The sequence below is a fragment of the Methanoregula sp. genome (assembly GCF_049686655.1).
GTDB lineage: Archaea > Halobacteriota > Methanomicrobia > Methanomicrobiales > Methanospirillaceae > Methanoregula.
Genome location: NZ_JBAVIG010000045.1, coordinates 1 through 57202, shown reverse-complemented (window position 1 = coordinate 57202; position 57202 = coordinate 1). Strand labels below are relative to the sequence as shown.

Sequence of the window (57202 nt, the reverse complement as noted above, 5' to 3'; positions counted from 1 at the left end):
GCACTATTTCCGCCATTATTGAAAACGGCGGCGATGTGATCTCCCTGTCCCGGAGCCTGGTTTTTCTGCCATCTGCCGCACAGGGCCGAAAAACTCATAGGGAACCGGAGGGAAACCGGTTCGGGATCACGGTTGGCCCCGGGGAACAAATTACCGGTGCGTACAGCACAAAAACCGGGTACTCTTTCGATATACCCGCCAGTCTTTTGCTGGAATACCAGGGGATGCTCAAAAATGAGCACGATATGTTCTGGGAAATATTTCCACCTATGCCTCCTGCGGATATGGAAGGTGCGGGAAGAGGGATGCTGGCGGTTTTTTCGCTTATTGTAAAGACCCCCGGACATGTCCCTCCAGGAATCACAGTCCATATCGAGGGAAGGGTGAAAGGGAACCTCTGGGGAGTGATCCCTATCAAAGGTTCTGTGGTCCTGCCATAATGTCCCGGTGCATCCGCTATTTCCTCCTCTTCCCGGCAAACGATCGCAGTTTAAGAACCATCCCCGTTCTTCGGTGCTGTTGCATCTACAGGTGATTACGGATTTTTCACCTCGGAAGAATTAGCATATCAACTGTAGATGCAACAGAACCTCTGGATCCATGTTCCCCCGATCCATCACTTAAAAATACCCTGCGTACCCATTACTATGATCCAGTACTCTGCAGGATAATCGGCCTGCAACCACCGGAACAATCCATCCTTAACGGGGTAACCGTAAACACATCAAGAACAATGACCCAATATTCTGTCCTCTATGTCGATGATGAACAGATCCTCCTCGATCTGGGAAAGACATTTCTTGAGCACTCCGGCTCCTTTACTGTCGAGAGACTGACCTCAGCTGGCGAAGCAATCGAGAAGCTGAAAACAACGTCATTCGACTGCATAGTATCCGATTACCAGATGCCGGTGATGGACGGAATCGTATTTCTCAAGTACATCAGAACTGCCTACCCGGAGTTGCCGTTCATTCTCTTCACCGGCCGGGGCAGGGAAGAGGTTGTCATTGAAGCGTTCGCCAATAATGCCGATTTCTACCTCCAGAAAGGAGGAAACCCCACAGCCCAGTTCGTAGAACTCGAACACAAGATCAAACTGGCGATCGAGCGCAGGCAAATGGCGAAAGCATTGCGGGAGAGTGAGGAACGGTACCGGAACGTAGTCGAGGACCAGACTGAGTTCATCTCCCGGTTCTTACCGGATGGCACCCATGTCTTCGTCAATGAAGCCTACTGTCGGTATTACGATCTGAAACGCGACGAGATCCTCGGCCATTGGTTCAAGCCGAATATACCTGTTGAAGATCAAAAACGCGTGAAACGGTTCTTTGCATCCTTAACGCCAGACCACCCGGTGAATGTCATTGAACACCGGATCATCATGCCAGATGGCGCAATACGATGGCTGCGGTGGAGCGACCGTGCGATCTTCGATCATTCCGGAACGATTACCGAATACCAGTCGGTAGGTCTGGATATTACTGAGGAAAAGGCAACTAAAGTAGCATTGCAGGAAAGCGAGAAGCGGTTCCGCGAGCTATCAGATCTTCTGCCCCAGGTCGTCTATGAAGCGGATATCGATGGTAACCTGACATACGCGAACCACATTGCATTCGAACGATTCGGGTATACGGAAGATGACTTCAGGCAAGGACTTAACGTCATGCAGATGTTCGCCCCCTATGATCTGGAACGGGTCTCGGTGGATTTCCGCGCAATGGTTGAAGGAAAGGGAGGGAAGGAACATACTGGCGAATATATGGCCATGCGGAAAGACTGCAGCACGTTTCCCATCTCCATCTACTCGTCGCCGATTGTCGCGGATGGCAGGATCACCGGGCTTCGGGGCATCATCGTTGACATCACCGATCGAAAACGGGCTGAAGAGCGGTTATCTGAAGTAAACGATGCGTTTCTTGCATTCACTCCTGACCCCCTCCGCAATATCAATATTCTGACCGGGCTTGCCGGTAAGATGTTGCAGGGGACCTGTGCCCTATACAACCGGCTTGAAGGGGGCATGCTGTGTTCACTGGGGATGTGGAATACGCCTCCGGCATTCGCCTCCTGCGATAAGCCGGAAGGACACATCTGCAACGATGTGATCCTGAATGGTGGTCTTTCTCCAATGATAATTACCAATCTTCCTGACTCCACCTATGCGGACACCGATCCGAATGTCAAACGGTATCAGTTGAAGACATATGTTGGTATTCCGGTAAAAATCGGGGAGAAATTCCTGGGGTCCCTCTGCGTGGTATACCAGGATACCTATTCGCCCTCACCGCGGGATCTGGAGATCCTCTCGTTCCTTGCAAAAGCCGTCTCGGTCGAAGATGAACGGAGGACGGTCGAGAAAGCGTTGCAGCTTGCGAATAAAAAACTCACGTTTCTCTCGTCGATCACCCGGCACGATATCCTGAACCAGCTCACCGTGCTGCACGCCTACCTCGCCCTCTCAAAAGAGGAGGAGAAAGATCCGAAACTTGCAGGATTCATCTCCCGGGAAGAAAAGGCGGCAGAAGCGATCGGCCGCCAGATTAAGTTCACGCGGTTCTACGAGGATATCGGTGTGAATGCGCCGCGATGGCAGGATGTTTCACTCACCATCCGATCTTCGGCATCACAGCTCCCTCTCGCTTCGGTGATCCTTGCCATTACGGTGAGCGGAGTGGAAGTATATGCCGATCCCCTGATCGCAAAAGTCTTTTACAACCTGATCGAGAACTCACTCAGGCACGGCGGTCATGTAACCAGAATCGGGTTCTCCTTTACCGAATCGGAAGAAGGCGGCCTGCTCGTATACGAGGATGACGGGATGGGCATCATGGCTGAGGACCGGGACCTTCTCTTCACCAGGGGGTTCGGGAAGCACACCGGACTTGGTCTTTTTCTCTCACGCGAGATCCTTTCTCTCACCGGCATTACCTTCCGGGAAACAGGACAACCGCATAAAGGTGTCCGGTTCGAGATCATAATCCCGAAAAGCGGATACCGGTTCAACCCGAAACTGTGACAAGAGACGCTGAATATATTCGCGATGGTTCTGTTAACTTGTTGATGGATAAAAACGTTTCTCCGAAGAAGAAAATTATCCATCCCATGCCAAGTTAACAGAACCTCTTTGAAGAGTATCAGGACGAGAAGTTGATACTGGGTGTAGATCTTTTTCGAATATTTACTGGAATAGGGGGTTATCCGGATGGCTTTCACTACCGAAAATGCGGCACGGATAAACCTGATATTCCGGCTCGCTAATCTTCTTGTTGTCTCCTTGCTTTTTGAACACACATTCTGGTAAGGAGACAATGTACCTTTGATCTTCCGGTCATCGGTACAACTTATTTTGGATTAGGATTTCTACAGTGCAAAAATTTTCTTTCCTTTTATTTTAAAAAACCCGGTGAAAACTCTATTGCCCCCGGAAACGCATACCCGTGTATCTCCCGTAACGGGATGAGGTGTGATGGAACCATGAACAGGGATTTTCCAGGATTAAAGGGGAAGACCGCGATTGTGACCGGCGCGTCTTCCGGTATAGGCCTTTCGACCGCACAGCTCCTTGCAGCAAACGGCGTCAGGGTCGGGCTTGTCTCGCGGTCCAGGGGTGTACTTGAGGAACTCGCCGGTACGCTTCCCGGCTCCCGGGCCATTCCTGCCGACATGACAAAGATCCCGCAGGTCAGGAAGATGGTTACTACGGCAATGAAGTATTTTGGCAGGATCGACATCCTTGTCAATAATGCGGGTCAGGGCTATGATGCGACCGTTGAGAAAACAGAGATCGGCACATTCCGGTACATTTATGACCTGAATGTGGTAGGGCCGCTCGTCGCCATGCAGCAGGTGATCCCGGTCATGAGAGCACAAGGTGGAGGCACGATCGTCAACATCAGCTCCGGTACCGCACTGATGCACCTGCCGGGCATGAGCCCGTATTCATCGTCCAAGCGGGCCCTGGCCGGCATCAGCCTTGCCGCCCGGCAGGAACTGCAGTCTGACAATATTACGGTCAGCGTCGTATACCCGTATATTACCCTGACGAATTTCGAGAAGAACACCCTCCATGCAGTCCCGGTGCCGGAAGATGCCCGCGAACCGTCCGGCCAATTCCCCCCGGATACTGCTGCTTTTGTTGCCGGGAAGATCGCCGGGGGGATCGTGAGCGGAGAGGCGGAGATCTTCTGCCACGACTGGATGAAAGAACGAAAGGACCTGATCGGACGGGGAAACCCGGTCCGGCCTCCACGGAGGGGTCCCTGTCCTGAAGAGATATAATAAGGCAGGATAACAGAGATCGTCGTGTGACCCTCAGCCCGGTGAACACGGTACCTGTTGACGATGTGCGTCTTGCATTCAGGGAATCCGGTTCGGGGTATCCGGTGATCCTCATCAACGGGCTCGCGTCCACGATGGATATGTGGAACCCGCCCGTTCTTGCAAAAATTTCAGAACACTTCCGGGTCATCATCTTCGACAGCCGTGGCACGGGGTACTCCGGTTCATCGGGCAAACCGATCTCCATCTCCCTGCTTGCCCGGGATACCGCAGGCCTGATGGATGCCCTCGGCATCTCCTCTGCACATGTCATCGGGCTCTCCATGGGAGCGTCCATTGCAGAGGAGCTGGCTATCGGTTTTCCGGAGAAAACAGACCGGCTCGTCCTGGTATCAGGTAATTGCGGAGGATCCGAATCGGTCAGGACGCAGGCAGATGTCGTGGCACAGCTCCTGGACAAGAGCGGGACGGCGTGCGATGTGGCCATCCGTATGTTTTCCCTGCTCTTCCCGCCATTGTGGCTGGACACCCATGATCCCTTCAGCTATTGCCCTGAAGTATACGAAACCACCAGCGAAGAGATGGTTGCACGCCAGGCGACGGCATTCTTCGGATGGACCGGGTCGTTTCCCCGTCTTTTGGAGATCCGTTCGCCGACGCTGATCATCACCGGGACGGATGATACCGTTGTCCCGCGAGCGAACTCCCGTATCCTGAGCGGGAGGATCCCCGGTGCAGAGCTGGTCGAAATCCCTGGCGCAGGGCACGGGCTGATGTACCAGTTCCCGGACCAGTTCAGCGACTGTGTCCTCGTGTTTCTGGACCGCTGAATCCTTTTTACGGTATTGCCCGCTCATCGGTTCCCGGTCAAAGACCCTTCTCCCATCTTATATCCAGTGTCCCCCGGAAACGTAGTGAGCACATGTCTCCTCAATGCCTTCCTCTTCATCTCACTGGATACCCGGCAGGCGCCGGTGACTTCACGGGACGGCCATAACAAGCGTATTAAAAGAACAGGCAGTAATTTTACCGGAATATCTTCCGGCACGGAAGGACTGGATACGATCGCATGACTGTCGCACTGCACATACAGGACCTGACCCGGCGCTTCAACGAGCTGATCGCCGTGAATAATATATCGTTCGATATCGACCAGGGCGAGATCTTCGGCCTGCTGGGCCCCAACGGCGCCGGGAAGACAACCACCCTCTCGATGCTTGCAACAATGCTCACACCTACGTCCGGTTCGGCGACGGTCAACGGCATCGATATCAGCCAGGACCCGGACGGTGTCAGGAAATCGATCGGGATCGTCTTCCAGGACCAGAGCCTCGACGAGGAACTGACCGCGTGGGAGAACATGGACTTCCACGGGCGGCTCTACCGGATCCCGGCAGGGACGCGGAACCAGCGGATCACCGAACTCCTCACGCTCGTAGAACTCAACGACCGGAGGGACGACATTGTCAAGACCTTCTCCGGGGGGATGCGGCGGCGCCTTGAGATCGCCCGCGGCCTGCTCCACCACCCTGCAGTCCTCTTCCTCGACGAGCCCACGCTCGGCCTCGATCCCCAGACCCGCAACCACCTCTGGCACTATATTGCGACACTCGCAAAAGAGAAAGGGATCACAATCATCCTCACTACGCATTACATGGAAGAAGCGGACCGGCTCTGCAACCGGGTCGCCATCATCGACCACGGCAGGATCATCGCCATCGACACGCCGAAGAACCTCAAGGACGGCCTGGGCGGGGACCTCGTGACCATCGGGTCCCCCGACCCGGCCGCGGTGGCTGAGGCCCTCAAAGAACCCTGGGTCGCCCGGGTGGAGACTCATAACGATGACGTAGTCGTCAGCCTGAAAAATGCCGACCAGCATGTCAGCACGATCGTCACGCTCCTCAACCAGCGGCAGATCCCCATCACATCGATCACGATCCACAAGCCCACGCTCGAGGACGTTTTCCTCTCCTTCACAGGGAAGACCATCCGCGAACAGGAAGCGGATACGAAAGAACAGATGCGCACGTACCAGAGAATGATGAGGCACTAGATCATGGACATCATCTACACCATCTGGCTCCGGAATATGAAGCGGTACATCCGGTCGAAAAGCCGCATCATCGGCAGCATCGCCATGCCGCTCTTCTTCCTGCTCTTCCTCGGCTTCGGCCTGAATTCCGTAGTACACCTGCCCGGGCTCGGCGGGAACTATGTTGTCTTCCTGGTCCCGGGCATGGTAGCGATGAGCGTCATGTTCACGTCTGTGTTCTCCGGTATCCAGGTGATCTGGGACAAGCAGTTCGGATTTTTGAAAGAGACCCTTGTTGCACCGGTCTCGCGTCTGGAGATCATGCTGGGCCAGACCGCCGGCGGTGCAACAACGGCCGTCATCCAGGGTTTCATGATCCTCGTCCTCTCCCTCTTCATCGGGCTCAATGTCTCAAGCATTGCCGGGTTCCTGATCGCGCTGCTGTTCATGGTGCTGATCGGCATCTCGTTCACGGCCTTTGGCATTGCGATCGCGTCCCGGATGGAAGACATGACCGGGTTCCAGCTGATCATGAACTTTGTCATATTCCCGATATTCGGCCTGTCAGGAGCACTCTTCCCGGTCAGCTCGCTGCCGGCATGGATCATGCCGCTGATCCTGATCGACCCCCTGACGTACGGCGTGGAAGGGATACGGTACGGCCTGACCGGGGTGTCCCAGATCAACCCGTTGGTCTGCCTGGCGGTGATCGGCGGGTTTGCCGTGGCAATGACAATGATCGGGGCATTCCTCTTCAAGAAGATCAGGATATAACCAACCCACTTCCCTGGAGTATCAGGCCCCTTTAAAACAATAATTTCCCTGCCGGTGCCTTTCCCGTTCCGGCGTGTAATCCCCCTAAGCAATGTTTTATACCGTATTACGGACGCACACTGGATCAAGGATATCGGTGATGGACTATGCTCTACCGGAAGATGAACAAGGCCGCACCTGAACTCTCCATCCTCGGGTTCGGGTGCATGAGGCTCCCCGTAACGGAGAACGGGCAGATCGATGAGGACCAGGCGACCGGGATGCTCCGGTACGCGATCGACAACGGGGTGAACTATATCGATACCGCGTATCCCTACCATAACGGCGGGAGCGAACCGTTCGTGGGCCGGGCCCTCGCCGGCGGATACCGGGAAAAGGTGAACCTGGCAACCAAGCTCCCGAGCTGGCTGGTCACGTCCCGCGAAGACATGGACAAATATCTCAATGAGCAGCTCGCCCGGCTCGGGACCGATCATATCGATTTCTATCTTGTGCACGGGCTCAACCGGCAGTTCTGGGATAACCTCTTGGCCCTTGGTGTCACGGAGTTCCTCGATGAAGCGGTATCTGATGGCCGGATCCGCTATGCCGGCTTCTCGTTCCATGACAATGTCTCGCTCTTTAAGGAGATCGTGGACGCGTACGACTGGACGTTTGCCCAGATCCAATACAATTTCATGGACGAGCACTACCAGGCGGGAACGGAGGGGCTGGAATACGCGGCGAAGAAAGGGCTCGGTATCGTGGTGATGGAGCCGGTCCGGGGCGGCCTGCTGGCACGGGACCTCGCCGGGGTAAAAGAGATCTGGCAGATGGCGAAGGCCCGGCACCCGCCTGCTGCATGGGCCCTTCGCTGGGTCTGGAACCACCCGGAAGTGACCGTCGTCCTCTCCGGCATGTCGTCCCCGGAACAGGTCCGGCAGAACGTTGCCCTTGCCAAAAAAGGTCTGGCGGGCTCGCTTACCCACGCAGAACTCTCCCTGTATGTGAAGGTCAGGGACGAGCTGGAGAAACGGGTCATCATCCCCTGCACAGGATGCAAGTACTGCGTCCCCTGCCCGCATGGCGTGAGCATCCCGGAATGTTTCGAGATGTTCAACCGGGGGCACATATACGAGGACGAGGAACAGGCCCGGCAGCATTATTCGATGTTCCTTGGAGGTTTCTTCGATGGCAAGCCCCATTTTGCCTCGGTCTGCGAGGAATGCGGGGAGTGCGAGGAGAAATGCCCCCAGGGCCTCCCGATCCGCGAGCACCTGAAGGCCGTTGCGGAATATTTCGGGAAATAATTTTTGGAAATGACGGCTCTGTTGAAATCCTTAGCCGGTTATGTAAAATCCTGTTTCTGGGGATCAAAGTCCCATTTGAATTCGAATCAGAGTATCACAAGAATGTTCTGACAATATGAGCATTCCCACCCCCTACGGGGGTCGCTCGGGCGCCTCGGTTTGGCCCTCGCTGGGCGAGAAAGTTGATCGAAAAACAGTTGTCACGGAAGGGGGGGTCAAGGGTGCCCCCCTTGGGCTGCCTCCCCCTCTGGGGGAGTGGGGGGTCACACTCATAACGACCACAGAGACTCTCGAACCTCCCATAGATCGAGGATTTCAACAGAGCCGAAATAACATATACTCCGGAGCGTCAGCCGGACCCGGACACTGATGCTGCCGGAAAGAAACTCCCGGTTATTCCCGGTCACTACTGATCGGGGCCGGGACCTGTTTGCCGGGAGGAGGTCCGCGGCACGGGAGTGGTCCCGGCGGATCATCCCCCACCCCCCGGCACTACCCTGCCAAGCTCCCCGGGGCCGTGACAAACCGGATATGTCCTGACCAGCACCTTTATGATTAGGCAAGACCTAACTAACGAAGGATCGGAGTATGATGGAGCACGAGGAGCATCTGCGGGTAGTAATTGAAAACCTGCTCAGGATGAGGAACGAATGCTCCTGCACCATCTTCTCCGAATGCGGACTCTCGGATATGACGGTGAAACAGATCGCGTATCTGAAAACCATTGATGAACAAGGGGAAGTGACGTTCGGCAGGCTTGCTGAGATCACGAGGAACTCAAAACCCACGATCACCGAGATGATCAACAAATTTGTCCGGATGGAGTGCGTATACCGGGACCCCTGCCCTGATGATGGCAGGATCCTGTATATCCGCCTCACCGAGAAGGGGCAGAAGATCGCCAAGGCAGAACAGGCCGCCCTGCACCGGGTGATTGAACGGATGATGGAATCACTGGATGAAGACGAGATGGATCTCCTGATTGGGATCCTGCAGAAAGTCAGGTAATTTTTTTGTCCCTGACTTTAGTTAGGTAAATTCGAACTAAATGATTGAGGAAACCATGCACACAGAAAAAACTGATGATATACAGGAAAAAATACCGGACAGCATTGTCATACCACTATTTGAGATCGTTGTTTTCCCGGACAGCAGGACAAAATTCCAGGTTGACCGGTCCACCGGCGAGCTCCTGCTCGCTGCAATGGAGCAGTCAGATACTGCACACGCAATCGGCCTGACCGTGAAGAGCGGTACCCGGCCCCTCGAACTGACTGCTGAATCATTGTACAGGATCGGCAACCAGTTCCGGATCTCGCATGTCCAGCCCACGGATGACGGGTACCTGGTCTGTGCGCAGGTCGTGGAGAGGGTACGGGCCGTTTCCGTAACGGAAAAGGACGGGCGGTTCTATGCCGGCGTAGAGACAGTTCCCGACCAGGTGGACCTTGAGGCAGAGCTCAAAGAACGGATCCTTGCGGATATAAAACTCACCATCCACGAAATAAGCAGCCGGTTCACGGGCTCCGAGCATTTCACGCAACCGATCGACCGGATGGACTCCGTCAACCAGATCATGGGTTTCGTCATGCCCTTCCTGCCGGTACACCTCGCCGAGAAGCAGGCGCTCCTCGAGATCGTCTCGGTACGGCAGCGTTCCATCACGTTCCTGGAACTCCTCATCAGGACCCGGGAGAACATCGCCATCCGGATCGAGATGGCAAAGAAGGTCTCCGACCGGGTGAGCAAATCGAACCGCGAGGCGATGCTCCGGGAACAGCTGAAGATGATCCAGGAAGAGCTGGGCGAGAGCGACGGTACCGGGGGTGATGCAGGTTACCGGGAGCGGGTAGAGCACGCAAAGATGTCGGAGGATGTGAGGAAGAAGGCCCTTGCCGAAGTGAAAAAGCTCGAGACCGGGGGCAGCCAGAACCATGAGAGTTCCATCATACGCAACTACCTCGACCTCCTGCTCGACCTCCCCTGGGAGACGGAAGAGAAGAAAAGCATCGATATCGGGGAGGCCCGCCGCGTGCTCGAAAGCCACCACAACGGACTCGAGAAGGTCAAGGAACGGATCATCCAGCACCTCGCGGTCATGAAGCTGAAGCAGGAGAAACAGGGTTCGATCCTCCTCTTTGCCGGCCCGCCCGGCACGGGCAAGACCAGCCTCGGCAAGAGCATAGCAGAAGCGCTCGGACGAAAATATGTCCGGGTCAGCCTCGGCGGCATCAGGGATGAAGCCGAGATCCGCGGGCACCGGAGGACCTATATCGGGGCCCTGCCCGGGCGGATCATCCAGGGAATACAGAAAGCCGGTACGAAGAACCCGGTCTTCATCCTCGACGAGATTGATAAGCTCGCGATGTCGTACGCGGGAGATCCGGCGAGCGCCCTGCTCGAAGTCCTCGACCCCGAGCAGAACAGCACGTTCTCGGACCACTACCTCGAGGTACCCTATGACCTCTCCGATGTACTGTTCATCGCGACAGCCAACTCCCTCGCAACGATCCCGGCCCCCCTTCTCGACCGGATGGAGCTGATCGAGATCTCGGGCTACACCAAGAACGAGAAGTTCGCCATTGCTAAAGACCACCTTATTCCCGAGGTCTTAAAAGAGCACGGCCTCGATGCGGAGAAGCTCCGGGTCGGGGACGATGCCCTGAAAGTGATCATCGAGAAGTACACCCGTGAAGCTGGTGTCCGGTGGCTCAAGAAACAGCTGGCAAAGATCGCACGGCACGTCTCCGAGAAGATCGTATCCGGAAAAGCCGATCTGCCCTTTACCGTAACACCGGATATGCTCGACGGGATACTCGGAAAGGAGCTGATCCGGCAGGAAGTTGCGAGGAAAGAGCCTGTCCCCGGCGTAGTGACCGGCCTTGCATGGACCCCGGTCGGCGGGGAGATCCTCTTCATCGAGGGGACGTTCATGCCCGGGACCGGCAAGCTCACGCTTACCGGCCAGCTCGGCGATGTGATGAAGGAGTCGGCTACGATCTCGCTTTCCCTCATCCGTTCCCGGCTTGCCGATTCGCAGGGCGGGTTCAACTTCATGACAAGCGATATCCACATCCACGTGCCCTCGGGAGCAACCCCCAAGGACGGGCCTTCAGCGGGCGTAACCCTCTTTACTGCCCTCTCTTCGCTCATCACCGGGAAGACCGCAGACCCGGACCTTGCCATGACCGGCGAGATCACCCTGAGCGGCGCTGTCCTGCCGGTCGGCGGGATCAAGGAGAAGGTACTTGCCGCTCATCGTGCGGGAATAAAGAAGGTGATCCTGCCAAAAGAGAATGAACGCGACCTCCAGGACGTACCCGAAGATGTCCGGGCCGAACTTACGTTTGTGCCGGTCGGGACCGTTGAAGAGGTCCTCAAAGAGGCGCTGGGCATCGAGCTGCCCCGGACGGTCCTGTTCCACGCAGGCAACGGCGTGGTACCGTCCCAGAACATCTGAACACATGTGTTCCCTTAAAAACCCTGAATCGTGATACGGATGTGGGGGGCTTCCCAAAACACCCCCCCGCAATCCCGGAGAACTCCCCCTTTTCCTCTTCCGGCGCCGTCCCGCACCTGCACACGGATTCATCGCAAACGTGTGCCGCCCGGGCCTTCCCGGCGTTCTGTATCACCCGGGATCGTGTCCTCTTACCGGCATGATCGTATATGGCATCCAGTTTCACTCCCCGCACCACTGCTTCAAGAACTCAGACCGGCCAAAAAATCCTGTGACTCCGCTCGACTATGCCATAATAATTGCGGCATTCATCACAGGCCTTATGGCCTCGTACGTGTGGTTCCGGACAAAGGTCTGTGTCATCGAAGGCCGGGTGCAGAACGACTTCGACCGCTGGAAGAACGAACACACAAAAGAGATCCGGAAGGATTCCGTCAACCGCTCGCGGTCCACGCTGAAAGGAAGGATCTCGGAGCAGATGGCCCCGCTCCTTGCGGAGTTCCCGTATTCTCCCGCTGATGCCCGGTTTATCGGGAACCCGATCGATTTCGTGGTTTTTGAAGGCTACACGGAAGCCAAGGACGGGGACGGCAGCGAGATCACCGTTGTCCTTGTCGAAGTGAAGAAAGGAAAGGGCAGGCTCACGCGTGAGGAGCTGCTCATCAAAAAGGCAGTAGAGGAGGGCCGGGTGACGTGGAAGACGATCTTCCTCAGGGACGAGGCTAACGGAAACGGGGAGCCTGAAGAAGAATCCCCGGGGCCGTAACATCCCCGGGGGCCGTAACGGAATTTTCCGGGGAGCCGGACCCCCCCGACCCCCCGGGCCGGACTGCCGCCACAGGCAGGCCGTTCTTTATTGCACGGGAGTCCGTAATATGAGAATTGTGGCCGGAAAATCCTGATGAACTCTGTTCTACCAGGGTCTCGTGACCCTCCCGGAAAAAATATCTCTCCGGAACCGGACTGCCGTTTCACCGGTCGTTGCCGGTGCCGAACTCCGATTCCTGCCCGTCTTTCTGCTGGTGCTCTTCAATAAGCCTCCGCACCTCATCGTACGCTTTCTGCTTGTCCTTTATACCCGTGAAAAGGATGCGGGTCCCGTCGATGTCGTCCTTGATATAAACCGCCTCGTCATACGCGATCAGCAGGATCTGCCCTCCCGGGCCAAAGGAGTGTTCTTCCCGCTCTCCCTTCATATACCGTTCCCGCTGTTCCCGTGTCGGGGCAGCATACTTGTTGTCGTACCGGAAGACACCCATTACGATCCTCCCTGATTATGATTTATGGCAAGAGTGAGACTCAGCATAGTGGAACTGTCCGGATATGCCCGTTTACCTGATCCCCGGGATCAGATTTTCCCGGTCTTCGTCAGCTTCTTGGAAGGTTTTATTGGTCCCGGGGGATTGGTATGGGCCTGCAGCTCATCGCCGTGGGGATGGGAATGGGCATCATGCCGGGGAGGAAGGGCCGGTTTTGGCTGCGTGTGATGGGGTGGATGAGGCTGCGGGTGAACCATCGGATGGTGCTCCGTATCCTCGTTGTGGCGCTCCTTGTCATAGCTGGGGTGTGACCCGGCATGTGACTGCGGATCACGTGGGCCGGGTTTGTTTTCGTGTCGCGGTGACATACTGAATACTCCCACTTCCTGTAGATAAAACCATTGAAGGTACCGGGAAAGTCAGGCCATCCTGGTAATCCCGGCGATACCTGCCGGACCATCAGCCAGGAATGACCCGGATTACCAGGTTTCCGGTGCACGCGACCGTCACGGTACGCGGGAAACCGGATCCACGGGCACCGGCAGGCAGGACGGCTGTCCGGCCCCCTGTTTAAAAAAAGGAGAATGAGGCAGCAAACCACAAAAAAGCTATGTCGGGGTTGTCTATTACCTCCGGTTGAAGGGTTCCGGGAATTATTTTACCGGCTGGCACCCGACACACGGGGGCACCCGGGAATATGCCGGCTGGCGGTCCGGAGTGACCACGCTGGAGCGCTTCCTGCATTTCGTGCAGGACGCATCCCGGGCTTCCTTGAAATGGTCCCGGGGGGTTTTGTTGACAATTACATTCTCGGCAGAGCAGATCGGGCAGGTGAACCGGATCACATACCCGGTCCGTGTGCCCGTGACTTCGGGTTTCAGGAAATTTTTCGTCATTCGTGCAGGATTTTTAAGAACTTCTTAATCAGTATTCAACCAGAATCGCACCAAAAGGGGACACGGGCACCATGTTCAAAAAGGTTTTGCGGAGAGCAGGAGGGAATATTCCCTGGCCCGTGGATCCCGGAAGGGCGGGCGATGGTGTCAAAACCGTTTATGACTATACCAGTATTCGCTGTATGAGCGTATAGAATGATGGGAAGGTACACGGGGGTTTTTCGTATTTGCCGGCTACCCCACCGGACATTTCCCGGGACCGGGGGGCGTATGACTTCAGGAGGGTCCCCTATGCCGCATAGCTTCAAAAAAAATGAACGTTACGAAGATACACGAGGACCGGCTGATACCGGATTTGCAGAATGAACGGGGAGAATTTATTCGATCGGTTGCTGTGCACACCTGCCTGGAACAAGAATAATACCCTGCCGTGAGGAGGCGGTCACACCTTAATTTTTTACCCTGGACTCCTGTCGGACCACCTTCGCAGGGATCATCCAGTCACGTATACCCGCTACCCGTTCCTTTCCGGAAGCCCGGGAGTTTCCCCACCTGTTCCTTTGCCCGCGGGTGAGGGAACGGTGCACTATAGTGACAGCAGACTCGCGTTTCCTGCAAACGGCGTTGATGCCCCGGGCAGTTCCCCCGGGCAATCCCTGCCAGCAACAATTCCGGTCAAACGAATACGGTGGAGAATGTTTCACAACGGTGTTTCACCCGGATTATTGCCGGTACGGTGCCTCCCCGGTCCTGGTTAAATAACCCGGCCGGAGATGACGGGTGGACAACTCCGGGAATCACCGGCTGTTTCCCCTTCAATGAATGCATTCCCCTCGTCAATGATCCGGTAACCGGGATATTTATTATCTGGCACACCTGATGTAATCTCCATCCAGCTATACTATCCGGTAAATATCGGAGGTGAACTCCCGTGGTTTCCAGAGCTGATGAAGTCACAACCGAATCTCCCGGGGGAGAGGGAACAAGCCCGGAGAAACGTCTCCTCATACGAGTGAGCTTCTTCTCCGGTATCCTGGCCTCTGTTTCGGCTATCCTGGGAATAGTCCAGATATTATTTGGGATCACGCTCTTTTCCAGTCTTTTTTCCGGCAATAAAACCATTGCATTTTCTGCAGCGGTTGCCTGGATATTCTTCGGCGGTGTCCTTGCTATCCACGCGATCAGGCCGCTGGAAAGCATTGTGCGGGCCTGCATTGCCCTCCTCACCGCGGTGATCGCAGTTGCCGCGGCGTTCGAATTTCCCCTGAATATTCTCGGGAAACATTTCATTGTCGAGACGCTGTTCATCCGTCTCGGGAATGCGCTGACCGGCCAGCCTACAACCCCCATCTCCCCGGTAGCAGCCGGCCTGATCATTCCCGCTGCGATCGCGCTCTTCCTCCTGTTCGCCATCCCCCGTGGTTCCCGCTGGTATAAGCGATTTCAGGATATCATCAGTATTACCGGGATATTTATTGCCCTCGTGAGTTTCACGTTCGTCCTGAGTTACCTGTACGGTTCCCCGTTCCTGTACGAGACGCCAATCATCCCCATCGCGTTCATGTCGGCGCTTGCGGGCGTTTTCACCGGGATCGGGCTGGTGGCTTCCGCAGGCCCCTCTGCGATCCCGTGTGTGTATTTTATCGGGGGGAACACCCGTGCGCGGCTCCTTCGGGCGTTTATCCCCCTTACCCTGATCATTTTTTTTATCCAGATTGTGCTCCAGTCCCCCTTTTTTGCCGTACCGGATGCGATCCAGGTTGCGCTGATCCTCGTGGTCTTCGCTCTTCTGACGATCTACGTGGTTGCCCGGGTATCGTCGCACATCGGCTCGTCCATCGATATCGCGGAGCAAAAACGGCAGGACGCGGAAGAAGAGCTCCGGCAGAATTACGGGCAACTCGCTGCAAGCCAGGAGCAGCTCCGCGGGAGCGAGGAGCGGTACCGTTCCCTGTTTGAGAATATGCTGGAGGGATATGCATTCTGCCGCATGCTCTACGATGATGACGGGCTCCCGGCAGATTTCATCTATCTCAATGTCAACCGGTCATTCGACCGGATCATCGGGACAAAGACCGTGACGGGAAAGCGGGTTACCGAGGTATTTCCCGGGATCCGGGAAGCGTTTCCCCAGATATTCGAAACCTACGGGAGAGTCGCGCTCACTGGCCAGCCGGAAGCATTCGATCTCGATTTCAGTCCCGCGGGCAGGTGGCTGCATATCTCCGTGTACTCCACGGAAAAAGAATACTTTGTTGCCATATTCGAGGATATCACTGCACGCAGGCAGGCTGAAGAACGGATAACTGCTTCCGAGGTGCGATACCGTCGTCTCTTCGAATCGGCAAAGGACGGGATCCTGATCCTGGACCGGGACACCGGCGAGATTATGGATTCCAACCCGTTCATCGGAACCCTGACAGGGTATTCCAAAGAAGAACTCCTGGGCAGGCACCTCTGGGATATCGGGTTTATCAGGGATCAGATCCTGTCAAAGATCGCCTTTGAGGATCTGCAGAAAAATGAATACATCCGGTACGAAGACCTCCCGCTTGAGACCAAGGATGGGCAAAAGATCGAAGTTGAGTTTGTCAGTAATATCTACCCGATAAACAATATGCCGGTCATCCAGTGCAACATCCGCGATATCACTGAGCGGAAGCGGGTGGAGAACCTGCGGGAAGAACTCATCAAAGAACTGGAGCAGAAGAACAGCGAGCTCGAACGCTTCACCTACACGGTCTCGCACGATCTCAAGAGCCCGCTCATCACCATCAAGGGATTTTTGGGAGTACTCGAAGAGGATGTCCTCAACGGTGACAACCTGCAACTGAAAAGCGATATCGCCCGTATCTCGGGTGCTACAGAGAAGATGGAGACCCTGCTCGGCGACCTGCTGACGCTCTCCCGTATCGGCCGGATCGCAAACCCGTCCGAGAACGTATCGTTCGAAACGCTGGCCCGGGAAGCCGTGGAACAGGTTGCGGGCGGTATCCGCGATAAGGGTATTGCGGTAACGATACAGCCGGACCTTCCCCTAGTGTATGTCGACCGGGTCCGTATCCTTGAAGTGCTGGTCAACCTCATCGAGAACTCGATAAAATTCATGGGTGACCAGAAGCACCCGGCCATCCAGATCGGCGTGCGAAACGGGCCACAACCTGCTTTCTTTGTACAGGATAATGGTATCGGCATTGAGCCGCAGTATGATAAAAAGATCTTCGGTCTCTTCGAGAAGCTGAACGCGCAGACGGAAGGGACGGGTATCGGTCTCGCCCTCGTGAAACGGATCATCGAGTTCCACGGGGGAAAGATCTGGGTGGAGTCAGCCGGGCTTGGCGCCGGGAGCACCTTCTGGTTCACGCTGCCGGCAGCCACCTGGACCGGGCCAGCCGGAAACAATTAATAATATAAAACCATTAAGGAAATTCCATGGATGGAATAACCGGTGTACCGCTTGTCATCCTTCTCGTGGAAGATAATTATGATCACGCCGAACTGGTAATGCGAAGCATGCGGGACCAGCGGGTGGCAAATGTCATCTATCACGTCGATGATGGGCAGGAAGCGATCGATTTCCTGTTCCACCAGGGAAAATACAGTACCGGCGGGAACAGCCCGCGTCCAAACCTTATTCTTCTCGACCTCCGTTTGCCCCGGGTTGACGGGCTGGAGGTGCTCAGGACCGTCAAGGAGTCTCCCGATCTCCGGCGGATCCCCGTGGTCATCCTGACGAGTTCTGACACAGAGAGCGATGTAGCCCGGTCCTATGATTTCCATGCAAACAGTTACGTGGTAAAACCCCTTGATTTCAAGACCTTCACCCATCTGATGAAGGATCTCGGTTTTTACTGGCTCGGCTGGAATACAAAACCGATCTGATCTTCCCTGCACAGGCGAATTACATGGCTGAACCCGCCCCGGATTATTTACCCGAAGTGAAAAACCGTGTCGTCCATATCCTTGTTCTCGAGGATGAGGATGCACATGCCGAGCTGATCAGGCGCAGCTTCCTGAAGGCAGCGGAGCCATACCGGCTGACAATTGCGCAGAACCTCGGTGAGGCCCGGGCAGATCTTGGTCGTGAAACCCCGGATCTTATTATCGCCGACTGGCTGCTCCCGGATGGGAACGGGATCGATATCCTGCCCCGGAAAGACGGGCTTGCAGAGCTTCCGGTTGTCATCATGACCAGTCATGGCGACGAAAATCTTGCCGTGGAGATCATGAAGTCCGGGGCGATTGACTATATCGTCAAGTCCGAGAGCACCTTTAAGGATCTGCCTCACATTGCGCTGCGGGTGCTGCGGGAATGGGAGAATGTCCGGGAGCGGAAGAATGCAGAAGAGGCTCTCCGACGGTCCGAACTGAAGTACCGGACGCTTCACGAGAGTATGAGGGATGCATTTGTCAGCGTTGCCATGGACGGGCAGATCCGGGAGTATAACACGGCATACCGGGAGATGCTCGGGTATTCCGATGAGGAACTGGTCAGGCAGAGTTACCGGGAGATTACCCCGGAGAAATGGAATGCGTACGAGGAGAAGATCGTCCAGGAACAGATTCTCCCCCGGGGGTTCTCTGATGTCTACAGGAAAGAGTACCGGAAGAAAGACGGTACCGTTTTTCCCGTTGAGCTGCGTGTTTTCCTGATCAGGGACGAGAGCGGCCGTCCGGAGGGGATGTGGGCGATCGTCCGGGATATCACCGGGCGCGTCCTGCAGGAGAAGGCGCTCGCGCTTGCCAACCAGAAACTCCAGCTCATGAACATCATTGCCTGGCACGACATCCAGAACAAGGTGACGAGCCTGCGGGGGTACGTGGAGCTCTCGAAGGACCTGATCGAGAACAAGAAAGTTACGGAGTTTCTCACGATCGAAGAGGGCATTCTCCGGACCATAGATACCCAGATCCAGTACACCAAGGAATACCAGGAGATCGGGATGCAGCCCCCCCGCTGGATCCGGATCCCGGACCTTGTCCGGATGACTGCGTCCCTGATGAACATGGGGCCTGTCAGGCTGGAGGTGCTGATGGACGATCTGGAGCTGCGGTGCGATCCCATCATCGGAAAAGTCTTCTCCCACCTTATCGGTTTCACGCTGGAATGCGGGAAGACCGCAACAGAGATTCGTATCAGCTGCAGGGAAACGCCTGGCAATCACCTCACGGTCGTGTATGAAGACAACGGCGTCGGGATCCCTGAAGGGAAGAAAAAGAGTATCTTTGTCCGGGACGTGGCAAAATTCCACGCGTTCGGCCTGTTCTTCATCCACGATATCCTCGAGATCTCCGGTATGGAAATCATTGAGACGGGTGTCCCCGGGAAAGGTTCACGGTTCGAGATCCTTGTCCCGAAGGGAATGTACCGCACTGGCGGTGCCGGGGATAACCGGGATTAGGGCGTCCTGCCCCGCGGAGAAGGGCAGTGCCCCGTCACCTGCTGCGTCCCGGGCCGGAGGTTTCCCGGGCGCCTGCTCTGGACTACGGGCGAACCTCGTGGCCGGAACTTCCCGGGCGTTTTTTTAGATCATCCCCGTCCCCGGTTCCCGGGGCCCGGACGGATTGCAGAAGTCCGGGTGGATCTCTTCCCGGGCAGCGATTGCGACGAGGATGATCGCGATCCCGAGCAGGAAGGAGAGGAAGAAGGCGAAGTCGAACCCTGAAGCAAGCACGTGCATCTGCAGGTCTGCCGGGGATTCCCTCGTGACTGCGCTGTTTGCGGCGATCGTAAGTACGCCCTGGACGAAGACCAGATTGAAGAAGGCGATCCCGAGGGTGAGGGGGGCGAACCGCTCGAGGCTTGTCAGGCTCGATACCATCCCCTGTTGTGCCCGGGAGACCGAGTTCATCACCATGTTCGAGGCCGGGGTGATCACGAGGCCGAGCCCGAAGCCGATCAGCGCGAGGCTGAAGACTATGTAGCCCGGCGGGGTGTCGGTATGCAGCCGGGTCATCAGGAAGTACCCGGCAGTGAGCGTGATACCGGAGACCACGCAGAGCGCCCGGGGGCCGGTCCGGTTGAAGAGGTACCCGGAGAGGATACCTGCCCCCATCATGGCAAAGGAGAGCGAGGTCATGACGATGCCGGCCGAGGAGGTGTCATAGTTCCTGACGTACTTCAGGTAGAATGGCAGGAGGTAGTTGATCCCCGCGAAGCTGAAGAAGACGAGCGAGAGGAGGAGGTTCGTTAAGAGGAAGTTCCTGTTCCTGAAGAGCCGGAGGTCGAGGACCGGGTCGGCGGCCCGGAGCTCGTGCAGGACAAACCACGCGAGCGTGACTATGGCGAGGGCTGCGAGCGCAAGGATGCCCGGGGAGGTCCACCCGATGCTGTCCCCTTCGGACACCACGAACAGGAGGGAGGCGAGCCCCACGAAGACGAGGCCGGCGCCGGTGGTGTCAAACCCGGCGAGTGCCTTCTGCCCGGTATTACGGGGTATGACCTGTGCCCCGAGCAACACCGCCACGATCCCGACCGGCACGTTGATGAAGAAGATCGCATGCCACGAGAAGTACTGGGTCAGGAACCCACCGATGGTGGGCCCGAGGGCGGTCCCGAGCGCCGCGAGCGTCATGACGATCCCCATTGCCTTCCCCCGCTGGTCCATCGGGATATAGGCAGTGATCATGGCCGGTGCGATCGCCGTGATCATCGCACCGCCGATCGCCTGGAAGATCCGCGAGCCGATGAGCCATGCGAGCGAGCCGAAGAGGTCCGGCAGGACACCGCAGGCCAGCGACCCGAGCGTGAAGATGGCAAACCCCGCAAGGAAGACTTTCTTGAACCCGATGATATCCGAGATCTTCCCGAAGACCAGCACGCAGCCGGCCATCACGAGGAGGTAGGCGGTCGCGACCCAGCTGACGGTGGCCGTGGAGACCTGGAACGCCTCGGAGATGGTCGGGAGGGCGATGTTGACGATGGTGCCGTCGAGGCCTGCCATGAAGGTGGCGAGGGATATGGAGAGGATCAGGAGGGTGAGGCCTGCTTCCGCTTTTCCGATAGTGGGGGATGCCATTTGATCTAATGTGGGCGAAGGGAGGTGATGAGGGTTGTGGGGGAAGTGGGATGGATGTGAGGAAAAAGAATTCTGATGGGAATCAACCATTCCTCCTCAATAAAGATGTAATGACCCGGCTTGATCAGTGGGATCAATCGGTTGATCAACGTGGATCAACGGCAGATAATATTGATTGATCATCATCTTTTTCATTGGAGTTTTCTATCGTAGTTTCAAGAATTTTTTTAACCGCATACGAATGTGGAATTTTTTCTTGCTCTAACCGATTTCTCTCATTATTTTCGAGGAGATATGTGAATAATTGATGCTCTTCTGGAGTTAAATGCGCTAACTCAAATACGATGGTATCAACTCCCGATATTGTAAGATCCTTGAAATCATTGAAGGTGTCAAAATCCATCATACACGACCGTGTTTGAGGAAAATATCCTCGTATTTGAGATAAAATTTGGAAGCCGTGAGCGTCAATATCTCCCCCATAAATAATTTGTTTATCCGATAGCCACCCTGCATTTTTTAGCAATCCGATCTGAAATCCCTCTCCAAAAATTGCAATAGACTCCGCTAGATTATGTAACGATCATGGAAAATACATTTTCCGGATTGATCGTGTAGTATCTCAAGTCATCATGTCCCTGGTATCCGATCCTCGTAATGAGATGCTGTTGAAACAACGATGCGCCTCGCGTATCCGGAAACCTCAATATTCTCTCCCGTTCCATATTCATCATAATGCTCCCCGCACTCTCCCGCTTCCGGAATCCCTACACAATAGAAGTACAGAAACGACTGAAACCGTGTCCCACGGATTCTGTTGTCCGGGAAGAAGACCTTGCATATCTTCCCGGGCCGGTCCGGAATTATTTGCATTATGCCGGGGCGGTCGGAAAACCAAAAGTCTGTAATTTCCGGGCTGAAGGTACCGGCAGCCTGAAACGGTCTCCAGGCAGCCGGTGGATGGATATCGCTGTACAGCAGTACAACTTTTTCGATGACCCCGCACGGCTGTATTACATCAGGTCCTCGCTGTTTGGGATCCCCTTTGACAGCCTGCATGCATATACCGGCGATCACGCTACCATGAAGATCAATGTCGCATATTTCTTCCCGGTGGTTGACGCGGGCGGAGAGAAGATGACCATGAGCGAGACAGTGACGCTCTTCAACGACATGTGCCTGCTTGCACCCGCAACCCTGATCGATAAGAATATTCTCTGGGAACCGGTAGATCCCCTCTCGGTCTGGGCCCGGTTTACCCACAACGGGATCACCATCTCGGCGATGCTGTATTTCGGGGAGAACGGCGAACTGGTCCGGTTCGTCTCGGATGACCGCTATATGTCGCCAGACGGGAAGACATTTGCCCGGTACCAGTGGTCGACCCCGGTGGGGGAGTACCGGGATTTCAACGGGCGCAGAATACCGGTGTATGGTGAAGCAGCCTGGAACCTGCCGGAAGGAGCATTTACTTACGCCCGGTTCACGTTAACAGACATCACGTATAATTGTTCAGAATTCCGGTAATCCCCGATCTCCCCAAGCGAAACGGTTAATGCGTTGCCGGGTGAACACCGGCTATGCCGGATGACCAGGAACCCGAAGAGCCCCTTGCAGAAGAAGACCCGGGGGCCGGAAAGCCGAAGGGGATCATGGTGTCCCTTGCTGTCATCCTGATCGCGATCCTCGTTCTCCTTGTAGTCTTCATGAACCTTTCAGGACAGGGAGCAACCGGGGCGACCGTCATCACCGAAAATCCCTGGTCGCTCCAGTCCTTTACAGCCCCGGATGGCACTATAACCCCGGTGCTGAACGGTACGGTGATCAACGCAACATTCCGGACGGACGGGCAGCTGGCCGGGTCGGGAGGCTGCAACGGATACTCCGCCCGGTACATGGTCCAGGACACGCTGATCGTCGTTTCACGGGTGACGACAACCTCCATGGGCTGTTGGGACAACAATGCCTCGCTCCAGGAAGAGCAGTACTATGGATCCCTGGAAGATGCGTATGAACTGCGGGTGCATGACCGTGTCCTGACCATCTTCGGGAGCGACGGGAAACCGCTCCTCGTATTTACGCCGGCACAACCGGAGAACTGATTCATGTTCCCTGCCGGGCCGGCGGGGCCCGGAACCGTGGCAGTGATCCGGCTGGAAAGTTTGGGTTTGTCCCTGCCAGTCCGCATTCCGGACCGGGCTGAAAGTTCAGCTCTGGCACGCGATACAAACCCCTGTTTACGGTTCTGCGTGCGTAAATTTTTCCGATTGAATCGGAATGCATAATAACCAGTAAAATAATTATAAATATCTGTGTACCGGGATTCTATAGATTCTCTATAGGTCCCGGGGCTGGAGATACTGTCGGACCATGATTACCAGTAATCCCGTGGCTCGTTTGATCATTGCCCTTACCCTCTGCCTGTCTGCCGGGTATGCAGATCTGACATTTTTTGTCCCTGCTATTCCGTCATGGTATGGGCCCCTTGTGAAACCCTCGTTTATCCCCCCCGTCTCTATCATCTATTACGGTATCATCGCGATCTCGCTCCTCCTGGCATTCTGCTTATATTCCATCTGGAACTCGGCCCAGAAAAACAAGGAAGCACGGCTCGCGGTCTGGCTCTTCATTATCTGCCTGTTCCTGAACGTAGCCTGGTTCTTCGTCTTCTTCCGGGCAGAGTCGGTCTTCTTCAGCATGGTAGTGATGGCTGTGCTGCTGACGGTAGTCGTCTGCACCATGTACCAGTCCCTGAGGTCGGCCGTTCTCTCGGTCCTGTTCCAGATCCCGTACCTTGTTATCCTGCTGGCAGTCACGTATGCAATCATTATGATCTACATGACGAACCCGGACCTCCCGCTCCTCAGAATTGTTTTTTAAAAACCGCTGCTACCCGGGCAGTGTATCCCGCGGGGAACGGGCAGGAATAATTTTCGCTGATCGCATCGTCGGGATCGGGGTCTGCCGTTTCCCGTACTTACCCCTTCCGGGAACCCTGTCTCTCTTCCTCGAGGGTATCGAGGAAACTGGTGAGGAACGCATGCCGCGTTCCTGCGATCCTCCTGCCGGACTCCGTGTACATCATGCCCCTGAGTTTCAACAGTTTGTCGTGGACGTGGGCGACGGCATCGTCGATCCCCCCGCCATGCTCTCCTGCCCGGATAAAGGTCCTGGCGATACCGGACGCCCCCATCGCGTCCAGCTTGTCCGCATCAGAGAGGATCTTTGCCTCCAGCGTTGCGGGTAATTCCTTTGACCGGAACCGGTGGGTGCGGATCGCGCCGGTAATGGCAGGAATACGGGTCTCATCGTAATGGATGGACCGCAGATACATCTCTGCAATGCGGGCGCCCTCCTCCTCGTGAGGGGTACCCTGTGCCTCCTCGGCCGGGCGGGCGATGTCGTGGAGCAGGGCTGCGGGGATCAGGATTGCCATGTCCGCATGCTCCTCCGCCCCGATCTGCCGGCAGAGCCGGGTGACCCGCTCCACGTGATCCATCCCGTGCGATCCCGCCTGCCCGAGCTCCGCGGCAACGTGGTTTCGGATTGTTTCAAATGTACCCTCCATGGTTTCCGGCTCCTCAGGAGATATCAGCGGGGCCGGTATAAATCCAGCCGGTTGCTGATCGGAACCGGGTGGCCCCTCTGAAAAACGGTTATGGGCGTGAGAGCCCGCGGAGTTTCCCGCCCAGCAGAGGGAGGAAGTCTTTCTTGCGGGACATCACCCCGGGAAGGCAGACCGGCAGATCGCTCCCGAAGAGTTCCCGGATCAGCCCGGGATCGCCCGCCCCGGCAAGATCGCTTGCGTTCTCAAGCACGTTTGTGAAGAGGGCCAGTGCAAGATCAGCACCGGTGGCAATCCGCATCTTCTCCAGTTCGTCGCGGATTGGCCCCGCCCGGTCCCGGTTCCAGCCAAAGGCCGGCACCATTACCTGTGCGATCAGCACCCTGCTGCCAAAGAGCGCAAACTCCTTGGTATCGCGGGTAAGGACGGCTGCCAGGGAGACGCCGGAGAGGTCCATGCCCTGTTCGAGCAGGGCAATGCCGAGTTTTTCGGGGTCTTCCCCGGATACCCGGGAAAGGAACTTCACTGCCTGGCGGTCCTGGTGGGTGGTCGTTGACATCCGCAGCGCGAGCGTGTCGGAGAGGATGCCGCAGAGCAGTACGCCGGCAATGGCGGGTGACGGAGTGAGGCCGGACTCCATATATTTCATGGTGATGATAGTCGAGGTTGCGCCTACAGGATCGTTGAAGAACCGGATCGGCTTCAGGGTGGTGATGGCCCCGAGACGGTGGTGGTCGATGATCTCTACGATATCAGCCTCCTCGATCCCGGTCACGGCCTGCGAGGCTTCGTTGTGGTCGAGCAGGATCACGGACCTGCGCACTTCGTCGAGCAGGGTTGTCCGTGTCAGAACGCCGGCAAGTGTCCCGTCACCGGCAACAACGCAGGCCGCACGGAACTGCGAGCCGGACACGACCTGCCGGGCATGGGCAATCGTATTGGAGAGCGCAAGGACCGGGACATTGGTCTCCATCACTTCGCGGGCGGGCAGGAAGAGGCTGATCATGCGGCCGACCCCGAACGCATCAAGCCCGGTAGAGATCACCGATACGCCTCTGCGGGATGCGGCAGTGGTCAGGCGCTCACCGACAGGGGCACCTTCGGCTACGATCAGGCAGGCGATACCGGCCGAGACGAGCGCGAGCTGGGCCGGCTCGTTGTCCCCGACAACCGCGATGTCCCGCGTGGTCATTTTCGAGAGCGTCACGTGCAGGGCATCGATCGCGATATAGACCCGGCCTTCGAGGACCGGGTGGGCCGCGACGATAATTCCTGCCCGGAGGATCCGGGCAAGGGTCCCGATTGGGACCGGCGAGACGGCAAGTTCGGCGAGATGGATGGTCTGGATATAGGCGCTTGCCAGTGCATGTTCGCCCACCATCCCGACCGGTTTTCCGGCAGCGTCCGTGATGACTACGTTGCGGAGGCCCTCCTTTGCCATCAGGCTTGCCACGTCAACCGTGGGGACATCCTGCGGCAGGGCAAAGACCGGTTTGTAATGAATGTCGCCGAGCGTTGGTTCTACCGAGGGAATGAATACCGGCTCCCGGATACCGAACCGGTCGAGCATGAACCGGGACTCCGGGTTCATCTCCCCGCACCGGGCGGGGACGTACCTGCCCGGTTCGGACCGGTTCCTGAAATCAGCGTATCCAATCACGCTCGCAATGCTGTCCGTATCGGGCTGGCGGTGGCCGAAAAGGTAGATCTGGTTCATGGTCGGTCAGGGGCTGGTGCCTGGTACCAAGTGTTTGCCGTTCCGGCTCATAAGCTCTGGCAGGTATTACCGTGGTACCTGGGAGTCCGGCAGCATGAAGTTCCGGAGAATTCTTTTGCAAATTCGCAATTACTGCAGGGAATAATTCCCATAGATCGCCTGGTTTTGCGCAAGGGGAGATCCCCCGGGTATTGTTTCCTCTGTACGGACGTATCTGTACCGGGGAAGAATTACGTTGAGAATGGATTAAAACAAGAAAAAATTAGAACCGGGGTTTCCGGTGCTTGGGGAGGCAGTCGCGGCAGTACACCGGGCGGCCCTCAGTCGGCTTGAACGGAACTTCACATTCCTTTCCGCAGTCTGAGCAGGTAGTTTTCGTCATTTCGCGGGGCCCGAAATCTCTGGGTCCTCTGTTTCCACCAAAATTATTTGATCCGTACATGGTTATTACTCAAACAGTCTTGTACAAAACTGTGGTAGAATATTTGTCAGCAGAGTATAATAAATGCAGTGTTCGCGGAACCTGCCATACAGTGCCTGCTGCACAAAAAAGGATGAACGCAGATTTATACGCTCAGGTAGTGGTTCTTCCGCAGCCAGTCGGCCTGCGGGGGGAGGTACCGGTACAGGATATCGCATTTCTCATCCTGGAAACTCCATGGCACCACGATCAGGATATCGCCCTCGCGGATCCATGCCCGCTTCTTGATCTTGCCCTTGATCCGGCCCATCCGCTCCACGCCGTCAAGGCACCGGACCCGGATATGGTTTGCCCCCATCATCAGTTCGGCGCAGGCAAACTGCTCGCCATTCCTCTTCTTCGGCAGCCTTACACGAACCACCGGCGTGCCGTCAGGATTGAATTCAGGTGCGCCGTCCGATTCCCCGGGTTTTTTTACGCCTTCCTTAATGCAGACATCTCCAGAACAGTATTATAAGGGTACCCGGGCTGATGAAGATATGTATTGGAGGGCGCTGATCCGAACCCCTGCAACGCGTCCGGTGTTCATGCTCAGCGGCCCGGTCCGGTTGCCGGCCAGGTTTCCCCCCGTACCGGATACGCAGTGGTGCGAAGAGCCCCGGGCACGGTGCGGTCATCAGAAACTTCCCTGCAGTGTTCTCCTGTGCAGGACTGATCTCCCCGGCTGCAGCGCAAAGAAATAACAATAATTTTCATCTCATATGACCGTGGTTCTCGTATGGACGGGAACCATATCGGTCCCGGGCTTGCCTTCACCCGGGATATCCTGGCAGTGACCGGTATCAGCATTCGCGAAACCGGGGAACAGCGTCAGGGCGCCCGGTTCGGGATCCATATCCCCCCTGCGGCTGGAAGCGCATGTGACGGGTGTTTTCTTACCTCTGGGAATGCGTATGGACTGATACGGGTATATCTTACGGTGACGATTACGGCAAACCTGCCCTGAAATCATTCTTCCGCGAATCCCTGCGGAATCGTTTTTGATCACGTACTTAATTGATTACATGCAATAATGTGGTAGTGATCCCATGTCGAAACGGGCTGTCGATATGACCTTCCAGGCAATCTATACGCTGACTGATCTCCGGGTGCTCCTGCGGGAGACCGCACCCGGGCATGAATTCGATGAAGGCCAGAAGGTGCAGGTTGAACGCCTCCTCGGGAACCTGGAACGGCAGGTCGCCTCCCTGAAGCAGGAGATGCTGAAATGAGGTGCGGGAACGGGATCGAGGCCCGCCAGGTGGACGAACTGTTCATCAATATCGATCCGATCCAGGCCGGGGGACGTCTCACCGCCGACGCCATGAAAGCGGTTATTGCGTACGGTGACGGGTACTCGGTCTGCGACAACTGCCGGAAGCCCAACCGGCTCGATTATATCAGCAAGCCCCCGATCGCGGATTTCCACACGGATGTCGCCCGCTGGCTGAACATGGATGCGGTCCGGACGGTCCCGGGGGCGCGACGGGGGTTCCAGGCCGTGGCACAGACCTATGTGAAAAAAGGCGACCCGGTCCTCCTCACCACCCTCTCGCACTATACCGAGTTTTTGGCCGTGGAAGAGGCCGGCGGCATTGCCCGGGAGATCCCGGCCAGTGAGCAGAAGCTCGTCACGCCGGATGCTGCTGCCGCAAAAATTGAGGAGGTCAGGAAGGAATTCGGGCGGGCGCCGGTCCTCGCCTTCATCGATCACGTGGATTACCAGTACGGCAACATGCATGACATCGCCGCTATCGCAAAGGTAATGCGCCAGTATGACGTCCCGATCGTATACAATGGTGCCTATACCGTGGGAATCCTTCCCGTGGACGGGAAAGCCCTGGGAGTGGATTTTGTCGTCGGGTCCGGCCACAAGAGCATGGCGGCCCCGGCACCGTCCGGCATCCTTGCTGCCACTGCAGAACGGGGGGCTGAAGTGTTCAGGACAACATCCATTGTGGGCGATGTGACGAACCGGAAATTCGGGATCAAGGAACCGGAGATGATGGGCTGCACGCTGATGGGTGCTACGCTCGTCGGCATGATGGCCTCGTTCCCCCATGTAAAGGAGCGGGTGAAGCACTTCGACCGCGAGCTCGCCAACCACAGGATTGTCACGGATGCCCTCCTGTCAGTTGCGGGGACGAAGATCCTCTCGGAATACCCGCGGAAACACACGATGACCCGGGCCGACACCACGGCTTCGTTCGATACGATCGCTGCAACGCACAAGAAGCGCGGGTATTACTTCTCCTCCGCTCTTGAAGAGAAAGGGATCACCGGGGTCATTCCCGGGGCTACGAAGGTCTGGAAATTCAATACTTATGGCATGACCGGGAAGCAGGCAGCGCATCTCGCGGGCGCGTTTGTGGATATTGCCCGGGAAAACGGGATTGCAGTCACTTGACACTCCCTCCATTTCTCGTATGTGCACCCCTTTTGCATTGTCATCCTGACCTCAGGGAGAGGACCTTTGATTCGGGTACCGGATAACGAATTGCATCCCGGACTGGGAAATCTGAAAAATATTTCATGAATTTACCTTTTCCAGTTCCATAAATTACCTCCACAAATTTCAGCAACCAGAATGGGTTGGTGGTTTATCCCCATTAATCAGTATGAGAGATAGTCATGCCTGCTCATCAGTGTTGGTTATCTCCATTTGAAATTGCGATGATGCTGCCGCCCCAGACGGGACGCCACCGCGGCGGTTCAATACAGTCTCATTTTCAGATACAGGTAATGAGTAGCGCAAAACCCGACAGGCGTTTTGCGCGTAGAGCATCATAATGGCAAAATTAACAAACTCTCACTTTCCGGATCTTCGGGACCGGTTTGTCCGGTAGACCCGCACGAATTCATAGTTATTCTGTTGTTTAAAAAAAGTTACCGGCAGCTCTCCCCGTGCTGGGAGAGATCGAGCCCTACGTACTCCTCCTCCTCGCTGACCCTGAGCCCGAGTGTCTTGTCGACAATAACGGCGAGCGCATAGGTAACGGCAAACGCATAGATCGTGACTACCACCGCACCGATAAGGTTCGCGGTGAACTGGTGGACATTTCCTTCGAGGAGCCCGGAATAACTGCAGACTGCTGTGGTTGCAAAGATCCCGGCACAGACTGTGCCAAGGAACCCGCCAATCCCGTGGACCGCCCAGGCATCGAGGCTCTCGTCCCAGTCGCTCTTGATCCGCCAGCACATCACCTTGTAGCAGACAATGCCAGCAACTGCACCGATCAGGAGTGCATCCATCGGAGTTACATACCCGGCAGCGGGGGTGATTGTGCCAAGGCCTGCAACTGCGCCCGTGACCATCCCGAGGGAACTCGGCTTACCGTTGATCCAGCTGACTGCCATCCAGGAAAGTGCCCCGGCAGCTGCAGCGGTATTGGTAACTACGATCGCATTCACTGCCATCCCATTCGCAGCGAGGGCACTGCCGCCATTGAACCCGAACCACCCGAACCAGAGGAGACCGGCGCCGAGCAGGGTCATGGGGATATTGTGCGGCTCCATGGTGTACTGGCCGTACCCTGCCCGTTTTCCTATGACAAGCGCGATCGCGAGTGCTGCAAACCCGGCACTGATATGGACTACCATCCCCCCGGCAAAATCTATTGCACCAAGTTGCGCAAGCCATCCGCCGCCCCAGACCCAGTGTGCGATCGGGTCATACACGAGTGTTGTCCAGAGCAGGGAGAAGAGGATGAACGAACTCAGTTTTACCCGCTCGGCAAGGCCGGATGTAACAATCGCCACCGTAACGGCAGCAAATGTCAGCTGGAAGATCATGAAGAGAAGCGGCGGGTATCCTGCATTCCCCGTCGTCATGCTCACCCCGTTCAGTCCCACGAACTGGAGATTTCCCAGGATGCCGCTCACATCGTTTCCGAACGCGAGCGAGTACCCGAGCAGCACCCACTGGATGCTGACCAGGGCAAAGGCAATGAAGGAAAGGGAGATCATGGAAATAAAGTTTTTTTTCCGTACCAGGCCCCCGTAGAAAAATCCTACGCCCGGGGTCATCAGCATCACCAGCGCCGTTGCGGTGATCAGCCATGCAATCGTGGAACCACTGTCTGCTACCATACTCTTCCTCACTGATTGTCAGATCTTTTTTCTGCCGCGTCCGGTCCCCCCGTCACCACACGGGAGAAATTATGCAGCGGGTTTTTTTAGTAAAACCTGATGATCGGTACGATACTGTACTACATAAAATAGAAGGAAACTGGATTCTACTCTATTTAAGATTAATTAATATCGGGCCTCGAATACGCCTCGAATCCTGTCGTTCCCTCAGCCATTCCGCTGAAATTCCTATACGATATATTAATATCTGGCGTAATCAACACCAGCAGATAGATTGTAGCGATTGCCCGGGCGTCTGAACGGACCGGGGCAACCAATTATGCGGGTGAACGGGTACCATGCTGGATAAGGTTGATCTGACTAAAACGGTTGATGAAGCGAGTTTTGACGAATCCCTGACCGGTTATAAGCAGCGCATGAGTGTTCTCCAGCGGACGTTAAGGGACCAGAAAACTCCCACGATCATTCTTATAGAGGGCTGGAATGCCTCCGGCATCACCATGTCGACCCAGGCCATCATCCAGTCACTTGACCCACGCGGCTTCACCCTCCATGCGATCGACAAGCCGACGGACGAAGAAAAATCACGCCCGTTTCTCTGGAGGTTCTGGACCCGGACTCCCCCGCGGGGACGTATTGCCCTCTTTGCGAGGAGCTGGTACAGCAGGGCAATCTCTGAAGAGATGCAACGTTCAGCGTGGAAGAAATCGCTTGAAGGGAAGATCCATTCCATCAATACGTTCGAACGACAGCTGACTGACGACGGGACGGTGATCATCAAGATCTTCCTGCATATCAGCAGGGAAGAACAAAAATCCCGGCTTGAGGAACGCGAGCGCAACCCCCTCACGGCATGGCTGGTTACACCCTCAATCTGGCATGTCCATAATCAATATGATACATCGAAACCGGTTATTGATGATCTGCTCGGGGAGACCAATACCGACTATGCCCCATGGACGGTGATCGAGGCTACCGACCGGAAATATGCGATCCTGAAAGTCTATTCAACGCTGGTAAAATCCCTTGAAAAACGTGTCGGGGGCGGAAAAGACGGGCATCCCAAACGGGGAAAGGAGAAGGAACCGGTAAGGCCGCGAAAGAACCCGGTGAAGAGGAGTTCTGCACCGGAAAATGCCTGTACCAAGGAAGACTGCCAGCAGCAGCTCAATACCCTCCAGATCGAGATGCTCGAACTGCACTACCTCCTCTTCAAGCGGAAGATCCCCCTTGTCATCATGTACGAGGGCTGGGATGCTGCCGGTAAAGGGGGAAATATCACGCGGATTGCGCGCTACATGAACCCGCTCGGCTATGATGTCATCCCCATCGCTGCTCCTGACCAGAGCGAGAAGGAGCATCATTATCTCTGGAGGTTCATCAAAAACTACCCGAGAGCAGGTCACATTGCGATTTACGACCGCAGCTGGTATGGACGGGTGCTCGTTGAACGGGTGGAAGGGTTCTGTTCAGCCCCGGAATGGCAGCGGGCTTACCAGGAGATCAATGAGATGGAAGAGGACTATTTCATGTCAAGCGGTGGCGGGATCGTGAAGTTCTGGCTTGAGATCAGCAAGGAGGAGCAGCTCAAGCGGTTCCAGCAGCGTGCGAGTGATCCTTCCAAGATCCATAAAATCACCGAGGAAGACTGGAGGAACCGGGAGAAGTGGGACCAGTACGATGAAGCCATAGATGAGATGCTCGCCCGGACCAGCACATCCATCGCGCCGTGGACCGTTGTCGAATCCGATGACAAGTGGTATGCCCGGGTCAAGGCACTGACTACGGTCATTGATTGTGCACGAACGCTTCTTTAATCTGAAACAATCTTTAAAAAATCACCCGGTGAACCCGATCATTCCATCACCGTCTGGTGGGGGAGTATCCTCCGGGTCATCATCCCGGATCCTGCCATCACGTGCAGTTACCATCCTGGTATTCTCACATGCCGTCCTGATGATGGCATCCATATCCATCCGCTGCTCACACGCCTGAATTTCGACCAGCAGTGCAGCGGTTGCCGGCATCTTCGGGACTGCACGGCAGGCCAGATCGCCCGGGTGTGTGTCAAATGTCCCGATCCTGCGGGCGAGTGTGATGGTCTCCTCCTTGTCATACGTGATGAGCGGGCGGAGCACAGGAACCGTGACCGCTTCGGAAATGACCGAGAGGTTGGCAAGGGTCTGGGATGCGACCTGGCCCAGGTTCTCCCCGGTAACCAGTGCCTGTTGCCCTTCCGACCCCATGATCCTGGCGGCGACCCGGTGCATAAACCGTTTGCAGATCACACAGCGGTACCGGGGCTGGATACGAAGGCGCTGCATCTCGTCAAATAATGCTTCGTTCTTCACGATGACCATCCGGATTTCCTGCCCCGGGCACCAGCAGGAAAGTTTCCGGTGGTTCTCGGTTGCCGCGGCAAGGACATCTGCTCCGGCCCACCTGCCGGCATCAAGGTGCAGGTGAGTGATCTCACAGCCGCGTTTCATTGCAAGCCAGGAGGCAACCGGGGAATCTATTCCTGAAGAGAGGAGTACAAGGACATGGCCCTGGGTGCCAAACGGCAATCCGCCGGGAGCAGGGATCCGGGAATCGTAAACAAGGCCGCCGAAATCCCGTACTTCAACGAAGATCTCGTAGTCCGGCTTTTCCAGGTCGACCCGCAGTCCCGGAATGCAGTCGTAAACTGCCGATCCGATCTGTTCTCCAAGTTCCTGGCTGGTGAGCCCGACTTTCTGCTGCCGTTTTGCCCTGACTGCAAAACTCTTTCCCGACCCGATATGGGAAAAAGCAAGGTCAGCCGCTGCCGATGAAAGCGTCTCAACCTCCTTCCCGGTCAGGGTGCAGATACTGACGTCGATGACGCCAAACACCCGTGCAACGATATCCGCGATCTGTCCCGGCTCCTCCCCAAAGATAAGGATACGCCCGCGGGGGGTTTCAAAGCGGGCGGAAAGGCCGTTTGCGGCAAGGGCATGACGGATGTTGCGCAGGAGCATACTGATGAAGTGATGCCTGACCGGCTCGCTTTTCAGGAACAGTTCCCCGTACCTCACCATAACCGGATTTCCGGAAATCCCGGTTCCCGTGCTTGGATCTGCAGTCATCGTCTTACCTGTATTGGATGCCGGGAAACATAACTATTGGCGGGAGATGATGAGATCCTGATACCCGGGTCCGGCACAGTTTTCTGGCGTTTTCTCTGGAATAGTATCGTATATGCTGCGCCCGAAAACCCCGGTAAGGTTCCCTGACAACAAAACCCTTTAATTGCGGGAGGGAATAGTGTACTGAAATGGCGAAGAAGGCAAGCAAAAAAGAAGAAGAACCGCTCAAGTTGTTCTATATTTTTTACAACCAGGAGCGGTGGGACAACTGGCTCAAGACCCTCAGCGAAGCCAGTTTCGAGGCCGATCCCAAGAGCGATGACCTGCCGGAAGGGTTCAGGATCCTCGATGGTTTCTCTGTCGATATCACCCTTTCCGTCCTTAAAGTGATCAAGCTCTACCAGAACAAGCGGTACTCCCGTGACGAAGCCCTGGACAAGCTCTCGCAGATAGAAGCAATTGTCATGTCTGCCTCACCGGAAGGCGATCTTGAGGAACTGGTCGGGATCCTCCAGCTCCCGAAACTCGCGCTCTTTGGCGGGTGCAGGAAATATCTCGAAGGCGGGTTTGACAAGGATATCAAAACCCTGATCAAGACCGGCAGGGACAAGATCGAGAAAGACATGGAACTTGCCCTTGAAGCTGCTGCCAATATTGCCGCTGCCGTTATGGACGGCGCTGCCTGCTGCGGGAAATACGTGAAAGACGACCTGGAAAACCCGACGCTCTTTGACGAATGGCTTATCGAATGCGAGCGCATCAACGAAGCGATGACCTCCCTCAAGAACTTCGATGAGTCTGCGGGAGACGATGAGTGATTGCTGACCGGGCACGGTTCCGTCACGCAAAAAAGCTGGAACGACTTGCCGGCTATCGCCTTCCTGAGCTTGCGTTCTCCGGGAATATGCTCGAGACGCTCTGCTCGCGCCTGAACTATGATGCACTCGATTTTGGTGTGCGGGACCAGATCCTCGCGTTTTTTAATGATTTCCTCCGCTGCGACTGCCGTGACTGCCCGCTCTGCAGCTGTCCTGAGAAGAAATTTGCAAGGAAAGTGATCGAGTTGCGCGAGAACGGGCTCGACCACCGGCAGATTGCCTCGTATATGCAGGATGAATACGGCATCGAGCTCTTTCCCGCAGACATTCTCTCGTTCCTGGAAGAATCCGTCCATGTTCTTGAGGCAATCTCGGATGTGTCACGGCTTCAGGAGCGGCAGGACCTTGCCAAAACAACGGATGATCATATCCGTCTTATCGAACGATAATATCTTTTTGGGGTATTGTCCCCTTTTCCAGCGACTATTTTATTAACCGACCCTTCTCCGTTACCTTTAGCGAATGCTCTTGGGGGCTCCAGCACATTGTGCTTCCGCCCCCGCCACTTGGGGCATCCCCTATAGTGCGATAGGACCTCAGAATAAGGTTGACGAAAATATCGAGGGTCACGGGGGCACTTCCCTTGGGCTGCCTCCCCCTTTTGGGGAGAGAGGAGGTCACCCTCACAGGTGCCACCGGGCTTAACTGAAACACAAAGAAAACGGATTTCGACAGAACATAACGTGGACCTTAGTGGAACTTTTTTCAAGTTGGATACAGTACTATTTATAAAATTTTGCTCTGTAGAAATCATTTTTTTCGAAGAGACGATGCCCCGAGTCAAATGGCAGGTAATACATCGTCATCGCAACTGGGGGATGCCATAGCGGCGGAGGCAAAGCCCCAAAGAGCGTCAGCGATTATGAGGTTTTCTACAGAGCATAAAATTTATTTTCCGTCGTTAATACAGTGCAATTTTGGTAGTTAAAATGGTACTCTACCTCTTTTTATTCCCTGAAATCTTCCTTAAGAAATGCGGTAATCCCCCTGGCAGGGAATTGATCAGGCCTGATGGAAGGTTTATTCCCCAGAAAGACAAAATATGGATGCGTTTCCCTCCGGAAAACCACTCCGTATGTGTACTGGCGCCCGGAAAATCCGGATGATGGGGGCCAGCTTAGTTGTTTTCTGCACTGGTCCGAGGCTGATATCGATGATCTGGCAATATTCCCCGTACTATATCCCGTTTATTGCCTGCGGGTGTATCGCCGTCATCCTTGCAGTTACCGGCTGGCGGAACCGGTCCTATGTCTGTGCAAAACCCTTTGCCCTCCTTATGCTCGCGGCTGCTATCTGGTCGTTTGGTTCTGCCCTGGAAGTATCCGCGGCGGATCCCCTCACCCAGATGTTTGCCGTTACCCTCCAGTACCCGGGTGTCGTTGCGGTCCCTGTTGCCTGGCTTCTCTTTGCCTTTGAATATACCGACAGGGAGCACTGGATCACCCGGGGTAACCTCGCCCTCTTGTTCGCAGTGCCGTGCATGAGCATTCTCCTTGTTGCCACCAACGGGGCCCATCACCTTTTTTACACAGCGGTAACCCAGGATGTTGTCGGGAGTGTATCCTATGCAAATATCATCTATGGCCCGTTTTTCTGGTTTTCTTCCATCTATTCCTACTTGATTATCTATATCAGTGTCATGTTCATTGTACAGCGGTTTGTGTTCACTTCCGGCCTGTACCGCGGCCAGATGATCGCGATCCTTGTCGCGGTTTTCACGCCATTTTTTGTCAATCTTGCCTACGCGGTCCGCCAGATTGATTTTACCGTCATAGATCCCACGCCGTTTGCACTCATCATCTCCGGATTTGCAATCATTGTCGGGATGATGCGCTACCAGCTGCTGGATGTCACACCCATGGCCCAGGACCTCGTTATAGCAAATATGAGCGACGGGGTTATTGTTCTGGATACCCATGACCGGATCACGTCGCTGAATGCCCCTGCTGAGCGTATCCTCGGCGTGTCCCTCATCCAGTCGGTGGGCATAGCGGTGAAGGAACTGCTCCCTTGTGTGGTACTCCCTGATGAGGTGTCCGGACGTCCCGGCCGGTTCTCCGAACAGGTGCTCGAGATGGACCGGATTATCGGGGAAAAGAAGCAGTATTTCGAACTGCGGTGTATCCCGATCCTTTCCCACGATAACGGGATGAAGGGAAAACTGATCATGATCCGGGATATCACGAACCAGAAACTTGCAGAGATCGCCCTCGCAGAGGCCCGGAAGAAACTGAACCTGCTATCAGGCATCACCCGGCACGATATTCTCAACCAGGTGACTGTCCTTCTCCTGAACATCGATTCAGCCAAGGATGCGGCAAGCGATCCGGCAGTGCGGGATCTGATGGATGTCCAGGAGAGCGCGGTAAGGAACATCCAGCACCAGATCGAGTTCGCCCGGGATTACGAAGACCTTGGGGGAAAAGAACCCCAGTGGATGAATATCAGTCAGATCTTCTCCCACCTGCTCCCTGTTATGGGAACCTGTGGTATTACGTTCGCTCCTATGGATGCAGATGTGGAGATCTACGCGGACCCCCTGCTCGAGCGTGTCTTTTATAACCTTGTGGACAATTCCATCCGGCATGGTGAACACGTCACAACGATCGGCATCCGCTGCGAAAGAACTGCTGACGGTCTGGTCCTCACCTATTACGACAACGGTATCGGTGTTCCTGCTCAGGATAAGGAGCATATTTTTGAGCGGGGCGTAGGGAAGCATACCGGCCTGGGGCTCTTCCTGGTGAGGGAGATCCTCGAAATTACCGGGCTGACCATACGGGAGACCGGGGTATCCGGCTCCGGGGCCCGGTTTGAGATCCATGTTCCCGGGGAACAACAGCGCATAAGAAACGGGTGATATGAAACCGTGTTATTGCCCGGGTCTCACCGTGCTCCCTCAGCCAAGAGTTCCACTTTTGCATAACAGCGGGGGCACCCGATCCTGACCTTCCTCCTGGTCCTGCTGAGTGATGACAGGCGGCTTCCCATGTATATCCATGCGTGGCCACACCGGTGGCAGGTCACGCTGCAGCTTGAGTACTGGCATTCCATGATCAGTGAACGGGATTTGTTGCATATTAAGTGAAGGCGGGCGAAGTGCGAAAGTGACATCCATGAATGCCGGTTTTTATGTTCTCCCGTGAGCGCCGGAGCATACTCGTCCTGTACTGAATGATATGCCCGCTATTCTGGACAGTGCCTGGCAGTAACCCTGGGCTAACGTCCATTTCCCTGAAACGATCACACCCCCGTCCTCAGGATATGCTTCAATCCGTGCCTTGAGCTTAGCCACTGACCAGTTTCCCGGTCATAACGTGGAAGCGTTTTCTGTCTCTGTCGGGAGCCGTCTCGCAGGTAACGATCAGATCGTCTCCCTTCCCAAGGGCAGAAACGAGTAGTTCCGGTATGGCTTCTGTCAGCGGGGAGGGGTACATTCCCCTGTATTTTTGCTGCAGCCATACGGCACATTATGAATGATCGGGTAATAATTGTTACACCCGCCATCGTGGATCAGGAATGATAAAAAAACGGGACTATCCGGGAAACCGCGTGGCCTTTTGCCCGAAGGTCCCAAAACCCGGTTTATGGACATGCGGCCTCAGTTTCCAGATGGCCTTCAGTGCAGTGACCGTGAATGAGCACGAGGGTAATGGTCTTTTCGCTCCCGGCAGACTGGGCTTCCTGCAGCAGCTGTTCGCAGGACGTTTCTACGTTCTCTCCATTCTTAAGAACGATCTCCGCGATCCGCTCTTTCCTGGCAAAATCATGCAGGCCGCCGGAACTGAGGAGCAGGAAACGATGCCGTATATTGATGGTGATAAAGTCTGACCTGTTCAGCAGGTGAGGCTCGCCAAGGGTGTGGGTGATCATGTCCGTCAGTTTCTTCTCTTCACCAGGGTTCCTGGAAAGGAAATCCCGATCATCCGGCCGGCCGGATGCCGGATGATCACGGGGGACCCGGATATCATCCGGACCGATCAGGTAGGCATTTCCCTCTCCGGTATCGAGGATCGTACAGTCCAGTAAATCATCGAGAAGGCAGGAACTGAGGTGCGTCGAGCCCCTTGAAGCGCCCGGTGACTCCCCTGCATGCTCAGTGATCCGTGCATCACTCATGTGGACGGCTGCTGAAAGAATCTCCGGCGGTGATCGTTTATTGCCCTGCACGGATTCTCTGAGGCTGGCAATTGCGATGCCGCTTGCGGAACTCCCGTCGGGAAGATCTGTCATCCCTTCCGCTACCCCAAAGACATAATAGTTCCCTATCTTTTCAGCGCAGAATGCGTCGTTATTGTCTGCGCTGACCCACCTGTCCGACAGGGCAGAAAAATGAACATCAGCCATAATCTGTGGAGGGTGATGCACGATAATAATCCTTATGATGCTGCCAACCTGTAAACGGGACCCGGCAAACGGCGCCGGTCCTGTCGTTCCATGTTAAACCGGGCCTCTATTGGACGGTCTTAATTTTTGCCCGGAATCCCTGGATGCTGTTCGCTTGTGGAGTAATGGGTTCGGGGAAAATCTTCAATTTACAGGAAATAATCATGAAAATGAAACGAGAAGTGCGAGGGAGGGGAGCTCCCCCGGAGTTCAAATCTTTGTTTAAACTGCCTTTCATGTCAAAACATCCCTTTTAATTAGAATTCTGGGCACACGTTAATTAGTCTGTCTTGGTATCCGGTTACGATGTTATTATTAAAACCGGTTCCAGTCCGCACGTACCCGGTTCCGGATCCCGATCGTGTTTTTCTGGATTAATTTCCTATGTGATATTCGTGAATAACAAATTATGTCCTTGGCGGATAATCCGCTAGGATTACTTTTAATTCTGAATAAAGGAAGGAGTAAAATCAGTGCTTTTGAGTTTATAGTTGGTGATCAATATTTTACTCGTTAAAAGTATTAGTCAGTTGCCAACGCAACAGTACCGAGCGATTATACGCGTGGCCAGTACATGATAACGAATACACCAATGATTGCGATTGCTGCACCGATAATATCGAATCTGTCAGGAACTACGCCATCGATCTGCCAACCCCAGGGCAGTGCAAGTACAATAAAAATCCCCCCTATGCTGCGTAAACCATCCCGAAATTTGCAGTCTGTAATATAGGCATGACTCCGTAGAGAACGAATTGCACCAAGGGCTGCATATTCAATTCCTTTGCCCCCCCCTCATCCAGAGCCTGATAAGGTATCCTCCTTCCCAATCAGTTGATATTGTCAATTGCTAAGGAGTTCAATCTTGCAAGTTTACTTTTACTTTTCTTTCTCATGAAATCCGCATACGTCATTTTTCCAAGAGGTTTTCCTATTTTTATGTCAAGAGGATCTATCTGGTAATAAGTCATACCGATTGGTACTGCTCCGTTGGATTCAAAAAAAAATTTGGCTTTTTCATTCTGGTTCGGAACTGCCAACTCAATTTTCCCGCAACCTTTTTTTTTGGCTTTCCTTATACAAAAGTCAAACATTGTCATACCAATTCCAAGATTTCTAAAATTATCTATCACAAATATTTCATCGAGAAAGAAGCTAGGTAGTGCCATTAAAGTCGAATATGATATTTTAAAATCTGCATAAGCTACATAATCCAACCCTATTTTCCCCAAATACGCTTCATATTTGGGATTTATTGAAAATGCATCATCTTTCAGTCTATTTATTTTTGTAGTGTCAAGTAACCGAGTTCTATCTGATCCAATTGATCCAATAAATTTTGTGCGAAGATCAATAAAATTATCAAAATTTTCTTTGCTAAGTTTTTCGATGTATAATCGGATTTCTTGCATTAGAAGGATCTTTCCTTCTATATGTTATAAATATTTCTAATTACAATAGCATAATATGCAGATGTATGCTATTCAATCTAATCAGAAAAAAGGTATCCGATCCGAGTCTCAACAAACGATCTTGACAAAGAATGAGGTGAAAAGTTTATGAAGATGGTTCATGCGATTATAAGGCCGGACAAACTCGACACGATAAAAAAAGCCCTTGAAGAGAAGGGTTTTGTTGCCATGAGTATCCTTGAGATAACCGGCAGGGGCGAACAGAAAGGGATCACGCTTGAATACCGTGGAGAAATGGTTGAAGTTGATACCTTGCCCAAGATCATGTTTATGATGGTCGTAAATGACCAGGATGTAGATACGATTATATCGATCATCCGTGCCTCCGGGAGGACAGGAAAGTTCGGTGATGGGAAAATATTTGTCCTGCCGGTAGAGATGATGGCCAAAGTACGCACTGATGAAACGTGGAGATGACCTTTGAATGATGGGCTCATTAACTAATAATTAATTACCCCATTTTTCTATGCTTCACGATTTTATTCTGCTAAAATTGTTATTGATCTTTCATCGCTCAAATTTAAAATATTCATATAGTCACACTTTCCAATTTTGTTTATATTCAGGGAATAATTGAATCATTAATAAAAATCAGTAATATGTTTCCCAAATAGGAATGTTTATAAATCAAAGAAGGAAGTTACTTTCCGTAACTTTAATATTGAAGCAGACAAATTCAATATTAGATAATGAGGATTTGATTCGATGGAGCAATCACAAAGTAGTAATCAGATGACTGGTGGTCAGACCACCGGGACTATGAAACGTACGCTGAACCTGACCTCACTTCTCGTGAATGCCATGGCACTTATTGCCCCCGGTGCATTTCTCTGGACCACATTCCAGGTACAGGCAGCGCAAACCAATGGTGGCGTAACAACGGCAGGAGAGATGTGGACCGGTCTTTTGGCTGCGCTCATTCTGGCATTCTTGACTGCAATTTCCTATGCCGAACTTGCTAATATCTATCCCCGGGCAGGCTCCGGCTCCACTTACTATTACGCTGAGGCTTCGTTCCTGGAAAAAGAACAGGTCTCTCACCGTAAATGGGCGCGAATCATCAAGTTTCTGGTAGGCTGGATATCGCATCTCTACTACTGGATTTACCCCGGTATCATGGTTGCCTTCTCGGCTATTCTGATCGTGTACATCTTCGGTCTGTTCGGGATCAACTTATCCATCTGGGAGCAGATTCTCGTTGCCGTGATATTTGCTGTCTTAAACGGCTACATCGCGTATCGCGGGATCTCTGGTTCGACTATGACTGCGATCGTTATCAATGCAATTCAGTTGGCTGCACTCATTGCCTTTTCAATACTAGCAATCCTGTACCGGCACGCCCACCCGGAACTGGCGTATGTACAGACCGCATCTTCCATACTTATTCCGCATAACTTCACAAATCTGCTGTTCCAGTCGACAATTGCCATCTTGTTACTTGTAGGGTTTGAGTCGGTGACCTCCCTTGGTTCCGAAGCGCTCCAGCCCAAGAAGGACATCAAACGGGCAATCCTGCTCTCCCTTATCATTCAGGGCGCATTTGCCTATCTATTCGAATACTTCGCCGCCATTTATTTTGTCGGTCCTCAATTGACAGGTACCGATTCAACGGGAGCGGCAGTTTCTGGTTGGGGGGCAGCGGCGGCATCCGGAGCCCCCATCGGGGATATGGTACGGATTATCGGTGATCAGATGCTCGGAGGTACTGGGTTCATCCTGGTGCTTCTGTTTGCTGCAACAGTAGTGCTGGCACTGATCGGTACGACCCTTGCCTGCCTTAACACCGGAGTCCGGATAACTTATGCCATGGGCAAGGACAAAGAGATGCCCACCCTGCTGGGTATCCTGCATGGCAAGTACGACACCCCCCACTATGGCATTTGGATTCTCGTAGGTATATCTGCATTATTAGGTGCATATGGTGTCCTGAATGTGGACAATCTGACCCAGATCACGCTGGCTTCTAATACAGGGACCTTCCTTCTGTACGGCCTGACAAATTTAATTTGCCTGTGGGCATTCTTCCACCGTCCCGATGCCAATATCCTTAAACACCGCGTGGTTCCGATACTGGGGTTCCTGGCAAATTTCGTCATGCTCGGTGCGGTTGTCTGGCTCGGTATCAGCGCCGGGGGAAGTACGGCAACCGATGCAGTGATCGCGATCGCCATGGTTATTGTCTGGCTGATAGCCGGGGCAGTGTGGTTTATGCATAACACGAAGAAAGAGGGGCGCCCGATAATGACTGGACATCTGTCACAGGTAACCGGATTGGATATTGATCACGAATGATTTAGAAATAGCTACAAATGAATAACTTACCCAAGTGGTAATAAGAACCGAACATGTTTGGATAAACATGTGATGAAAAGCCCCGAATCCGGGTCTTTTCAATTTTATCTGCTTAAGGACAGGAGTGCGTATCGTGGAAGAAAACACCATAGTACAGTCTGCTGATAAGGTGCCAAATCTGGTTGGGGTTATTGTAAACTGGCGAGCCATAACACACCAGGGGTTAATGCGATCGCAGAACGAAGATGCCCATTGGGTTGCACATTCTGTCAAAGCAAAAACAGAGAATGAGTCTTCTTCGAGGTATCTCTTCGCTATTGCTGATGGCCTTGGCGGACACCGGGGCGGGGCAATTGCCAGCAGAACTGCCCTGAAATCTGTTAAAGAGGAATTTCATAAATGGCAGGGTGGGGCTGCTGACCGTATGGTAGCCCAAGCTTTGCAGCAAGCAAATCATAAAGTGTTCTGCGTGGCTCAATCAGACCCGGAATTATTCCAAAAAATGCAGACAACATTGACTGTCGTTGCTCTTGATGAGAATTCGTTAACTGTCGGCCATATCGGGGACTGTCGGCTTTACCGCTTGAGAAATGGTAACCTCGAATTGCTGACGCGGGATCATACCATGGCAAACGACCTGCTCAAATTGCATTTAATCTCCACTGATCAGGCAGCCCAGCATCCCGGGCGCCACCAGCTTACCCGTTCAGTTGGCGGTGAATTATTTATGAATACAGATATTATTTGCGAACGGACACTCCCAGGTGATTCCTATCTTCTCTGTAGTGATGGATTGTGGTCAGAGTTGACCCCGGAAGATATCCAGATCACGATGCAGGAAAACGATGTCAGTTCAGCTTGCGAAAAACTTGTCCGATTGGCACTCCGCGGAGGCGCGCCGGATAATATAACTGCTATCATATTCCGCATCGAAACGATCGGAACCCAAGTTGCACCGCTGTTCTCTTGGCGAACATTCTTCCGGAGAAAGTAGTTCATTTGACATAATCTGACGTATCGTTCTGCTTAAGGTAATATAGGAATAACAATAATCTCTGAAAACTCTGCATTCATCAGTTGTGGTTGTTGGAAACACCCCATGAAACCATTTCCAAATAACGAGCAATGAGGCACCACAATGTATAAAGCTGGCGACGTAGTCTGCGATTACAAGATAATAGAATTACTGGCCCAGGGAGGATTCAGCCAAATCTACAAAGCACGTAGTCCTGATGGTTCGCAGGTCATCCTTAAATTCCCGGAGGCTTCCCTGCTTGGCGATCTGGCAACGTACGAGCGTTTCCGCCGCGAGGTTTCAATCGGGCAGAAGCTGAACCACCCTGCCATCCCCCGGGCGATCACTTTCATGGAAGGTGCTGAGGGTGTATTCCTCGTTTTGGAATATATCGAAGGGATTCCTCTCAGAACCTACATCAGTGAACATGCACCGTTACCGCTCAACAAAGTTCTCACTCTTGCAGACCAGCTAGCTGATACAATCGAATTCCTTCACACGAATGGAGTCTTTCACCGGGACCTGAAACCTGAAAATATTATCATCGGACCTGATGAAAAAATTCATATTCTCGATTTCGGGAGTGCGTTGCTTGAAGGTTCCCGTCGTGTTACGTGGAGGTGGGCATCAAATACCTTTGGAACGCCGGATTATATGGCACCTGAACAAATCCAGGGAAAACGGGGAGATTCCCGTACTGATGTGTATGCGCTGGGAATGATCGTCTATGAAATGCTCACCGGCACACTCCCTTTTCATGGAGATAATGCTCTTTCAGTCATGAACCAGCACCTGACAGCAATTCCTGCATCACCCCGCAAGTTCCAGCCATCAATTCCCCCGGGTGTAGAAGCTGTAGTACTTAAGTCAATACGCCGTGACACTGATGAGCGCTATCAACATGTCAGCGAATTCCGGTACGATTTGAAGCATTTCGCAGAACTCGATTTATCGCAATTCAACCTGGAGCCGGAACCGGCAGCCGGTGGATTGCTCACAAACCGGCAGATATGGGTACGAAGCCTCTTGGTCTTTGTCGCTTTCCTGGTTATTGCAGCATTACTTGTAATTGCCGGATATCTGATGAAGCACCGGTAAAGAAAAATTGCTAATAATAAAATTCGATCGATTTTCAGGACAAGGCTTTGTCGCCCTGTTCTCCGGTCCTGACCCGTATAGCCCCGATTATCGGGCAAATAAATATTCTCCCATCCCCATGTCGACCAGTCTGGTTGGTATTCACAATTGTCTGGACAATCCGGCTGACATCTTCATCCCTCACAACAATGAAGAGCATCCGTTTTGGCAAGAAACCTAATGCGAACTCGGTATCCCGTTGAAACGGCGATCCAGCCATTTTGATTCCGGCATCTGGCGATTCTTCACAATGTCGGGGGCTCTCCAGTTGCATCCGCAAGTTCCTGTTCACGGATCCCCCCCATTCCCGTGGGCTGACCCTCCCTTTCTGCTGGCCGCGGCCGTTGACATATAGGAACGTAACGCCCCTTACACCGATGGTTTCAAGGGCCACCTTGGTCTCTTCGATCTGTTCGTCCCGTATGATAGCGATGATCTGCTTCATGTTTTTTCAGGTCCCACCTGGCTTGCCGGCAGTCCGAATCGCAAACGTATCCTCTACATAGGTCACGAAGATCTTACCGTCTCCGATGGTACCTCCCTCCGGTGCACTCTTCAAATCAGTCTGCGCTTCCTTCCTGATTATCATGACCGTTTTTGCCACGTCGTTGTCCGGTACCACGATCATCAGCATCTCCTTGGGGATTTCTTTGTAATGAACCGCTCCAAGGGTAATTCCCATCTCCTTGCCATGACCGGTCACGTGGAGACGGGTCATCCCTCCAATACCGACAGCGTCGAGGGCCGTGATCACCCGCTGCGCCGATTCCGGCCGGATTATCGCCCAGATCATCTTCATAACCGGCTCTCACAATTTTGGTGTGCGTGTTTCCGGTTATACATTCATCTCTCCGGTACGGATTCGGATCGACTGCTTAACCGGGATGACAAAGATCTTTCCGTCTCCGATCTTCCCGGTCCGGGCCGAATCGATAATAGTCGCGATCACTATGCCGACATCATTATCCTTTACTACAATCTCAACTTGGATCTTGGGCAGCATGTCAACTATCATCTGGCCACCCCGGTATTCCAGGAAGATGCCTTTCTGTTCGCCTCGTCCCCGGACCTCGGTGACAGTCAAACTGACAAAACCATTTTCTTCCAGTGCTTGCTTGACGAATTCGAATCGTTCTGGTTTGAGAATTGCTTTAACCATTTTCATGAGGATTCCTTCGTATTAGCAATGCTCCCCGTGCTGGGAGATGCCGAGACCGAGATATTCTTCCTTTTAATTGATTTGAAGCCCAATTGTTTGATCGAGTATAACTGCAATGATACTGGTAACCACAACTGTGCCTGCACCGACGCAATGGACAACGAACTGGTAAACATTACCGTTGAAAAAAGGAGATGCATAATTAATGGCTGCCGCTGTAAATGTCCGGCCGGTTTCTGCATAAGAAGTAGTTCCAGTTCACTCCGCGCTAAATTCACTCGCACATTCCTCCGGCATTCTTTATGAGCCGGACTTTCACTTCGTTCCTCCTGATCTGTTCGGCTACTACCGCGTATCCTCTCTGCTCAGCATCAATCGCAATCCACGGGGGGATGTGGTCGCAGAGGATCTCCAATTCTTCAAAATCTCCTTTCCGGACAAACTCCTGAAGCACCTGCTTACTGCTCACCTCGGGTCGCTTCCCCTGGATCTCGCGAATAGAAATCGCGAAGCGCCCCGGAAAGACCTCCGTGGGTGCCGGTATACCGGCATCGACCGACAGGCTTTCCTCATCCTGCTCGGTCTTCTCCTCGCGCCATACGGTGTCGAGGAACCCGGCCGGTGTCCCCTCGATCTCCCATACAGAGCACCGGGCCTTCTCAAGCTCAAAATAAAGTGCACCACTTGCTGACTTTGCGACAACAATACGACAGTCGTGGAGGAAGCCTTTGAGTTCCTCCATCTTCCTACGCAGCTCGCGGAGGCCTTGTTCCGGTGAGAGGGCAAACGCCATCTCGCGATCCTTCTGCCATGTGCCACGGACCCGGCGATATACAACAACATTCCCCGGTTCGTTCAGGGGAATGGATACGCCGTCCGTGCCGATGATGGCAGTTATCTCCTGGATGCACATGGTTACATCACCTCTTTTTATTACAGAAGCAGGCGTTCGACCGGCTTTCCACCTTCGATATGGGAGTCTAGGATCTCAGCGACATCATCCGGTGTCACTGTGCCGTACCAGACATTATCCGGGTACACGGCAACAACCGGCCCTTTCTCGCAGATGCCAAAACAGCCGGTATTAGTGAGGAATACTTCCCCCCCGGTGCCACGTTCTTCGATCTCTTCCATGAACTTCTGCATGACGTCAACACCGGTTTTGGTGTGACAGAATCCCTTCTGCGTCCCGTTCGGGCGGGAACTCGTACAGACAAATATGTGTTTCTCTGGTTTCTGCATTTCAACAACTCCTTATCATCATTTTTTCTTTTATCTGCGTCCGGTAGGACGCGTATTTGGCTTCGAGTAATGTATTCGTGAACCGGTCGAGAAAAGCGAGCGTGCCTGCGTACCCGACTGAGAGGATCCGTTGCCCGCCGGTCCGGTCATGGATCGGGAAACCGACCCGGACCACGGGGATTCCTCGCCGCTCGGTGAGGAACTTCCCTCCGGAGTGGCCGACCGCTATATTTACCCCGGCCAACGCTGCTGCCACATCAATCGCGGCAAAGTCTGTTTCCTCGAGAAGGATCAGTTTGTCTTCAATGTCCGCAAGGACCGGTACTAGCAATTCAGCAAGCCTGCTGTTCTTCGTCCCGCTTGCGATGACAAGGGGGGGTGCCCCGTTTTCGGTACAGATCCGTGTAAAGGCGTATACGATTTCTGGTTCACCGTAGATGACCGGCCGTCCCTCCGCATTATACTTGTGCGAATCTGCCATGGCATCGAGGAGCCAGCCCCGCTCGGTTGTGAGCAACTCAGGCAGGGAATGCCCGCTGATCTTCTGCAGGATCTCAAGAAACCTGTCGGTCGCTTCGAGTCCTATGGGAAGGGGCAGGTTGACGAGAGGGACGCCATACTCCCGCTGGAGCCAGAGACCCGGAGAGAGTTCGTCGGGACATGTCTCACCGAACTGTATAGTGAGCGGTGCCCCGGACATTGCTGCGATATCTTCCGGTTTTGTCCCGCCCAAGGGGATCTTCTGGTACGTTCCACCATACGGCCGGTCGAGTGTCATCGAGTAATCCGGCAGGAGGGTGTAATCCAGTCCCAAGAGTGAGAGGATCCGTTTGATCTCCCGTATATCGGCAGGGCTAATATGCGGGATGATTACATTGATCCGCCGGTGGTGGTCTGAATGGCGGGCATAATGGGCCATGATAGATTTTGTTGCGGCCCAGAAGCCCTCCGTGTGACTACCGCTGTAGCTGGGCGTGGGTACCGGGATGATTTCGATACCCGTTGCACCCCGCTCTTTTGTATAATCCTGAATGATACGGTCGAGGTCCTCTCCCATGGTCTCGGCAAGGCAGGTTGTCAGGACACCGATAACCGTGGGTGCATAGACCCGGGTCACATTGTCCAGCGCTTTTTTCAGGTTCGCCTCCCCACCATAGATTGTCTGCTTCTCATTAAGTCCTGATGAGGCGATGTCAACCGGCTCGTTGAAATGCTCTACGTTTGCAAGCCGCATGTATGTGCTGCAACCTTGAGATCCGTGAGAGATGACTATGGAATTCTCGATTCCTTTGAAGGCAATCACGCCCCCGAGGGGCATGCACATCTGGCATTGGTTCTCGTTTACCTGCCGTGCCCGGCCTGCGGGTTTTGTTCCATCCATCAGCACACCTCCGGTGCAAGAGTTCGTTTCAGCTGCTTCCAGACCGGTGAGCACGTGGTGACATGCACCTCGTGCGCGAAAGTGACTGCCCCATCAAAGCCTGCGAGGCACTCTTTCCGGTCATGATTATGATCGACAAAGCCGATCCCAAGTTTGAATGCGAGCACGCGTTCCTTAACCCCACCTGCCATAACATCAACACGTTTTTCGAGAAGGAACTTCTCGAGTTCAGCGGGGTTCGCGTCGTCAATAACAACTGCATTTTCATCAAGCATCCCGCTGATGTCGTCATACTCCTCCTTTTTACCGGTCTGGGTACCGGTGAGGACAATCTCCATCCCGAGCTCTTTGAGCTGCCGTATTATAGCAACGGCTTTGTACGCGCCACCCACATAGATGGCAGCCCGTTTGCCGGTAAGCTTTTTCCGGTACCGCTGGATGATGGGCCGGATCCGGTCCATCTCCCGTGCGATGAGGGCCTCGGTACAACGGTAGATCTCCGGGTCATCATAGAACGCAGCGATCCTGCGGAGACTGTCTGCTGTGTTCTCCGCACCGAAGAAGTTGACGGACATGAATGGGGTTCCAAACTCCTTCTCGAGGTTTGCCGCTACCCAGTGCATCGACCCGGTGCACTGCACAATGTTGAGGCAGGCCCCCGGGGCCTGTTTCAGTGCAGCGACCGTCGAATCGCCGGTAAATGCGACATTGATCTCAATGCCCATCTCCGCAAGGTACCGCTGGATAAGCCAGGTTTCGCCCCCGAGATTGTACTCGCCAAGGAAGTTGAGTTTTCTTGTCTTCTGAACGGTCTCCCCGTTTTTTGGGGTGATGAGTTTCATGAGCGCGACGGCAGCAGCCCGGTACCCGACCACCTTGTTGCCGGAGATGAAGCCGCTCGATTCGACCGGTATAACTTCAATGTTGTGCCGGGATGACGCCGCTTTGCTGACTGCGATGATGTCGTCACCGATCATACCGGAGACGCATGTCGCGTACACAAAGATTGCGGGAGGGTGGTATTTCTCCACGATCTCATCAATGCATGCGACGAGTTTCTTTTCGCCGCCAAAGACCACATCGTGCTCTTTCATGTCGGACGAAAAGCTGTTCCGGTACATCTCCGAGCCACTGGAGAGGCTCCCCCGGATGTCCCACGTGTAGGTGGCACATCCGATAGGTCCGTGGACGAGGTGGACCGCATCCGTAACAGGGTTCAGGACAACCCTTGCACCGCAGAAGACGCAGGCCCGCTGGCTCACCGAGCCTGCGAGGCTGTCATCAGCGCAGTGGATGGCGGTTTTGTTCTTTCCGCCGCTCGAGATGGAGTTCTGGCGTTCGCTTATACAGGCATCCGGGCCTGCTTTCTGCACGCAGCATTCCTCCATGGTTTACCTCCTTTCAGATATTCTTATAATATGAGTTCGTAGTCTTCGTCGAGGCAGTCGCGATCGCGGCGCTCAAGGAGTGCGTTGCTGATCTGCTCGATCAGGCGCAGGCACCCGCGGTAACCAACAACTGGCATCAGGGGGTGGACGGCCCGGTCAATGACGGGGAAACCGACCCGGACGAGCGGGATATCCTCAGCACGGGCAATGTACTTGCCATATGTTGTCCCGATGATGAGGTCGACTTTCTCCTCTTTGATCCACTGGTGGAGCTCGAAGAGGTCGCCTTCAGCCTTTACCTTGCTGCCATCAATTCGCGCATCTTTAAGCAGTTTCTGGATCTCAACGTCGAACTGTTTGCCGGGAGTGCCTGTGAGGATATACTTCGGGACCATGCCCATCGTGAGCACAAATTCCGTAAGGGCGATGACATGGTCGGGGTCGCCGAAGATCGCGACCGTCTTTCCCTGGTAGTGGAAATGGGTGTCGATGAGAGTGTCTATGACTTGGCCTCTCTCCACAGCCAGCGATTTCGGGACGGTGACGCCGAACCAGTCTTTGATTGCCATGAGGAAGTCATCTGTTGCTTTCAGACCTATTGGAAGTCTGAGCGGGATACCTGTGACACCGAATTTCTCCTGCAGAAGATCGGCGGCATCATTGGATGCGAATGCGCCGAGCGCGATCGTTGCGGAAGAGTTGGCGGAATCACGGATCTCCGCGATGGTTGCCCCGCCCTCCGGGTACATCTCGTACTTGCTTGTCAGGGGCGAGTCCAGCACGTCTGAAGTATCCGGGAACATGATGAGTTTTACACCAAGCTCCGAGACGATCCGACGGATCTCCCTCATGTCACCAGGGTTAACGAACCCCGGGATCACGTTGAGCTGGTCTTTTTTCTCCCCTCCGTCAGACTGCGCAAGGTAGGAGACCATCGCCTTGACCATGCCGGAGAACCCGGTAATGTGGGATCCCTGGTAACTCGGTGTATTGACATGGATGACGATCTTCCCTTCCGGGATTTCAGCCTGTTTCAGGATGTTCGGGATGTCATCACCTATCGTCTCCGAGAGGCAGGTAGTGTGAACCGCCATGATCTCAGGGTTGTAGATCTGGAACACATTCTTAATCGAGGTTTTCAGGTTTGCAGCACCGCCAAAGACGGATGTTCCTTCAGTAAACGAACTTGATGAGGCGAGCACCGGGTCCCGGAAGTGCCGGGTCAGGTGCATCCGGTGGTACGCGCAACAGCCCTGCGAGCCGTGGCTGTGGGGCAGGCACCCATGGATGCCGAGCGCCGCGTACATCGCACCAATAGGCTGGCATGTTTTTGCCGGGTTGATTTTACCGGTCGTGTGGCCGATCGCTCCTTCCGGTACGCATTCAAGCATTGAATTCACTCCGAATTTCTGGTTCTTTCTCCCACGGGGGGGTGATCAGTTTCCATGCGGGGGTTGTGAGAGCATTAACCACATCGCGGGCGAAGTTGATCGCACCGTTGTACCCTGCATATGGGCCACTGTAGTCATAGGCATGGAGTTGTTTTGAGGCCACACCCATCTTGTGAACAATATACTTGTCTCTCACGCCTGATAGGAAGAGGTCGGGTTTCACCGTTTGTATCAGCACCTCGACCTCGTGGTGGTTTGCGTCATCGATGATGACCTGTCCGCTTTTCATATTCGGGTAGATACCTTCGTAGTAGTTGAGCGGGACTTTTGTTTTGAGCTCCTCAAACTTCTCTTTGGACATGTTCAGGTGGACGTGCGCTTCCTGGTACATTTTCTGGTCTGCGACGAGATGAAGTTCGGGGATGTTCTTGCTGTCTGCGTCAGTCTTGATGGTAGGGATGACCTGGCGGCCCTCGTAGTCGTCACGATGGGCAAACTCATAGCCTGCGATGATCATCTCCATGCCGAGGTCATGGAGAAGGTACTGGTAGTGGTGGCTTCGCGAACCGCCAACGATCGCAAAGGCGGTTTTGCCCTGCAGGATTTTCCGGTACTGATCGAGGACGGGACCGATCCGTACGGTCTCCCGCGCGATGACTTCTTCAGTCTTCCGGGCGAGTTCCCCGTCATCGAAGCACCGGGCTATCTGGCGCAGCGAGTTGTTTGTCGATTCGATGCCGATGAAATTGACCTTCAGCCACGGTGTACCATACTTGGTCTCTATCATTTCGGCGATGTAGTTGATTGACCGGTGACACTGGACTAGATTGAGATCCGCGAGGTGCAGGTTTTTGATGTCAAGGTAACTCGAATCCCCGGTAAGGACACAGTTGACCGTGTAGCCGATTTCTTTGATGATCCGCTCAAGCTCCCACCCATCCCCGCCAATGTTGTATTCACCGAGGATGTTGATGACGTGTTTGCCGGGCTTCCGCTCGTTCCCTGTCCCAACGATCTTCTCCATCACGTTGTTGTTCGCGATATGATGGCCCGCTGACTGGCTGACTCCTTTGTAACCCTCGCAGTTGTACGCAAGGACCTGGATCCCGTGGCGTTCTTCCGCGGCTTTTGCAACCGCACCGATATCGTCGCCGATAAGCCCGACCGGGCACGTTGCGCAGATGTTGATGGCACGGGGGTGAAACGTTTCGACGATCTCATCTATCATCCGTGCGAGTTTCTTCTCCCCACCGAAAACAATGTCCGGCTCCTGCATATCGGTCGTGAAACAGAGTTGGGAGTATATCTTATCTTTGGGAGTCGTATCGTCCGCCCGCGTTTTGTTCCGGCGCGTTCCCCAGCTGTAGTACCCGCAACCGACCGGGCCGTGGGTGATAGTCACCATGTCTTTGATCGGCCCGACAACCACACCTTTGCAGCCGGCATATGCGCAGCCACGTTGTGAGATGATGCCGGGTATGGTCCGGGTGTTTGCCTCGATCTGCGGGCAGCATGCTGCCGCTTCGTCCTTGATGATGAGATGTTTCTTCCGGTTTTTCTTTACCGTCTCCGGGTACGGGGTCAGCATCTCGTCTATCGTAACTTCAATGTCTGTCATTTTCAGATGCCACCTTACCAGATCGCTGCTTCTCCTGATTCGCCGGTGCGAACCCGCACCGCGTCGAGAATCGGCATGACGAAGATCGCTCCATCGCCTATACCGTAATCGGTTCTATTTGCCTTCGTTATTGCTTCCACGATCCGCGGCACATCGTCATCATGCGCGAGGATGGTGAAGAGGCGGCGCGGGAAGAGCCGCGAGCCGTCAAGGAAACTCGTGATCAGCTTATCAGTATCCCCAGCGTCGCCGAGATCGGTCATGCCCATTGCAAGGAGTTTTGCCTTGCACTCTTCGATCTGAACCGGATCGGTGACGAGCCGACCTCGTCCCGAGACTTTAACCGCGGTGAAACCGGCTACTCCGGCCGCTACGAGAGCTTTCTTCGTAGCGCCGGTCTTTTTCATCCGGACTACTACCATAATCTCTTTCACAGGCAGTCCCTCCCTAGAGTCCTGCGGTTCCTTTCGAAATTGTGTAGACTTCTTCAATGGGAGAGACGAAGATTTTCCCGTCGCCGAACGTCCCCTCCGCGCCGGTCTTTGCCGTCTTCAGGATACTTTTAATAACCGCGTCCTTATCTGTGTCCTGGATGGCGACAAGGATAAGAACCTTGGGGATCTCATCATAGACCATACCGCCGATTTTAATCCCTTTCTGCTTGCCGCGACCTACCACATCAACCATCGTTGCCGCATTGAATCCTGCAGAGGAGAGCTCTGCGAGCACATCGTCTTTCTTTTCCGGTCGTACAATTGCACGTATCAGTAACATTGCCTCACTTCCGCCTCAGTTTTCCCGTTTAATCTTCCGGGTTTTTCGAACTCACATTGCATCGAGGAAGCCGTGCTGCATCATGAGCTCTTCAAGGCGTTCCTGTTTCATCGGTTTTGGTATGACGAACAACTTATTTTCATCAATAGCCTTCGCAAGGTTCCGGTATTCATTCGCCTGACTGGAGGTCGGATCGAAGTCGATTACCGTCTTCTTGTTGATCTCGGCTCGCTGGACGAGATTATCACGCGGGACGAAGTAGATGAGCTGGGATCCGAGTTCCTTGGCGAATGCCTCGAGCAGGGGACGTTCGTTGTCCACGTTCCGGCTGTTGCAGATGATGCCACCAAGTCTGACCTTACCGTTCGTTGCGTATTTCTGGATACCTTTGGCGATGTTGTTTGCTGCATATAGGGCCATCAGTTCACCCGATGCAACGATATAGATCTCCTCTGCCTTTCCTTCCCGGATCGGCATGGCAAACCCTCCGCAGACCACGTCGCCGAGCACATCATAGAAGACGTAGTCGAGGTCGTCCGTGTAAGCCCCGAGTGACTCCAGCAGGTTGATGGATGTGATGATTCCTCGGCCTGCGCAGCCGACTCCGGGTTCCGGTCCTCCGGATTCCACACAGCGGGTATTCCCGAACCCGGGTTTTAAGATCGCATAGAGCTCGATATCATCGCCTTCATCTCTCAGTGTGTCCAGAACGGTTTTCTGGCATAGGCCATGCAGGAGGAGCCGGGTCGAATCCGCCTTGGGATCGCATCCGACGACCATGACATGTTTTCCCGCCTCTGCTAACGCCGCAACCGTGTTCTGGGTTGTGGTAGATTTTCCGATACCGCCTTTTCCGTAAATTGCCACTTGTCGTTTCATAACTGGGGTCCTCGTTTTGCCTGTTGAATTACGATTTTTTCAAATTTTTATATCCGGTATGCTGATCCTTATGATTCTCCGATTCAGCCCACTCTAATCTGAAAATCGGTGAATGGGGAATTACCTGCCATTTGTGGGAGCCTTTCTTTCCTTCGTTTCACCAAACTCTACTGCCGGTTCGGGACTGCTTGCAGTCTTATTCCTGATAAGAACAGGAATTGCTGCTTGAGTCTTTCCGCCCAGAGGAAAATTGGTGAAGTGTATTCCTGGTACCGCTCCCTTTGAAGGAGATTCACACACATACATCTCATCTTGAGGTACTTCGCGGGGTTTGAAGGCACTGGGCCTGTTGGTACCGCAGTTTTTCGATGTTGTAATCAGTTGCATATAACCTCCGTTTTGTTATATTATTCATATTGGAATTGCAAATATTTATAACTATTACTAGGAAGGAACATTCCTTCTATATCCAAATTCATTATTTAAATAGCTATAATGAACATGAACAAGTCAACTGTAGAAGCACACCGGGACTCAGATCCGTAAATTTTAAAATACTTATTCAATGATTCGATAGAGTCTTGGGGCGTTATCACTTCAAGACAAAAAGAGAATTTGTTTATCAATGTTTTTAGAGAATGTTCAGCAGCGTTCAGTTACCATATTACGAAAATATAATATCTCAAATACATATTAGCTCCGTCAATAGCACGGTGATATTGATTGGATCTGATCAGATTGTTTCCATAATTTTCAAGAACTAGATGTTACCGGTCCCGGTCTCTGTTTTTGATCTAAACAATGTTCAACATGACTTTCCGATAAGAGTGCGGTCATCATCGGTGATTCGACCTTCTTGAAGTGCATTTGTAAGCGAACGTGGAGCGTAATCGGGTTTGATGTGGTTGAACTCGGCGGATTCAGAAGTGGATACACGGATACTCGTTCCACTGAACCCCGCCGTAGGGATATTTTAAAACTTCTCAGGGAGTGAGGATTCTAAACGCTTTGAGAAAAGATTTGACCCGTAGAGCCGGATGCGAGGGATGGGATTCGAACCCAAGAACTCCTACGAGACTAGGCCCTCAACCTAGCGCCTTTGACCTGGCTTGGCTACCCTCGCCTTTGTGCCATAACAAAGAGGTTGTCTATCTAATAAAACGTTTCGACCCATCGGCGGGTCTTTCACAAATTCTGTATGGTTTTGGAGCTGTTTGAACCCGTTCTGACCGATTTTAGCAGTCCTGCCAACACGCAGAAAGAGTCCTGTTCTTCCGGTTTTTTTATCGGGATAGAATAGAATGATCAACGGGGACCGAATTAAGGCGATAGCTGATCGGTTTCTGATGTGTAATAGTATTATCCCCATAAAAAAGAACCTGCAGTCAAAGACGGCCGGTAAAAACTGGTCGGCACAATTGGTCTGGAGCGGTGGTCAGGTAGTGAGAGTATTCTCTGCCGGCGACGATGAATTGTCAGGTCCAAAGTACCCGATCCCGCCGGGGAACTCATTGACCATGCTAAAATTTTTCACAGTCTGGGGCGATCTGACGGAAAGATTGGGAATGACGACATTGAAATCGTGCGAGGGATACCAGTAAATACCATCCCCGTACGAATATGATGCATTATCCACCGTAAAATCAGCACTGGAAAGATCGATATGGCTCATATGGGCATCGTCATAATTGAGTATCTTCAGCAGCTTGGTCTTGAGATCCTGCTTGCCGAATAAGAAGAAGATGAACCTGGTACCCTCATCCACGGTATAATTCACATGAATGAGGGCTGTCCCGTTATCAAGCTGGACCGAGATATCTGAAACCTGGATGTAGCTGTAACGGTCTTCATTGGCAGCGTATGCCGGGGCCACGATGCAAAAGGAAAGGAGGATCAGCAACGTGATGGCACGGGCTCGCATAGCACAATAAATTCGTGAAGTCGCCTTAAATGGTTTTGGGTATAATGTCACGAGATTATGAACCAGAGAATATGCGTTTTACGAGAAAAACAGGCCGTGCCAAAAAAATTATTTGTTATTGGTAAGGACGATCTCTATGGATGAAACATTTGTCTTCCCGGAATCTGTATCGATGATCTCCGTGGATGTCACGATCTCTTTTTTTGTTACACCATCGAGAAAGCGGTTGAGGGCAATCTCGGCAGTATCAACAGCCCGTGAGATTGCCTTGCCCCGTGCCTTGATCGCTACCTCGTCTGCGCCATTGTTGAACTGCGTGAC

Annotated in this window: 58 protein-coding genes, 1 tRNA gene and 1 pseudogene (1 of these 60 cut by a window edge); 28 read left to right on the top strand and 32 right to left on the bottom strand. The window is 53.9% G+C overall.

All coding sequences use genetic code 11. From position 1 onward, the window contains the following. From WBL42_RS05210 to WBL42_RS05160, 11 genes are all read left to right on the top strand, one after another. Positions 1-440 carry the 3' portion of a hypothetical protein gene (locus WBL42_RS05210; RefSeq protein ID WP_424720206.1) on the top strand. It extends 421 nt beyond the left edge of the window, so only the last 440 of its 861 coding nucleotides appear in the window; its start codon lies off the left edge, out of view; it ends in the stop codon at positions 438-440. Between the two features lie 293 nt (positions 441-733). Continuing rightward, positions 734-3016, top strand: coding sequence for a PAS domain S-box protein (locus WBL42_RS05205; protein WP_424720205.1), 2283 nt, complete (start codon positions 734-736; stop codon positions 3014-3016). 458 nt (positions 3017-3474) lie between these two features. Then, a complete protein-coding gene (locus WBL42_RS05200) occupies positions 3475-4278 on the top strand; it encodes an SDR family NAD(P)-dependent oxidoreductase (RefSeq protein ID WP_424720204.1) in 804 nt (267 codons plus the stop codon). A gap of 26 nt (positions 4279-4304) precedes the next feature. Beyond that, positions 4305-5108, top strand: coding sequence for an alpha/beta fold hydrolase (locus WBL42_RS05195; RefSeq protein WP_424720203.1), 804 nt, complete (start codon positions 4305-4307; stop codon positions 5106-5108). 84 nt (positions 5109-5192) lie between these two features. After that, on the top strand, positions 5193-5351 hold the full coding sequence (locus WBL42_RS05190; RefSeq protein WP_424720202.1) for a hypothetical protein: 159 nt from the start codon (positions 5193-5195) through the stop codon (positions 5349-5351). Next, entirely contained in the window at positions 5348-6334 is a 987-nt protein-coding gene (locus tag WBL42_RS05185; protein ID WP_424720201.1) for an ATP-binding cassette domain-containing protein, read from the top strand. The genes WBL42_RS05190 and WBL42_RS05185 overlap by 4 nt, the downstream gene beginning before the upstream one ends. A gap of 3 nt (positions 6335-6337) precedes the next feature. After that, positions 6338-7087 (top strand): ABC transporter permease, encoded by a 750-nt coding sequence (locus tag WBL42_RS05180; protein WP_424720200.1) that lies wholly within the window; start codon positions 6338-6340, stop codon positions 7085-7087. A 146-nt stretch (positions 7088-7233) separates the two neighbouring features. After that, positions 7234-8376 (top strand): aldo/keto reductase, encoded by a 1143-nt coding sequence (locus WBL42_RS05175; RefSeq protein WP_424720199.1) that lies wholly within the window; start codon positions 7234-7236, stop codon positions 8374-8376. A 588-nt stretch (positions 8377-8964) separates the two neighbouring features. Continuing rightward, complete coding sequence (locus WBL42_RS05170; protein WP_424720198.1) at positions 8965-9384, top strand: MarR family winged helix-turn-helix transcriptional regulator; 420 nt, start codon at positions 8965-8967, stop codon at positions 9382-9384. Positions 9385-9439: 55 nt separating this feature from the next. Further along, the gene (gene lon / locus WBL42_RS05165; protein WP_424720197.1) at positions 9440-11836 is read left to right on the top strand and encodes an endopeptidase La; all 2397 of its coding nucleotides are present in this window, start codon (positions 9440-9442) and stop codon (positions 11834-11836) included. A 199-nt stretch (positions 11837-12035) separates the two neighbouring features. Continuing rightward, entirely contained in the window at positions 12036-12602 is a 567-nt protein-coding gene (locus WBL42_RS05160; RefSeq protein WP_424720195.1) for a Holliday junction resolvase-like protein, read from the top strand. Between the two features lie 205 nt (positions 12603-12807). Here WBL42_RS05160 and WBL42_RS05155 read toward each other — a convergent pair whose 3' ends face one another. The 3 genes from WBL42_RS05155 to WBL42_RS05145 all read right to left on the bottom strand — a co-directional run bounded on the left by WBL42_RS05155 (position 12808) and on the right by WBL42_RS05145 (position 13991). Next, complete coding sequence (locus tag WBL42_RS05155; RefSeq protein ID WP_424720194.1) at positions 12808-13095, bottom strand: hypothetical protein; 288 nt, start codon at positions 13093-13095, stop codon at positions 12808-12810. Between the two features lie 89 nt (positions 13096-13184). Next, positions 13185-13463, bottom strand: coding sequence for a hypothetical protein (locus WBL42_RS05150; RefSeq protein ID WP_424720193.1), 279 nt, complete (start codon positions 13461-13463; stop codon positions 13185-13187). Between the two features lie 285 nt (positions 13464-13748). Next, positions 13749-13991, bottom strand: a complete 243-nt coding sequence (locus WBL42_RS05145; RefSeq protein ID WP_424720192.1) for a hypothetical protein — start codon at positions 13989-13991, stop codon at positions 13749-13751. 931 nt (positions 13992-14922) lie between these two features. Here WBL42_RS05145 and WBL42_RS05140 point away from each other — a divergent pair. From WBL42_RS05140 to WBL42_RS05130, 3 genes are read left to right on the top strand one after another with little or no spacing between them, the layout of a single operon-like run. After that, positions 14923-17397: a PAS domain S-box protein gene (locus WBL42_RS05140; protein WP_424720191.1), complete on the top strand. Its 2475-nt coding sequence runs from the start codon at positions 14923-14925 to the stop codon at positions 17395-17397. A 26-nt stretch (positions 17398-17423) separates the two neighbouring features. Next, a complete protein-coding gene (locus WBL42_RS05135; protein WP_424720190.1) occupies positions 17424-17873 on the top strand; it encodes a response regulator in 450 nt (149 codons plus the stop codon). A gap of 23 nt (positions 17874-17896) precedes the next feature. Continuing rightward, a complete protein-coding gene (locus tag WBL42_RS05130; protein ID WP_424720189.1) occupies positions 17897-19393 on the top strand; it encodes a PAS domain S-box protein in 1497 nt (498 codons plus the stop codon). A 123-nt stretch (positions 19394-19516) separates the two neighbouring features. Here WBL42_RS05130 and WBL42_RS05125 read toward each other — a convergent pair whose 3' ends face one another. Together WBL42_RS05125 and WBL42_RS05120 are read right to left on the bottom strand one after the other, a co-directional pair. Beyond that, positions 19517-21010 carry a DHA2 family efflux MFS transporter permease subunit gene (locus WBL42_RS05125; RefSeq protein ID WP_424720188.1) on the bottom strand — a complete coding sequence of 498 codons (1494 nt, stop codon included), beginning with the start codon at positions 21008-21010 and terminating at the stop codon, positions 19517-19519. Between the two features lie 145 nt (positions 21011-21155). Next, positions 21156-21578: pseudogene (locus WBL42_RS05120) on the bottom strand (Wadjet anti-phage system protein JetD domain-containing protein); the annotation flags it as partial. Between the two features lie 167 nt (positions 21579-21745). Here WBL42_RS05120 and WBL42_RS05115 point away from each other — a divergent pair. The 3 genes from WBL42_RS05115 (at position 21746) to WBL42_RS05105 (ending at position 23890) form a co-directional block, all read left to right on the top strand. Further along, the gene (locus WBL42_RS05115) at positions 21746-22537 is read left to right on the top strand and encodes a DUF6544 family protein (protein WP_424720187.1); all 792 of its coding nucleotides are present in this window, start codon (positions 21746-21748) and stop codon (positions 22535-22537) included. Between the two features lie 53 nt (positions 22538-22590). Further along, positions 22591-23112, top strand: coding sequence for an META domain-containing protein (locus WBL42_RS05110; protein WP_424720186.1), 522 nt, complete (start codon positions 22591-22593; stop codon positions 23110-23112). A 268-nt stretch (positions 23113-23380) separates the two neighbouring features. Further along, positions 23381-23890 (top strand): TspO/MBR family protein, encoded by a 510-nt coding sequence (locus WBL42_RS05105; protein WP_424720185.1) that lies wholly within the window; start codon positions 23381-23383, stop codon positions 23888-23890. A 97-nt stretch (positions 23891-23987) separates the two neighbouring features. Here WBL42_RS05105 and WBL42_RS05100 read toward each other — a convergent pair whose 3' ends face one another. The 4 genes from WBL42_RS05100 to eif1A all read right to left on the bottom strand — a co-directional run bounded on the left by WBL42_RS05100 (position 23988) and on the right by eif1A (position 27203). Continuing rightward, positions 23988-24578, bottom strand: a complete 591-nt coding sequence (locus WBL42_RS05100; protein WP_424720184.1) for an HD domain-containing protein — start codon at positions 24576-24578, stop codon at positions 23988-23990. An 88-nt stretch (positions 24579-24666) separates the two neighbouring features. Next, entirely contained in the window at positions 24667-26292 is a 1626-nt protein-coding gene (locus WBL42_RS05095) for a putative manganese-dependent inorganic diphosphatase (protein WP_424720183.1), read from the bottom strand. A gap of 262 nt (positions 26293-26554) precedes the next feature. Next, the gene (locus WBL42_RS05090) at positions 26555-26734 is read right to left on the bottom strand and encodes a CxxC-x17-CxxC domain-containing protein (RefSeq protein WP_015285958.1); all 180 of its coding nucleotides are present in this window, start codon (positions 26732-26734) and stop codon (positions 26555-26557) included. A gap of 124 nt (positions 26735-26858) precedes the next feature. Further along, positions 26859-27203, bottom strand: coding sequence for a translation initiation factor eIF-1A (gene eif1A / locus WBL42_RS05085; RefSeq protein ID WP_424720280.1), 345 nt, complete (start codon positions 27201-27203; stop codon positions 26859-26861). A 288-nt stretch (positions 27204-27491) separates the two neighbouring features. Here eif1A and WBL42_RS05080 point away from each other — a divergent pair, with 288 nt between their 5' ends. From WBL42_RS05080 to pscS, 3 genes are all read left to right on the top strand, one after another. Beyond that, positions 27492-27719, top strand: coding sequence for a hypothetical protein (locus tag WBL42_RS05080; protein ID WP_424720182.1), 228 nt, complete (start codon positions 27492-27494; stop codon positions 27717-27719). An 82-nt stretch (positions 27720-27801) separates the two neighbouring features. Continuing rightward, a complete protein-coding gene (locus tag WBL42_RS05075; protein ID WP_424720181.1) occupies positions 27802-27984 on the top strand; it encodes a hypothetical protein in 183 nt (60 codons plus the stop codon). Next, the gene (gene pscS / locus WBL42_RS05070; protein WP_424720180.1) at positions 27981-29159 is read left to right on the top strand and encodes an O-phospho-L-seryl-tRNA:Cys-tRNA synthase; all 1179 of its coding nucleotides are present in this window, start codon (positions 27981-27983) and stop codon (positions 29157-29159) included. The genes WBL42_RS05075 and pscS overlap by 4 nt, the downstream gene beginning before the upstream one ends. Before the next feature lie 479 nt (positions 29160-29638). Here the strand turns inward: pscS and WBL42_RS05065 are convergent, their stop codons facing one another. Beyond that, positions 29639-30841, bottom strand: coding sequence for an ammonium transporter (locus tag WBL42_RS05065; RefSeq protein ID WP_424720179.1), 1203 nt, complete (start codon positions 30839-30841; stop codon positions 29639-29641). A gap of 338 nt (positions 30842-31179) precedes the next feature. Here WBL42_RS05065 and pap point away from each other — a divergent pair, with 338 nt between their 5' ends. Continuing rightward, entirely contained in the window at positions 31180-32658 is a 1479-nt protein-coding gene (gene pap, locus WBL42_RS05060) for a polyphosphate:AMP phosphotransferase (RefSeq protein ID WP_424720178.1), read from the top strand. A 21-nt stretch (positions 32659-32679) separates the two neighbouring features. Here the strand turns inward: pap and thiI are convergent, their stop codons facing one another. Further along, positions 32680-33948 carry a tRNA uracil 4-sulfurtransferase ThiI gene (gene thiI, locus WBL42_RS05055; RefSeq protein WP_424720177.1) on the bottom strand — a complete coding sequence of 423 codons (1269 nt, stop codon included), beginning with the start codon at positions 33946-33948 and terminating at the stop codon, positions 32680-32682. A 188-nt stretch (positions 33949-34136) separates the two neighbouring features. Here thiI and WBL42_RS05050 point away from each other — a divergent pair, with 188 nt between their 5' ends. From WBL42_RS05050 to WBL42_RS05040, 3 genes are all read left to right on the top strand, one after another. Further along, positions 34137-34766, top strand: coding sequence for a DUF2150 family protein (locus WBL42_RS05050; RefSeq protein WP_424720176.1), 630 nt, complete (start codon positions 34137-34139; stop codon positions 34764-34766). Then, positions 34763-35215 (top strand): DUF5814 domain-containing protein, encoded by a 453-nt coding sequence (locus WBL42_RS05045; protein WP_424720175.1) that lies wholly within the window; start codon positions 34763-34765, stop codon positions 35213-35215. The genes WBL42_RS05050 and WBL42_RS05045 overlap by 4 nt, the downstream gene beginning before the upstream one ends. 764 nt (positions 35216-35979) lie before the next feature. After that, positions 35980-37686, top strand: coding sequence for a histidine kinase N-terminal 7TM domain-containing protein (locus tag WBL42_RS05040; protein ID WP_424720174.1), 1707 nt, complete (start codon positions 35980-35982; stop codon positions 37684-37686). 26 nt (positions 37687-37712) lie between these two features. Here the strand turns inward: WBL42_RS05040 and WBL42_RS05035 are convergent, their stop codons facing one another. From WBL42_RS05035 to WBL42_RS05015, 5 genes are all read right to left on the bottom strand, one after another. Continuing rightward, the gene (locus WBL42_RS05035; protein WP_424720173.1) at positions 37713-37880 is read right to left on the bottom strand and encodes a hypothetical protein; all 168 of its coding nucleotides are present in this window, start codon (positions 37878-37880) and stop codon (positions 37713-37715) included. 233 nt (positions 37881-38113) lie between these two features. Next, on the bottom strand, positions 38114-38263 hold the full coding sequence (locus tag WBL42_RS05030; protein WP_424720172.1) for a hypothetical protein: 150 nt from the start codon (positions 38261-38263) through the stop codon (positions 38114-38116). Positions 38264-38411: 148 nt separating this feature from the next. Beyond that, the gene (locus tag WBL42_RS05025) at positions 38412-39173 is read right to left on the bottom strand and encodes a hypothetical protein (RefSeq protein ID WP_424720171.1); all 762 of its coding nucleotides are present in this window, start codon (positions 39171-39173) and stop codon (positions 38412-38414) included. 594 nt (positions 39174-39767) lie between these two features. Next, a complete protein-coding gene (locus tag WBL42_RS05020) occupies positions 39768-39878 on the bottom strand; it encodes a hypothetical protein (RefSeq protein ID WP_424720279.1) in 111 nt (36 codons plus the stop codon). A gap of 164 nt (positions 39879-40042) precedes the next feature. Beyond that, positions 40043-40624 carry a GNAT family N-acetyltransferase gene (locus tag WBL42_RS05015; protein ID WP_424720170.1) on the bottom strand — a complete coding sequence of 194 codons (582 nt, stop codon included), beginning with the start codon at positions 40622-40624 and terminating at the stop codon, positions 40043-40045. Positions 40625-40771: 147 nt separating this feature from the next. On the opposite strand from WBL42_RS05015, the gene WBL42_RS05010 reads away from it, so the two are divergent. The 4 genes from WBL42_RS05010 (at position 40772) to WBL42_RS04995 (ending at position 45089) form a co-directional block, all read left to right on the top strand. Continuing rightward, a complete protein-coding gene (locus tag WBL42_RS05010; RefSeq protein ID WP_424720169.1) occupies positions 40772-41101 on the top strand; it encodes a P-II family nitrogen regulator in 330 nt (109 codons plus the stop codon). A 342-nt stretch (positions 41102-41443) separates the two neighbouring features. Continuing rightward, positions 41444-42976, top strand: coding sequence for an APC family permease (locus tag WBL42_RS05005; RefSeq protein ID WP_424720168.1), 1533 nt, complete (start codon positions 41444-41446; stop codon positions 42974-42976). A gap of 133 nt (positions 42977-43109) precedes the next feature. After that, a complete protein-coding gene (locus WBL42_RS05000; protein ID WP_424720167.1) occupies positions 43110-43970 on the top strand; it encodes a PP2C family protein-serine/threonine phosphatase in 861 nt (286 codons plus the stop codon). A 144-nt stretch (positions 43971-44114) separates the two neighbouring features. After that, positions 44115-45089, top strand: a complete 975-nt coding sequence (locus tag WBL42_RS04995) for a serine/threonine protein kinase (RefSeq protein ID WP_424720166.1) — start codon at positions 44115-44117, stop codon at positions 45087-45089. Positions 45090-45123: 34 nt separating this feature from the next. Here the strand turns inward: WBL42_RS04995 and WBL42_RS04990 are convergent, their stop codons facing one another. From WBL42_RS04990 to WBL42_RS04915, 16 genes are all read right to left on the bottom strand, one after another. Next, positions 45124-45573: a P-II family nitrogen regulator gene (locus WBL42_RS04990; protein WP_424720165.1), complete on the bottom strand. Its 450-nt coding sequence runs from the start codon at positions 45571-45573 to the stop codon at positions 45124-45126. Positions 45574-45579: 6 nt separating this feature from the next. Beyond that, the gene (locus WBL42_RS04985) at positions 45580-45927 is read right to left on the bottom strand and encodes a P-II family nitrogen regulator (RefSeq protein WP_424720164.1); all 348 of its coding nucleotides are present in this window, start codon (positions 45925-45927) and stop codon (positions 45580-45582) included. 36 nt (positions 45928-45963) lie between these two features. Next, complete coding sequence (locus WBL42_RS04980) at positions 45964-46293, bottom strand: P-II family nitrogen regulator (RefSeq protein ID WP_424720163.1); 330 nt, start codon at positions 46291-46293, stop codon at positions 45964-45966. 268 nt (positions 46294-46561) lie between these two features. Then, complete coding sequence (locus WBL42_RS04975; protein ID WP_424720162.1) at positions 46562-47200, bottom strand: Fe-only nitrogenase accessory AnfO family protein; 639 nt, start codon at positions 47198-47200, stop codon at positions 46562-46564. A 20-nt stretch (positions 47201-47220) separates the two neighbouring features. Next, positions 47221-47529 (bottom strand): 2Fe-2S ferredoxin, encoded by a 309-nt coding sequence (locus WBL42_RS04970; RefSeq protein WP_424720161.1) that lies wholly within the window; start codon positions 47527-47529, stop codon positions 47221-47223. A gap of 1 nt (position 47530) precedes the next feature. Further along, complete coding sequence (locus tag WBL42_RS04965; protein ID WP_424720160.1) at positions 47531-48910, bottom strand: nitrogenase component 1; 1380 nt, start codon at positions 48908-48910, stop codon at positions 47531-47533. Then, a complete protein-coding gene (gene nifE, locus WBL42_RS04960) occupies positions 48910-50298 on the bottom strand; it encodes a nitrogenase iron-molybdenum cofactor biosynthesis protein NifE (protein ID WP_424720159.1) in 1389 nt (462 codons plus the stop codon). Before nifE ends, WBL42_RS04965 begins: the two co-directional genes overlap by 1 nt. 23 nt (positions 50299-50321) lie before the next feature. Continuing rightward, a complete protein-coding gene (locus WBL42_RS04955; protein ID WP_424720158.1) occupies positions 50322-51689 on the bottom strand; it encodes a nitrogenase component 1 in 1368 nt (455 codons plus the stop codon). Next, the gene (nifD, locus tag WBL42_RS04950; RefSeq protein ID WP_424720157.1) at positions 51682-53307 is read right to left on the bottom strand and encodes a nitrogenase molybdenum-iron protein alpha chain; all 1626 of its coding nucleotides are present in this window, start codon (positions 53305-53307) and stop codon (positions 51682-51684) included. The genes WBL42_RS04955 and nifD overlap by 8 nt, the downstream gene beginning before the upstream one ends. A 14-nt stretch (positions 53308-53321) precedes the next feature. Continuing rightward, the gene (locus tag WBL42_RS04945; RefSeq protein ID WP_424720156.1) at positions 53322-53741 is read right to left on the bottom strand and encodes a P-II family nitrogen regulator; all 420 of its coding nucleotides are present in this window, start codon (positions 53739-53741) and stop codon (positions 53322-53324) included. A gap of 13 nt (positions 53742-53754) precedes the next feature. Next, positions 53755-54081, bottom strand: coding sequence for a P-II family nitrogen regulator (locus WBL42_RS04940; RefSeq protein ID WP_424720155.1), 327 nt, complete (start codon positions 54079-54081; stop codon positions 53755-53757). Positions 54082-54132: 51 nt separating this feature from the next. Further along, complete coding sequence (nifH, locus tag WBL42_RS04935) at positions 54133-54960, bottom strand: nitrogenase iron protein (RefSeq protein WP_424720154.1); 828 nt, start codon at positions 54958-54960, stop codon at positions 54133-54135. Positions 54961-55080: 120 nt separating this feature from the next. Further along, positions 55081-55347 carry a hypothetical protein gene (locus WBL42_RS04930; protein ID WP_424720153.1) on the bottom strand — a complete coding sequence of 89 codons (267 nt, stop codon included), beginning with the start codon at positions 55345-55347 and terminating at the stop codon, positions 55081-55083. Positions 55348-55998: 651 nt separating this feature from the next. After that, positions 55999-56083 (bottom strand) — tRNA-Leu (locus WBL42_RS04925). A gap of 312 nt (positions 56084-56395) precedes the next feature. Beyond that, on the bottom strand, positions 56396-56881 hold the full coding sequence (locus WBL42_RS04920; RefSeq protein ID WP_424720152.1) for a hypothetical protein: 486 nt from the start codon (positions 56879-56881) through the stop codon (positions 56396-56398). A gap of 108 nt (positions 56882-56989) precedes the next feature. Further along, the coding region (locus WBL42_RS04915; RefSeq protein ID WP_424720151.1) for an RNA-binding protein at positions 56990-57202 on the bottom strand (213 nt) is incomplete at its 5' end.

What these genes read in the sequence shown, in the direction of transcription:
- WBL42_RS05010 (WP_424720169.1), top strand. Translation starts at nt 40,772, where the DNA reads ATGAAGATGGTTCATGCGATTATAAGGCCGGACAAACTCGACACGATA.
- WBL42_RS05115 (WP_424720187.1), top strand. Translation starts at nt 21,746, where the DNA reads ATGCTCCCCGCACTCTCCCGCTTCCGGAATCCCTACACAATAGAAGTA.
- WBL42_RS05170 (WP_424720198.1), top strand. Translation starts at nt 8,965, where the DNA reads ATGATGGAGCACGAGGAGCATCTGCGGGTAGTAATTGAAAACCTGCTC.
- WBL42_RS05130 (WP_424720189.1), top strand. Translation starts at nt 17,897, where the DNA reads ATGGCTGAACCCGCCCCGGATTATTTACCCGAAGTGAAAAACCGTGTC.
- WBL42_RS05135 (WP_424720190.1), top strand. Translation starts at nt 17,424, where the DNA reads ATGGATGGAATAACCGGTGTACCGCTTGTCATCCTTCTCGTGGAAGAT.
- WBL42_RS05050 (WP_424720176.1), top strand. Translation starts at nt 34,137, where the DNA reads ATGGCGAAGAAGGCAAGCAAAAAAGAAGAAGAACCGCTCAAGTTGTTC.
- WBL42_RS04975 (WP_424720162.1), bottom strand. Translation starts at nt 47,200, where the DNA reads ATGTGCATCCAGGAGATAACTGCCATCATCGGCACGGACGGCGTATCC.
- WBL42_RS04995 (WP_424720166.1), top strand. Translation starts at nt 44,115, where the DNA reads ATGTATAAAGCTGGCGACGTAGTCTGCGATTACAAGATAATAGAATTA.
- WBL42_RS05110 (WP_424720186.1), top strand. Translation starts at nt 22,591, where the DNA reads ATGCCGGATGACCAGGAACCCGAAGAGCCCCTTGCAGAAGAAGACCCG.
- WBL42_RS05175 (WP_424720199.1), top strand. Translation starts at nt 7,234, where the DNA reads ATGCTCTACCGGAAGATGAACAAGGCCGCACCTGAACTCTCCATCCTC.
- WBL42_RS05160 (WP_424720195.1), top strand. Translation starts at nt 12,036, where the DNA reads ATGATCGTATATGGCATCCAGTTTCACTCCCCGCACCACTGCTTCAAG.
- WBL42_RS05035 (WP_424720173.1), bottom strand. Translation starts at nt 37,880, where the DNA reads ATGGAATGCCAGTACTCAAGCTGCAGCGTGACCTGCCACCGGTGTGGC.
- WBL42_RS05125 (WP_424720188.1), bottom strand. Translation starts at nt 21,010, where the DNA reads ATGGCATCCCCCACTATCGGAAAAGCGGAAGCAGGCCTCACCCTCCTG.
- pap (WP_424720178.1), top strand. Translation starts at nt 31,180, where the DNA reads ATGCTGGATAAGGTTGATCTGACTAAAACGGTTGATGAAGCGAGTTTT.
- WBL42_RS05065 (WP_424720179.1), bottom strand. Translation starts at nt 30,841, where the DNA reads ATGGTAGCAGACAGTGGTTCCACGATTGCATGGCTGATCACCGCAACG.
- WBL42_RS04965 (WP_424720160.1), bottom strand. Translation starts at nt 48,910, where the DNA reads ATGGATGGAACAAAACCCGCAGGCCGGGCACGGCAGGTAAACGAGAAC.
- WBL42_RS05205 (WP_424720205.1), top strand. Translation starts at nt 734, where the DNA reads ATGACCCAATATTCTGTCCTCTATGTCGATGATGAACAGATCCTCCTC.
- WBL42_RS04920 (WP_424720152.1), bottom strand. Translation starts at nt 56,881, where the DNA reads ATGCGAGCCCGTGCCATCACGTTGCTGATCCTCCTTTCCTTTTGCATC.
- pscS (WP_424720180.1), top strand. Translation starts at nt 27,981, where the DNA reads ATGAGGTGCGGGAACGGGATCGAGGCCCGCCAGGTGGACGAACTGTTC.
- WBL42_RS04990 (WP_424720165.1), bottom strand. Translation starts at nt 45,573, where the DNA reads ATGAAGCAGATCATCGCTATCATACGGGACGAACAGATCGAAGAGACC.
- WBL42_RS05080 (WP_424720182.1), top strand. Translation starts at nt 27,492, where the DNA reads ATGGACGGGAACCATATCGGTCCCGGGCTTGCCTTCACCCGGGATATC.
- WBL42_RS05015 (WP_424720170.1), bottom strand. Translation starts at nt 40,624, where the DNA reads ATGCAAGAAATCCGATTATACATCGAAAAACTTAGCAAAGAAAATTTT.
- WBL42_RS04985 (WP_424720164.1), bottom strand. Translation starts at nt 45,927, where the DNA reads ATGAAGATGATCTGGGCGATAATCCGGCCGGAATCGGCGCAGCGGGTG.
- WBL42_RS05075 (WP_424720181.1), top strand. Translation starts at nt 27,802, where the DNA reads ATGTCGAAACGGGCTGTCGATATGACCTTCCAGGCAATCTATACGCTG.
- WBL42_RS04955 (WP_424720158.1), bottom strand. Translation starts at nt 51,689, where the DNA reads ATGCTTGAATGCGTACCGGAAGGAGCGATCGGCCACACGACCGGTAAA.
- WBL42_RS05105 (WP_424720185.1), top strand. Translation starts at nt 23,381, where the DNA reads ATGATTACCAGTAATCCCGTGGCTCGTTTGATCATTGCCCTTACCCTC.
- WBL42_RS05100 (WP_424720184.1), bottom strand. Translation starts at nt 24,578, where the DNA reads ATGGAGGGTACATTTGAAACAATCCGAAACCACGTTGCCGCGGAGCTC.
- WBL42_RS05150 (WP_424720193.1), bottom strand. Translation starts at nt 13,463, where the DNA reads ATGTCACCGCGACACGAAAACAAACCCGGCCCACGTGATCCGCAGTCA.
- WBL42_RS05180 (WP_424720200.1), top strand. Translation starts at nt 6,338, where the DNA reads ATGGACATCATCTACACCATCTGGCTCCGGAATATGAAGCGGTACATC.
- WBL42_RS05040 (WP_424720174.1), top strand. Translation starts at nt 35,980, where the DNA reads ATGATCTGGCAATATTCCCCGTACTATATCCCGTTTATTGCCTGCGGG.
- WBL42_RS05155 (WP_424720194.1), bottom strand. Translation starts at nt 13,095, where the DNA reads ATGGGTGTCTTCCGGTACGACAACAAGTATGCTGCCCCGACACGGGAA.
- WBL42_RS05005 (WP_424720168.1), top strand. Translation starts at nt 41,444, where the DNA reads ATGAAACGTACGCTGAACCTGACCTCACTTCTCGTGAATGCCATGGCA.
- WBL42_RS04930 (WP_424720153.1), bottom strand. Translation starts at nt 55,347, where the DNA reads ATGCAACTGATTACAACATCGAAAAACTGCGGTACCAACAGGCCCAGT.
- nifH (WP_424720154.1), bottom strand. Translation starts at nt 54,960, where the DNA reads ATGAAACGACAAGTGGCAATTTACGGAAAAGGCGGTATCGGAAAATCT.
- WBL42_RS04980 (WP_424720163.1), bottom strand. Translation starts at nt 46,293, where the DNA reads ATGAAAATGGTTAAAGCAATTCTCAAACCAGAACGATTCGAATTCGTC.
- WBL42_RS05090 (WP_015285958.1), bottom strand. Translation starts at nt 26,734, where the DNA reads ATGTACGGATCAAATAATTTTGGTGGAAACAGAGGACCCAGAGATTTC.
- lon (WP_424720197.1), top strand. Translation starts at nt 9,440, where the DNA reads ATGCACACAGAAAAAACTGATGATATACAGGAAAAAATACCGGACAGC.
- WBL42_RS04940 (WP_424720155.1), bottom strand. Translation starts at nt 54,081, where the DNA reads ATGTTACTGATACGTGCAATTGTACGACCGGAAAAGAAAGACGATGTG.
- WBL42_RS05095 (WP_424720183.1), bottom strand. Translation starts at nt 26,292, where the DNA reads ATGAACCAGATCTACCTTTTCGGCCACCGCCAGCCCGATACGGACAGC.
- WBL42_RS05145 (WP_424720192.1), bottom strand. Translation starts at nt 13,991, where the DNA reads ATGACGAAAAATTTCCTGAAACCCGAAGTCACGGGCACACGGACCGGG.
- nifD (WP_424720157.1), bottom strand. Translation starts at nt 53,307, where the DNA reads ATGACAGACATTGAAGTTACGATAGACGAGATGCTGACCCCGTACCCG.
- WBL42_RS05185 (WP_424720201.1), top strand. Translation starts at nt 5,348, where the DNA reads ATGACTGTCGCACTGCACATACAGGACCTGACCCGGCGCTTCAACGAG.
- WBL42_RS05025 (WP_424720171.1), bottom strand. Translation starts at nt 39,173, where the DNA reads ATGGCTGATGTTCATTTTTCTGCCCTGTCGGACAGGTGGGTCAGCGCA.
- WBL42_RS05200 (WP_424720204.1), top strand. Translation starts at nt 3,475, where the DNA reads ATGAACAGGGATTTTCCAGGATTAAAGGGGAAGACCGCGATTGTGACC.
- thiI (WP_424720177.1), bottom strand. Translation starts at nt 33,948, where the DNA reads ATGACTGCAGATCCAAGCACGGGAACCGGGATTTCCGGAAATCCGGTT.
- WBL42_RS05030 (WP_424720172.1), bottom strand. Translation starts at nt 38,263, where the DNA reads ATGTACCCCTCCCCGCTGACAGAAGCCATACCGGAACTACTCGTTTCT.
- nifE (WP_424720159.1), bottom strand. Translation starts at nt 50,298, where the DNA reads ATGGAGGAATGCTGCGTGCAGAAAGCAGGCCCGGATGCCTGTATAAGC.
- WBL42_RS04970 (WP_424720161.1), bottom strand. Translation starts at nt 47,529, where the DNA reads ATGCAGAAACCAGAGAAACACATATTTGTCTGTACGAGTTCCCGCCCG.